Origin of the sequence: Streptomyces sp. NPDC002232 (assembly GCF_042890295.1) — a bacterium.
GTDB lineage: Bacteria > Actinomycetota > Actinomycetes > Streptomycetales > Streptomycetaceae > Streptomyces.
The window spans coordinates 1,207,696-1,257,869 of sequence record NZ_JBIARV010000003.1 but is presented as its reverse complement, the minus strand read 5'-3'; the positions used below and the strand labels follow the sequence as shown (position 1 = coordinate 1,257,869).

General features: G+C 71.9%; 43 protein-coding genes and 4 pseudogenes. 28 read left to right on the top strand and 19 right to left on the bottom strand.

The window, feature by feature from the left end; genetic code table 11:
* Positions 1–125: 125 nt before the first annotated feature.
* Both ACFYXU_RS18070 and ACFYXU_RS18065 read left to right on the top strand, forming a co-directional pair.
* Positions 126–538: pseudogene (locus ACFYXU_RS18070) on the top strand (helicase); the annotation flags it as partial.
* Positions 518–694, top strand: coding sequence for an ATP-binding protein (locus ACFYXU_RS18065; protein ID WP_389458523.1), 177 nt, complete (start codon positions 518–520; stop codon positions 692–694). The pseudogene ACFYXU_RS18070 and the gene ACFYXU_RS18065, both read left to right, overlap by 21 nt.
* Positions 695–1,446: 752 nt before the next feature.
* On the opposite strand, the pseudogene ACFYXU_RS18060 reads toward ACFYXU_RS18065, so the two are convergent.
* From ACFYXU_RS18060 to ACFYXU_RS18045, 4 genes and pseudogenes are all read right to left on the bottom strand, one after another.
* A pseudogene (locus tag ACFYXU_RS18060) lies at positions 1,447–1,832 on the bottom strand (transposase); the annotation flags it as partial.
* Between the two features lie 117 nt (positions 1,833–1,949).
* On the bottom strand, positions 1,950–2,906 hold the full coding sequence (locus ACFYXU_RS18055; protein WP_389458468.1) for an SGNH/GDSL hydrolase family protein: 957 nt from the start codon (positions 2,904–2,906) through the stop codon (positions 1,950–1,952).
* Positions 2,907–3,545: 639 nt separating this feature from the next.
* On the bottom strand, positions 3,546–3,803 hold the full coding sequence (locus ACFYXU_RS18050) for a hypothetical protein (protein ID WP_389458466.1): 258 nt from the start codon (positions 3,801–3,803) through the stop codon (positions 3,546–3,548).
* Between the two features lie 437 nt (positions 3,804–4,240).
* The gene (locus ACFYXU_RS18045; RefSeq protein WP_384571190.1) at positions 4,241–4,534 is read right to left on the bottom strand and encodes a hypothetical protein; all 294 of its coding nucleotides are present in this window, start codon (positions 4,532–4,534) and stop codon (positions 4,241–4,243) included.
* 128 nt (positions 4,535–4,662) lie between these two features.
* Between ACFYXU_RS18045 and ACFYXU_RS18040 the strand changes: the two genes are divergently transcribed.
* Positions 4,663–5,154, top strand: coding sequence for a nucleotidyltransferase domain-containing protein (locus ACFYXU_RS18040; RefSeq protein ID WP_389458464.1), 492 nt, complete (start codon positions 4,663–4,665; stop codon positions 5,152–5,154).
* 645 nt (positions 5,155–5,799) lie between these two features.
* Entirely contained in the window at positions 5,800–8,280 is a 2,481-nt protein-coding gene (gene uvrA / locus ACFYXU_RS18035) for an excinuclease ABC subunit UvrA (RefSeq protein WP_389458462.1), read from the top strand.
* Here the strand turns inward: uvrA and ACFYXU_RS18030 are convergent.
* Positions 8,238–8,537: a hypothetical protein gene (locus tag ACFYXU_RS18030; RefSeq protein WP_389458460.1), complete on the bottom strand. Its 300-nt coding sequence runs from the start codon at positions 8,535–8,537 to the stop codon at positions 8,238–8,240. The two genes, uvrA and ACFYXU_RS18030, sit on opposite strands and share 43 nt — an antisense overlap.
* Positions 8,538–8,664: 127 nt before the next feature.
* Between ACFYXU_RS18030 and ACFYXU_RS18025 the strand changes: the two genes are divergently transcribed.
* The 21 genes from ACFYXU_RS18025 to ACFYXU_RS17925 all read left to right on the top strand — a co-directional run bounded on the left by ACFYXU_RS18025 (position 8,665) and on the right by ACFYXU_RS17925 (position 28,065).
* Positions 8,665–9,120: an Hsp20/alpha crystallin family protein gene (locus tag ACFYXU_RS18025; protein WP_389458458.1), complete on the top strand. Its 456-nt coding sequence runs from the start codon at positions 8,665–8,667 to the stop codon at positions 9,118–9,120.
* A 101-nt stretch (positions 9,121–9,221) separates the two neighbouring features.
* Positions 9,222–9,365 carry a hypothetical protein gene (locus ACFYXU_RS18020; RefSeq protein ID WP_389458456.1) on the top strand — a complete coding sequence of 48 codons (144 nt, stop codon included), beginning with the start codon at positions 9,222–9,224 and terminating at the stop codon, positions 9,363–9,365.
* A 59-nt stretch (positions 9,366–9,424) separates the two neighbouring features.
* Complete coding sequence (locus ACFYXU_RS18015; RefSeq protein WP_389458454.1) at positions 9,425–9,868, top strand: DUF2267 domain-containing protein; 444 nt, start codon at positions 9,425–9,427, stop codon at positions 9,866–9,868.
* Between the two features lie 453 nt (positions 9,869–10,321).
* Positions 10,322–10,495 (top strand): CsbD family protein, encoded by a 174-nt coding sequence (locus tag ACFYXU_RS18010; protein WP_329849689.1) that lies wholly within the window; start codon positions 10,322–10,324, stop codon positions 10,493–10,495.
* A 389-nt stretch (positions 10,496–10,884) separates the two neighbouring features.
* Positions 10,885–11,295: an STAS domain-containing protein gene (locus ACFYXU_RS18005; protein ID WP_389458450.1), complete on the top strand. Its 411-nt coding sequence runs from the start codon at positions 10,885–10,887 to the stop codon at positions 11,293–11,295.
* A 38-nt stretch (positions 11,296–11,333) separates the two neighbouring features.
* The gene (locus tag ACFYXU_RS18000) at positions 11,334–13,523 is read left to right on the top strand and encodes a SpoIIE family protein phosphatase (RefSeq protein WP_389458448.1); all 2,190 of its coding nucleotides are present in this window, start codon (positions 11,334–11,336) and stop codon (positions 13,521–13,523) included.
* 347 nt (positions 13,524–13,870) lie between these two features.
* Positions 13,871–14,653, top strand: coding sequence for a TSUP family transporter (locus ACFYXU_RS17995; protein ID WP_389458446.1), 783 nt, complete (start codon positions 13,871–13,873; stop codon positions 14,651–14,653).
* Between the two features lie 363 nt (positions 14,654–15,016).
* Positions 15,017–15,274, top strand: a complete 258-nt coding sequence (locus tag ACFYXU_RS17990) for a DUF6479 family protein (protein ID WP_329849695.1) — start codon at positions 15,017–15,019, stop codon at positions 15,272–15,274.
* A 54-nt stretch (positions 15,275–15,328) separates the two neighbouring features.
* Positions 15,329–16,309 carry a MerR family transcriptional regulator gene (locus tag ACFYXU_RS17985; protein WP_389458444.1) on the top strand — a complete coding sequence of 327 codons (981 nt, stop codon included), beginning with the start codon at positions 15,329–15,331 and terminating at the stop codon, positions 16,307–16,309.
* A gap of 649 nt (positions 16,310–16,958) precedes the next feature.
* Positions 16,959–17,168, top strand: coding sequence for a hypothetical protein (locus ACFYXU_RS17980; protein ID WP_361405884.1), 210 nt, complete (start codon positions 16,959–16,961; stop codon positions 17,166–17,168).
* Positions 17,169–17,316: 148 nt separating this feature from the next.
* Positions 17,317–17,586, top strand: coding sequence for a hypothetical protein (locus tag ACFYXU_RS17975; protein ID WP_389458442.1), 270 nt, complete (start codon positions 17,317–17,319; stop codon positions 17,584–17,586).
* On the top strand, positions 17,567–18,598 hold the full coding sequence (locus ACFYXU_RS17970; RefSeq protein WP_389458439.1) for a YqjF family protein: 1,032 nt from the start codon (positions 17,567–17,569) through the stop codon (positions 18,596–18,598). Before ACFYXU_RS17975 ends, ACFYXU_RS17970 begins: the two co-directional genes overlap by 20 nt.
* A 124-nt stretch (positions 18,599–18,722) precedes the next feature.
* On the top strand, positions 18,723–21,065 hold the full coding sequence (locus tag ACFYXU_RS17965; RefSeq protein ID WP_389458437.1) for a phosphoketolase family protein: 2,343 nt from the start codon (positions 18,723–18,725) through the stop codon (positions 21,063–21,065).
* A 341-nt stretch (positions 21,066–21,406) separates the two neighbouring features.
* Entirely contained in the window at positions 21,407–22,030 is a 624-nt protein-coding gene (locus ACFYXU_RS17960) for an NAD(P)H-dependent oxidoreductase (protein ID WP_329849700.1), read from the top strand.
* Between the two features lie 156 nt (positions 22,031–22,186).
* Positions 22,187–22,396: a hypothetical protein gene (locus tag ACFYXU_RS17955; RefSeq protein WP_384572172.1), complete on the top strand. Its 210-nt coding sequence runs from the start codon at positions 22,187–22,189 to the stop codon at positions 22,394–22,396.
* A gap of 103 nt (positions 22,397–22,499) precedes the next feature.
* Positions 22,500–23,453: a TIGR03557 family F420-dependent LLM class oxidoreductase gene (locus ACFYXU_RS17950; protein ID WP_389458434.1), complete on the top strand. Its 954-nt coding sequence runs from the start codon at positions 22,500–22,502 to the stop codon at positions 23,451–23,453.
* A 157-nt stretch (positions 23,454–23,610) separates the two neighbouring features.
* Positions 23,611–24,180, top strand: coding sequence for a type 1 glutamine amidotransferase domain-containing protein (locus tag ACFYXU_RS17945; RefSeq protein ID WP_376639165.1), 570 nt, complete (start codon positions 23,611–23,613; stop codon positions 24,178–24,180).
* Between the two features lie 171 nt (positions 24,181–24,351).
* A complete protein-coding gene (locus ACFYXU_RS17940) occupies positions 24,352–25,317 on the top strand; it encodes an LLM class F420-dependent oxidoreductase (RefSeq protein WP_384572181.1) in 966 nt (321 codons plus the stop codon).
* Between the two features lie 11 nt (positions 25,318–25,328).
* Positions 25,329–26,009 carry an HAD family hydrolase gene (locus ACFYXU_RS17935; RefSeq protein WP_389458431.1) on the top strand — a complete coding sequence of 227 codons (681 nt, stop codon included), beginning with the start codon at positions 25,329–25,331 and terminating at the stop codon, positions 26,007–26,009.
* A 301-nt stretch (positions 26,010–26,310) separates the two neighbouring features.
* Entirely contained in the window at positions 26,311–27,471 is a 1,161-nt protein-coding gene (locus ACFYXU_RS17930; RefSeq protein WP_389458429.1) for a glutathione-independent formaldehyde dehydrogenase, read from the top strand.
* Between the two features lie 213 nt (positions 27,472–27,684).
* On the top strand, positions 27,685–28,065 hold the full coding sequence (locus tag ACFYXU_RS17925) for an STAS domain-containing protein (RefSeq protein ID WP_389458427.1): 381 nt from the start codon (positions 27,685–27,687) through the stop codon (positions 28,063–28,065).
* A 290-nt stretch (positions 28,066–28,355) separates the two neighbouring features.
* Here the strand turns inward: ACFYXU_RS17925 and ACFYXU_RS17920 are convergent, their stop codons facing one another.
* Positions 28,356–28,481, bottom strand: a complete 126-nt coding sequence (locus ACFYXU_RS17920; protein ID WP_389458425.1) for a hypothetical protein — start codon at positions 28,479–28,481, stop codon at positions 28,356–28,358.
* Positions 28,482–28,832: 351 nt separating this feature from the next.
* Here ACFYXU_RS17920 and ACFYXU_RS17915 point away from each other — a divergent pair, with 351 nt between their 5' ends.
* The gene (locus tag ACFYXU_RS17915) at positions 28,833–29,774 is read left to right on the top strand and encodes a helix-turn-helix transcriptional regulator (RefSeq protein ID WP_389458423.1); all 942 of its coding nucleotides are present in this window, start codon (positions 28,833–28,835) and stop codon (positions 29,772–29,774) included.
* Positions 29,775–29,902: 128 nt separating this feature from the next.
* Here the strand turns inward: ACFYXU_RS17915 and ACFYXU_RS17910 are convergent, their stop codons facing one another.
* The gene (locus tag ACFYXU_RS17910) at positions 29,903–30,508 is read right to left on the bottom strand and encodes an SRPBCC family protein (protein WP_389458521.1); all 606 of its coding nucleotides are present in this window, start codon (positions 30,506–30,508) and stop codon (positions 29,903–29,905) included.
* A gap of 232 nt (positions 30,509–30,740) precedes the next feature.
* Here ACFYXU_RS17910 and ACFYXU_RS17905 point away from each other — a divergent pair, with 232 nt between their 5' ends.
* A complete protein-coding gene (locus ACFYXU_RS17905; RefSeq protein ID WP_389458519.1) occupies positions 30,741–31,997 on the top strand; it encodes a cation:proton antiporter in 1,257 nt (418 codons plus the stop codon).
* Positions 31,998–32,704: 707 nt separating this feature from the next.
* Here ACFYXU_RS17905 and ACFYXU_RS17900 read toward each other — a convergent pair.
* The 10 genes and pseudogenes from ACFYXU_RS17900 to ACFYXU_RS17855 all read right to left on the bottom strand — a co-directional run bounded on the left by ACFYXU_RS17900 (position 32,705) and on the right by ACFYXU_RS17855 (position 45,403).
* Positions 32,705–33,286 (bottom strand): Dps family protein, encoded by a 582-nt coding sequence (locus ACFYXU_RS17900; protein ID WP_389458421.1) that lies wholly within the window; start codon positions 33,284–33,286, stop codon positions 32,705–32,707.
* Between the two features lie 154 nt (positions 33,287–33,440).
* Positions 33,441–33,818 (bottom strand): hypothetical protein, encoded by a 378-nt coding sequence (locus tag ACFYXU_RS17895; RefSeq protein WP_389458419.1) that lies wholly within the window; start codon positions 33,816–33,818, stop codon positions 33,441–33,443.
* Between the two features lie 158 nt (positions 33,819–33,976).
* Positions 33,977–35,160: pseudogene (locus ACFYXU_RS17890) on the bottom strand (alcohol dehydrogenase catalytic domain-containing protein).
* Positions 35,161–35,805: 645 nt separating this feature from the next.
* On the bottom strand, positions 35,806–36,672 hold the full coding sequence (locus ACFYXU_RS17885; protein WP_389458417.1) for a GNAT family N-acetyltransferase: 867 nt from the start codon (positions 36,670–36,672) through the stop codon (positions 35,806–35,808).
* Positions 36,673–37,543: 871 nt separating this feature from the next.
* On the bottom strand, positions 37,544–38,173 hold the full coding sequence (locus ACFYXU_RS17880) for a class F sortase (protein WP_389458415.1): 630 nt from the start codon (positions 38,171–38,173) through the stop codon (positions 37,544–37,546).
* 58 nt (positions 38,174–38,231) lie between these two features.
* Entirely contained in the window at positions 38,232–38,909 is a 678-nt protein-coding gene (locus tag ACFYXU_RS17875) for a hypothetical protein (protein ID WP_329849711.1), read from the bottom strand.
* 1,178 nt (positions 38,910–40,087) lie between these two features.
* Positions 40,088–40,351: a hypothetical protein gene (locus tag ACFYXU_RS17870; RefSeq protein ID WP_389458412.1), complete on the bottom strand. Its 264-nt coding sequence runs from the start codon at positions 40,349–40,351 to the stop codon at positions 40,088–40,090.
* A gap of 471 nt (positions 40,352–40,822) precedes the next feature.
* Entirely contained in the window at positions 40,823–41,299 is a 477-nt protein-coding gene (locus tag ACFYXU_RS17865; RefSeq protein ID WP_361405936.1) for a hypothetical protein, read from the bottom strand.
* A 699-nt stretch (positions 41,300–41,998) separates the two neighbouring features.
* Positions 41,999–42,383 (bottom strand): annotated as a pseudogene (locus ACFYXU_RS17860) (DUF6009 family protein); the annotation flags it as partial.
* A gap of 1,058 nt (positions 42,384–43,441) precedes the next feature.
* Positions 43,442–45,403 (bottom strand): acyl-CoA dehydrogenase, encoded by a 1,962-nt coding sequence (locus ACFYXU_RS17855; RefSeq protein WP_389458409.1) that lies wholly within the window; start codon positions 45,401–45,403, stop codon positions 43,442–43,444.
* Between the two features lie 485 nt (positions 45,404–45,888).
* Between ACFYXU_RS17855 and ACFYXU_RS17850 the strand changes: the two genes are divergently transcribed.
* The gene (locus tag ACFYXU_RS17850; RefSeq protein WP_389458407.1) at positions 45,889–47,583 is read left to right on the top strand and encodes an alkaline phosphatase D family protein; all 1,695 of its coding nucleotides are present in this window, start codon (positions 45,889–45,891) and stop codon (positions 47,581–47,583) included.
* A gap of 501 nt (positions 47,584–48,084) precedes the next feature.
* Here the strand turns inward: ACFYXU_RS17850 and ACFYXU_RS17845 are convergent.
* Positions 48,085–48,540: a peptidoglycan-binding protein gene (locus tag ACFYXU_RS17845; protein ID WP_389458405.1), complete on the bottom strand. Its 456-nt coding sequence runs from the start codon at positions 48,538–48,540 to the stop codon at positions 48,085–48,087.
* A 279-nt stretch (positions 48,541–48,819) separates the two neighbouring features.
* On the bottom strand, positions 48,820–49,629 hold the full coding sequence (locus ACFYXU_RS17840; protein WP_389458403.1) for a hypothetical protein: 810 nt from the start codon (positions 49,627–49,629) through the stop codon (positions 48,820–48,822).
* Between the last annotated feature and the right edge of the window lie 545 nt (positions 49,630–50,174).

The window sequence follows — 50,174 nt, the reverse complement described above, 5'->3', positions numbered from 1 at the left end:
ACCCGTAAACACCCACTGACCAGCCCCGCAACACCCATCCCCAGACCAGCGCGACCGACTCTCACCACCACCGACACCAACCCGAGAGATCGCACTCCGCTGACACCCTCATGCAGAGCATCAGGGAGGGTGTGGACATCGCCGGCGAGCGGGGTTTCGAAGCCATCTGCTTCGCCGACACCTGCGGCTCACAGGTCGAAATCGTGCAGAACATCGGCCGGGCGCTGCGGCTCAGCAAGGACGGCTCCACCATGGTGGCGCGGATCATCGTGCCCGTCTTCCTTGAGCCGAACAAGGACCTCACCGACGTGGTCGCCTCCGCCAGCTTCAAGCCGCTCGTCGCTGTGCTCCAGGGGCTGCGCAGTCATGATGAACGCCTGGTCGAGCAGCTCGCTCACCAGTGGCCAGCGTAAGGCCCTGCGGCGTGACAGGACGGGCGGATCCTCGGGGCCGGCGGCGGCGAGGGTGACGGCGAGGACCAGGAGCAGGACGACACACAGGCCGCGCCGAAGCGACGCTGCTGCACTTCTCCAGCCCCACGACGCCGCCACGGCCGGGTCTTAGGCGACGAATCCTCGCCACCGCCATCCTCGACCGACTCCTCCGCCACTGCGGAGGTATCTCCATTGACGGCCTCAGCTACCGGCTGAAGGACCGTCTCCAGCCGTCGAACGAGAAAAACGAAGTGGCCTGACCAGTCGCGATCAGGACGCCGGATCCTCGCCCGGCGGGATGAAGGCGTCGGCCCCGTCAGCGTCCTCGACATGTCCCTGGGCGTCGACCGTGATGGCTGTCGCCCGCCCCTGCGACGTGATGAGCCAGGCCAGCACCTGTTCCGTCAGCGGCGCTCCCCCCTGGTCCCTCGTCCTTCCAGTGCACCCGCCACCCTCCACCAGGCACGGCGGCCACGACCTGGTCGGCTCGCTCCAGGTGGGAGAAGTCCTCATAGTCCGTCACCGCACGCAGGGCGCCGCGCTTGTGATCGACTACCAGCGCCGTCCCGGTCGCCTGGTCCCAGCCCTCCACACCCACCATGCGGCCGATCTCCGTGTCGGTGCCGCTGAAGATCGCGGTCCAGCCGGTCTGATTGAAATAGCGAAGAGACACCGCGCCATCATCTCGAACCACGACCTTCGCGCTTCACAGGACTCCGTGCTCTGCACGTTCATCCGTACGCAGCTCTGCACATAGAGGAGTACGAGTACGCCGATCGATGGCTGCCCCGCCTCGCCACGGGACCATCCCCGCGGGCGCGGGGAGCAGACTGCTTGACCTGCAGTTCTACCGCACAAGCGACCCCGCCCAACCACTTTCACCGAAACGGACAAAGCGGGCTCTAGCGTGCCACCCCCTAACATCGGGCCGCGCGGTTTCCCGGGTACGAGTGGTGCTGGCGCCCCTACCTGGCTTCGAACAGGATGCTGCGGCAGTGAGCGCGCTGGGCTGTCAGGCGCTAGGGGTGTCCGGGAGTCGTGGCAGCCAGAGACGGAGGCAGGCGAGGGTGACCATGGCTTGGTCGTGGCGGGCTCGTTTGTCGTAGCGGGTGGCCAGGGCCCGGTTCTGCTTGAGCCGGCTGAAGCAGCGCTCGACGACGTTGCGCCTGCGGTAGGCGGCCCGGTCCAGTCGGCAGCGGCCGTGCCGCGGCGGATGGGGCCGTTGATCTGGTTGATCCGCTCGGGGATCGTGCAGGCGATGCCGCGTCGCCGTAGGTGGGCGCGGATCTTGCGGGTCGAGTAGTCCTTGTCCGCGACGACACGGTCGGGCCGGGTCCGGGGCCTGCCTGGTCCCGGCCTGGCGATCTGGATCCGGTCCATGACCGCCTCGAACTGGGAACGGCGGTGTCGGTCGCCTGGCGGAGGCCGGGATGAGGTGGGTCTGGATCGCAGCGAACCGGCCCAGCTGACGGCGGAGGCCGGTTCGCTGTGGGATTGTCCCGCAGAGTGCGGTGGTCAGCTTGGGCTGATGGCGTTCAGGATCGCCTCCGTGACGTGGTCGGCGGCGTTGCGGTGGCCGCGGGCGTTGGGGTGGACGAAGGACAGCTGGTCGGGGATGGTGAGGAAGCCTTCGACCCACTTGGCGTCGTCGCAGACGCTGTGGTTCCGGGAGGAGGCGTAAAGGTCGACGAAGCTGGCCGTCTCCTGGGTGCCGGTCGACTTCTCGATGGCCTTGTTGAGGGGCTCCAGGACGTCGGTGCGGAGCCAGGCCAGGTCGCCCTGAGTGGTCGAGCCGAACTTCCTCAGGTCACCGTAGGCGCACTTGGAGGCGTCGTCGGGGACGATCGTGGGGTAGCCGACGGCGAGGATCTTGGCCTTCGGCGCACGCTCGTGGAGCACGGCGAGCATCCGGTCGTATTCGGTGCTCACCTTGTCCAGCCGGGCCTGGATGCCGGAGCCCAGGGCGTCCTTGCACGGCGTTCCCCGCCCGTTGCTCTCGCCGCCCACCTCCATGCACTTGGTGAGGAGGTCGGCGAAGCCGAGGGTGTTGCCGCCCACGCCGACGGTGATGACGTCGGTTCCCGCGCTCACCGCCTCGGACTGCGGAGGGACGGCGGGGAAGGGGTAGTCCGGGTCCTCGGAGATGGGCGGCAGGTGACGGCCGATCGGGCTCTGGGGGGTGTCCGTGATGTTCTCGATGGTGGCGGCGCCGCAGCTGACGTTGGTCAGGTCGAGGAGGCCGCCGAGGTCGCGGTCGATGACCTGGGGGTAGGAGCGGTCGGTGCGCTCGCAGCCGTCGCGCGGGACTTCGAAGGTGTCGCCGGCGGCGCGGATGACTCCGGCGGTGTAGGAGTCGCCCAGGGCGACCCACTGATAGTCCGCGGCTGCGGCGGACTGGGCGCCGGCGAGCTGGACGGCTGTGAGGGCTGCGGCCGAGCCGAGCAGGGCGAGACGGGTACGGAAGCGGTCCACGACATCTCCAAGGTGGGGGTGGGTGACGATTCCACTCCGACCGTATACACAGAGTCACGGATCATGCTGATTCCGTCACAATGGTGATCCTTTCGGGGTACCGCCACGATGTTCGCCGGGCTCCCGGCCAAAACGCCTGCGACGCCCTGGAGCTCGCCGGCACCACGGGCCTGTTCCACGTCGAAGTCCGAGGGGGACGCGGAGCGGCGGTTCACCAGGTGGGCGGTGAGACGCGGTTGTACGTCTCGTGCGGGGGCTCGGTCCCGTCCCAGCCGATGACCGCCCGGCACGGCTCGACGACGAACGCCTCGTCGGGCTCGCCGGAGTGGTCCGGGTGGGTGGCGGCGAGGTGCCGGCGGGCAGCGTCCTGGAGGCCGGCCCGGCTCCGCTGTTCGGGCGGCCGGGCCCGTGCCCTGGCACACGGTGCACCGGACCGTCAGAAAGGCGGCGCCGTCGAGAAGGAGAGCATGCCCGCTCAACGATCGCCCGGTGGAGTGGTCGCGGCACCCGGGGCCGCTCGCCACGGTAGCGGCTCAAGGCGCTGCCCCTGGCTGTGGCTGTTCCAAGGCCCCCAGCCGCGAGATCCCGATGACTGCACCGGGGACAAGATCCCGGGCGGGGGCTACCGATGGGAGCTTGTCAGTGACCGGCCGACTGCGCGTCGCCGGAGTGATCGATGACGTTGCCGTTGGAGCAGTTGTTCTTGTGGTTGCCGGTCCAGTCGCTCAGGGCCGGCACCACGGCGAGTTCCTGGATGCACACGTCGGCGGCGGTGAAGTTCCAGTTGTTCGCTGCATCGACCCCGCTGCCGAAGTCGCCGTCGTTGTCGGCGAAGGCGGGTGTGGCGGCGAGGACGGTGACGGCGGCCAGCAGACCGCAAGTGATGATCTTTCGCATGCCCGGTGAACGTGTTCTCGCCGGGACAGGTCACGCCGCAATCGACCGAACGTGCGGAACCCGCATTCAACTGCCGCACATGTGCGAGATCTCGATTCGCCCCAGCTCAGCAGGAGCCGGACCACAGAAGTTGAGCCAGGGCCCGAGAACGGACAGCAGATGTTCACCACTTCGGGAGGCAGCTGACTGTCTGCAATCGAACGCCCACCGGTGCCTGCGCCTTGGCGTCGGTGGGCGGCTGGTCGACGCTCGCCTGCTGTTACGGCAGCTGGTCCAGGAGCCACGGTGCTGCTGTCCCATGCAGATATCGCATTCCCCTGCTGCGGTTCCTGGTCGTTCCTGCCATGAGCAGCTTCTCTACGTGCGGAGCGAGCGTGACCGGCCGAGCGGAGGCAGAGGGGACCCGGTCGGCCGGTCACGGTGGGCGGGCTGTCGACTCAGGCCGGGGCGTGGCGGGGGTGTGCCGTTTTGCGCGGGGCGGCGTGGTGTGCGGGCTGGTGTGTCGTGGGGGCTGTGAGGCGTCGCAGGGACAGGCCCGCGGTGAGGAGGAGGGCGGTGAAGATGGTCAGAAGGAGCAGGGACACCCACATCTGCCGGCTTCCGGGGGCCTGCCAGCCGGTCCAGGCGGAGGATCCCGCCCACAGCAGGACCCCTGCAGCGTAGAAGGAGCGGACGCGGTGCAGCTGCCGCGCGGCCCGCAGGAACTGGGTGCGTTCAGTCTTCGGTGCCATGCGCGGTCGTGTACCCCGATGTGCGGGGACTATGAAGGCGGCCGTCGACTTCCCTGCGCGGGACATGCTCTGCTTGCGGGATAAATTGTTCGCTGCCTGACGCTGACGCTTCTAGCCTGCGTCGGGTGATGACAGCTGATGACGTCTTGTTCGTCCTGGCCCTGTTACAGCGAGCGGAGGTCGACGTCTGGGTCGGTGGCGGTTGGGGGATCGACGCTCTGGTCGGCGAGCAGACCCGGGACCATCGCGATCTGGACCTGATGCACCGGCAGGACCAGGAAGCCGCCGTGCTGGCGGCCCTCTCGGCGGCAGGTTTCGTGGAGAGTCTGGACCGCAGGCCCATCCGGTTCGTCGTGCAGGCCCCGGACGGCCGGGAGATCGACCTTCATCCACTGGTCTTCGGCGATGACGGGTCAGCAGCCCAGGCGTCGCCTGACCCGCGACGTCCCTTCGCCTATCCCCCGTCCTGCTTCGTGACGGGCACCATCCGGGGAACCGCCGTCCCCTGCCTGTCCGCCGAGCAGCAGGTCCACTTCCATCAGGGGTACGAACCAACGGAACGTGACCGCCAGGACATGGCGCGACTGCGCCGCGTCTTCGGGATCGCCACCCACTTCTGATCCACCTCGGATCCTCGGTGGGACAGGCGTCTGCGGTGGTGTGACCTGCTCTGTGTCCGGTCATGGTTCCGTGGCGGATCTTCATGGTCGTCCTCGCCTGCCTCCGCCGCCGGCTCCCGTGGTTTCTCTGACAACCGCTGGGGCGGCTGTCTGGTCCGGGTCGGCGTCACCGCTGATGACGGGTGCTCGTCGGCGGTGGCGGGGAGCGGGGGCTCCGGCCGCCGGGGGGCTGGAGACCGAGTCGTGCGGGACCCCGCGGTGTGTGGGGCCGGCGAGCGGGTCGTGTGGGTGTCCGTGCGGCTCTGCTCTGGTATTGGGTCGTCTCACGGGGGGCGGCGTTGGGAGTGGCGCTGTGGTCTTTGGGCCAAGCGGTCTGAGGAAGCATGCGATCGGGGTGGTGGTTTTCGATCTCGCTCTTCGATCCTGGCGGGGCTGTGTGGGTGCGGAGGAATCAGGGCGGGCGGAGTCCACCGGTCGGTGGACGCCCCCTGCGGCCACCTGCGCGGCGCCACATCGTGTTCGTGGCTCGGACCCGCCGGCCCGTCCCGGCGAGTGGCGGGCTCGGTGCTCCGCGGGCGGCCTTCTCGTGTCTCACGCGCCGGGGCCCGGCGCGCGGTCTGCGGCTCGAGCGGGTAGTCAGGAACGGTGAACGAGGATGCGGCCGACCGTTTCGTGCAGGTACGGGGCGCCAGGGAGAACAACCTGCGGAACATCGATGTCGATGTTCCGCGGGACGCGCTGGTCGCCTTCACCGGCGTCTCCGGTTCGGGCAAGTCCTCCCTCGCGTTCGGGACGCTCTACGCGGAGGCCCAGCGGCGCTATTTCGAGTCCGTGGCACCTTATGCCCGAAGACTGTTGCACCAGGTCGGCGCTCCCCGTGTGCAGGAGATCAGCGGACTGCCGCCGGCCGTGGCCCTGCAGCAGCGGCGTGGTGCGCCCAGTTCGCGCTCCACGGTCGGAACCCTCACCACGCTGTCGAACCTGCTGCGCATGCTGTACTCCCGCGCCGGCACGTACCCGCCCCGGGCCGCACGGCTGGAAGCCGAGTCGTTCTCTCCCCATACCGCGGCCGGCGCCTGCCCGGAGTGCCACGGACTGGGCGTCGTGCACGACGTCGCCGAGGACCTGCTCGTCCCGGATCCCTCACTGAGCATCCGGGAGGGGGCGATCGCCGCATGGCCGGGCGCCTGGCAGGGCGCCAATCTGCGCAGCGTCGTGAGCGGCCTGGGGATCGACATCGACCGGCCTTGGCGCAGGCTCAGGAAGAAGGACCGGAACTGGCTGCTGTACACCGATGAGCAGCCCTCCGTGTACATCGAGCCCGAGGAGGGCCGTGTCGACTACGGCTACCAGGGAAAGTTCTGGAGCGCCCGCAGACACGTCATGCACGTGCTTTCCGACTCCAAGAGCGAGAAGATGCGCGAACGGGCGCTGCGGTTCGTCAGGAGCGTGCCCTGTCCCGCGTGTCACGGCAGCGGGCTGCGGCCCGAGGCGCTCGCCGTCACCTTCGCCGGACGTTCCATCGCCGAGATCAACGCGATGCCGCTCACTGAGGTCGTGACGCTGCTGCGGCCCGTCGCGGGCCGGGCCGAGGCCGACACCACCACGTCGACCGCCCGGTCCGGGGAGACGACCGAGGCCGCGGTCCGCATCTGCGGCGATCTTGTGGCTCGGGTGGAGGTACTGCTCGAGCTGGGCTTGGGCTATGTCAGCCTCGGGCGCCGCTCGACGACCCTGTCGCCGGGCGAGGCGCAGCGTCTGCGGATCGCCACTCAGCTGCGCTCGGGGTTGTTCGGTGTCGTCTACGTCCTCGACGAACCTTCTGCGGGCCTGCACCCCGCTGACGCGGAGCCTCTGCTGGAGGTGCTGGACCGCCTCAAGGCGGCGGGCAATTCGCTGTTCGTGGTGGAGCACGACATGGACGTGGTCCGGCGGGCGGACTGGGTGGTCGACATCGGCCCTGGTGCGGGCGAGGGCGGCGGGCGCGTGCTGTACAGCGGCCCGGTCGCCGGTCTTGAGGGGGTCGGGGAGTCCGCCACGAGCCAGTATCTGTTCGGGCGGGCCCCGCGGCTCGATCACCGCCCCCGCGCACCGCGGGGCTGGCTGCACCTGAGGGGTGTCTCTCGCCACAATCTGCGCGACGTGGCTGTCGACGTACCCCTGCGTGTGCTGACGGCGGTGACGGGCGTGTCCGGTTCCGGAAAGTCGACGCTTGTGACGCAGGTGCTCGCCGAGGTCGTCCGCGGCCACCTCGGGCTCGTGCCCGAGGAACCCGACGAGGCGAGGCTGGAGGTGGACGTCCGGGACGCGTCGGGGCTCGAGGCGTTCGACCGGCTGGTCCGGGTCGACCAACGGCCCATCGGCCGGACGCCTCGGTCCAACCTGGCGACGTACACCGGGATGTTCGATGCGGTGCGCAAGCTGTACGCGGCGACGGACGAGGCGAAGGCGCGCGGCTACTCGGTGGGCCGGTTCTCCTTCAATGTGTCCGAGGGGCGGTGCGAGACCTGTCAGGGTGAGGGATTCGTCGCGGTGGAACTGCTGTTCCTGCCCGGCACCTACGGGCCGTGCCCGGCCTGCCAGGGCGCCCGGTACAACGTCGAGACGCTGGAAGTCACCTACCGGGGCAAGAACATCGCGGAGGTACTGGCGCTGTCCGTCGACGCCGCCGCCGAGTTCCTGTCCGCCGTCCCGGCCGCTTTTCGCAGTCTGCAGACGCTGCGCGAGGTGGGACTGGGGTATCTGCGGCTGGGCCAGCCCGCGACGGAGCTCAGTGGTGGTGAGGCACAGCGCATCAAGCTGGCCACGGAGCTGCAGCGAGCCCGGCGCGGGCACGCGCTCTATGTGCTCGACGAGCCGACGGCGGGGCTGCACCCTTCGGACATCGCGCTCCTGCTGCGGCAGTTGCACCGGCTCGTCGATGCCGGCAACACGGTGGTCGTCGTGGAGCACGACCTGGACACGATCGCCACGGCGGACTGGGTGATCGACCTCGGTCCGGGCGGCGGCGACGCGGGTGGCCGGGTGGTCGCGGCGGGCCGGCCGGCCAAGGTGGCGAGGTCCCGGCGCAGCGCCACCGCGCCCTATCTCGCCGCCCGGCTCGGCTCGCCGGGCGTGGCGCGGTAGCGGCCGGCGGGCACGTCGCGGGCGGTTTCGATCAGGCGTGTCTCCCACCCGGCGAGCTGTTCCCGTACCTGCCGCAGGAGCATCAGTGATGCCAGGGCCGCTTCCGGGCCCGGGTCTACGTCGGAGGGGGTCGGGGCCTTGAGCCGGGCGTCGCGCAGGGCGTCGTCGATCGTGTGGAGGGCTGCGGTCGCGGCGAGGAACGACGGCGGGCTGTCGGTGTCGGTGCCGGTGGTCGGCGGCTGGTCGGCCGGGGTCACGGACACCTCCCTGGAGTCGTCATCGTTCCGACGACATCGTGTTTGTCATCCATTGGATGACATGTGACAACGGTGCCAGCGAGGCGCGTCGGCAGTTACTGCCTGAACCTCCTGGAGGTGTTTCACGATGTTGATGCGCACTGGCCCCTTCCGCGAGCTGGACCGGCTGGCCCAGCAGCTGACGGGCCCGGGCACCTGGTCGAGACCGTCGGCGATGCCGATGGACGCCTACCGTGAGGGCGACGAGTACGTGGTGGCCTTCGACCTCCCCGGTGTCAGCGCGGAGGCGATCGGCATCGACGTCGAGCGGAACATGCTGAAGGTCAAGGCCGAGCGCCGCCCGGTCGCGAAGGCCGGCGAGGTGCAGATGGAGCTGTCCGAGCGGCCGCTGGGCGTCTTCTCCCGCCAGATCGTGCTCGCCGACACCCTCGACACCGAGCGCATCAGGGCCGGCTACGACGCGGGCGTGCTCACGCTGCGCATCCCGATCGCCGAGCGCGCCAAGCCCCGCAAGGTCTCCGTCGTCGCCGGCGTCGGCGTCGGCGTCGGCGTCGGCGTCGGCCGCAGGGAGATCTCCGGCTGACACCGGCCGGACACCGGTGCGGAGGACGGACACCTGATCTCCCCCTCACCCGCCTCCGCACCCCCACGGGCATCCGAGGAACGAGAAGGGGCGGCGATCAAATGACTCCGCGACCCGAGGCATTCCCCGACCACATCGGGGAACGCGGTGAGCACGGCACCGCGAAGGAAGCCGAGCGCGCGGCCGTCCCGCTCACGCGCCCCGACGACTGCGATCTTCTCTTCGGCCGCCCCCAGTCCACCTGACCACCGGTGCCGCGCACCGGCACCACCCCGTCCCGGCTTGACGAAAGGCATGCACCCCAGTGATCACCGACGTGCGCGTACCGCTCGAGCGCCAGCAGCCGCACTCCACCGCGTATCAGCAGATGCTGGAGCGAGTCCGCTACGAGGGTGCCTACCCCACCCGCGAGCGGGCGGACGAAGCCGTCCGCCTGGTCCTGTCGGGGCTGGGACGCCAGCTGACCGGCGACGAGCGCGTCGACCTGGCGGCCTGCCTGCCCCTGGAGGCCGCACGCGTCCTGACCTCACAGATTCCCGAGGCCGAGCCGGTGGGGGGCTGGGCCTTCGTCAAGGACCTCGCCGCACGCTCCGGCGCCTCCCTGGCCACCACACGCTGGGACACCGGATCGGTCTTCACCGCCGTCGCCGCCCACGCCGGCCCCCACCTGATCGCCCGCGTGCTTCACCAGCTGCCCTCCGGCTGGGCCCTGCTGTTCGGCCAGGCCGAGCTCAGCCCCACCGCGTAGCACCCCCTCCAGGCGCCGCGAGCGAACACCGCCGGCCCCGCTCCCACGGGCGGATCGCGCGGCGAAGGTCCCCCGATCCTCGCGATCGGGGGACCTTCGCCTGTCCGCCCACGTCTCGTACCAGTCCGCCTGACCGACGACCGCCCGACAGGACCGCACAGCCGCTGGGAAGCCGGGCGGACGCCCGAACCTGACCCGCCGCCCCCGCCCGCCTGCCGCTGTCCGCGCACGTGCCGGTGGTCCGCCCCCTGGGCAGGGGGCGGACCACCGGCACGCCTCGACGGAGTGATCCAGAACCAGCCGCCTTCGTGCCCTCTCCGTGCGCCCGGACCCCTCCTTGAACCACCTCCGCCGGCCGTGGGCGGAAGCAGCGTGACGGCGGTGTGTTTACCGGCGCCGATCGGGAGCACGAGGTGGCCACGACCAAATCCGGAACGTCACGAGGAGGTCCCCATGTCGGGCACCGAGAAGACCAAGGCCCACGCCGAGCAGGCCAAGGGCAAGGCCAAGGAGACCCTGGGCCGCGCCGTCGGCAACGAGCGGATGACCGCCGAGGGACATGCCGACCAGGCCAAGGGCAACGCCCGCCAGGCCAAGGAAGACATCAAGGACACCTTCCGCCACTGACCGCCCTCGGCGCACCCAGCCCCCGGCCCCCTCCTGGGGGCCGGGGGCTCTGCCACGCCCCGCTCCCCCCGTCCTGCCCTCGCCAGGCCTGGGGAAGCGATCGACGAGAGCGCGGCTGCGGGGGCATTCACCCGCTCGGGTAGGTCACGGTGCGGGGCCGGGCAGAACGGTGCAGGTCGATGTGTCGGGCAGTCGGCACCGCGGGCTGGGAGTGAGGTGGCTCGGTGGTGCTCACGTCTGGGCACCGGGTCTCACCCGCGCACGTCATGGAGGCACGTGCTGTGCCCCTGTGGCGACGGCATGGGTGAGAGGTCTGGAGGGGGCCGGTCCGTCGGATCTTTACGATGGGAGCGCTCGTCGTCGGTCGCTTCGTAGGGAGGAAGCTGCGGGTGTTCTCGGTGCAGGTCGTGCAGGAGGAGCGGGGCGTGGTGCTCGTGCTGCGTGGTGAGCTCGACTTCGAAAGCATGGTCCAGCTGGACGAGGCCGGCCAAGAGGTGCTGGCCCTGGGGCGGGGCGCGGGGCCGGTGGTGGCCGACTGCGCCGCCATGGCCTTCTGTGACTCCTCCGGTATCGGTGCCCTGCTGCGGCTGATGCAGCCGCTCGCGGAGCAGGGCCGGGTGCTGCGCCTGGCGGGTGTGCCCGCTCCGGTGGCCCGGCTGTTCGCGATCACCGGCCTGGACCGGATCTTCGAGGTGTACCCCGACCGGGAGCAGGCCTTTGCGGCGGGCACGGAGCGGCGTGACATCGTGGCCGTCGGCTCGGACGAGTCGGCGCAGCTGCGGGAGAGGCAGAACTCATGACGCGTGTTCCGGGGCAGCAGGCCCCTGAGCCTGCCGCGATGGCGGGAGCGCGCACGGCCGCCCTGGAGGACGCGGGTCGTGATCTGCGGGCGCTGTTCGGTGACTCCGTTGCCATCTTCGCCTACCTGGCCGGGCCGGCTCACATGCTGGAGACGGCGAACGCGGCGTTCTTCACCGCGATCGGCGGCGAGCGCCGCGAGACGGGGCTGCCGCTGGGGCAGCTGATGCCGGAGCTGGTCGAGCAGGGCTTCATCGCGCTGCTGGACCGGGTCTACCGCACCGGCGAGACCCACACCGCCCGGGACGCCCGGGTGCTGCTCGGTGAGGGGAAGAGTGCCCGGGAGGGGTTCTTCAGCTTCACGTACGAGCCGCGGGTGGATGCGGGCGGAAACGTGATGGGCGTGCGGGTGGTCGGGGTGGAGACCACCCAGGTCAAGCAGGCCCAGCGGCTGGCGGCCGAGCACCGGGTGCTGCTGGAGCAGATCGCCCGCCAGGCACCCCTGCCCGACGTCCTGGAGGGCATGGCCCGCGCCATCGAGGCGCTCGCACCCGAGGAGGTCCTGGTGTCGGTGCTGCTCGCCGACGCCGGCGGCCGGCATCTGCGGCACGGGGCGGCACCCAGCCTGCCCGACTTCTACAACCGGGCCATCGACGGTATCGCCACCGGGGACGGCGTCGGCTCCTGCGGCACCGCCGCTCACCGCCGCCGGCCGGTGATCGTCACCGACATCGCGACCGACCCCTTCTGGGACGACTTCCGGGCGCTCGCCGGCCAGGCCGGTCTCGCCGCGTGCTGGTCCACCCCGATCCTGGCCCGCGACGGGGCTCTGCTCGGGACCTTCGCGATGTACCACCGCACCCCGCGCACCCCCCAGGAAGCCGACCTCGCCCTGGCGAGGGTCTTCGCCGACACGGCCGCGCTGGCCATCGAACGCCACCACGCCGAGCAGGCGCGCCAGGCGGCGGAAGCACGGGAGAAGGCCGCCCGGGACGACCTCGCCTTCCTCCTGGAGGCCAGCAGCGCGCTCTCCTCCGACCTGGACGCCGCTCAGGCGCTGTCGAAGCTGGCCGGGTTCTGCGTACCGAAGCTGGCCCCGCTGTGCACGGTCGACCTCGTCGAAGGCGGGCGGGTGCGCCGCATCGCCGCCGCCGCTCCCACCCGGGGCGAGCGGGACCTGCTCACTTCCCACATCCCCGTCTACGACGCCGACGACGACGCCGTCGCCCGCGTCCTGGCCTCCGGCACCACAGAGGTCGCCCGCCGCGCTCCCACCGGGCCGGGCCCCTGGCACGACCTGAAGGTCACCGGCTACCTGTGCGTGCCCCTCATGGACCGCGACCAGGCGTTCGGGGCCGTGACCCTGCTGTCCACCGGCGACCACGTGTTCGACGGCCACACCGTCGCCCTGGCCGAAGAGCTCGCCCGACGCGCCGCCTCAGCAGCCCGCAACGCCCGCCAGTACACCCACCGCGCCGCCCTCGCCCGCGATCTGCAGGCCGGACTCCTCCTGCCCGAGCTGCCCGACGTGCCCGGCACCGAGGTCGCCACCTACTACAGCCCCGCCGGCGAAGGACTCGACATCGGCGGCGACTTCTACGACGTCTTCCCTCTCAAGGACGGCCGGTGGGCCTTCCTCCTCGGTGACGTGTGCGGGCGCGGCGCCATCGCCGCCACCACCACGGCCCTGGTCCGCCACACCGCCCGCGCCGTCGCCTCCCGCCTGCCCGGTCCCGCTGAGGTCGTCCAAGCGGTCAACGAAGCCCTCACCGACCGGCCCGGCAGCCACGGCACTGGTTTCGTCACCCTCGTCTATGGCCAGCTCACCCCCACCCCCTCCGGTCTCGACATCGAACTCGTCCGCGCCGGCCACAACCCGCCCCTGCACCGGCAGGCCCACCACACCGTGCACTGCCTCGACGCCAAGGGGCTCCTGCTCGGCGTCACCCCCCATACCCACGTCACACCCCACCGCCTCCAGCTGCGTCCCCACGAGAGCCTGGTCCTCTACACCGACGGCATCACCGAAGCCCGCCGCCGGGACGGCGAGATGCTCGGCGACCACCGGCTCGTCAAGGCCGTGTCCGACCTCCCCGGCCGGCCCCGCCCCCAGCAGATCATCGACGGCATCATCACAGCCCTGCACACCTTCACCGACGCCGGTGACATCGACGACGACCAGGCGATCCTCGTCCTGACCGCCACCGAGCACAGCCCGGCGGCCCCGTAAGGGGCGGCTCCTCGTCGTCAGTACCAGGCAGGACGGCGCCATGCGACTCGCCCAGCGGTCGTCTGTCGCGCTCGGGATTGCGATGACTCGCCGCCGGTCCTCGCCGGTGGTGAGGTCGAGACCGCTCAGGGTCCGCCGCTCACCGCAGAATCCCGCCCGGCTCCTGGGGAGTCGGTCACCGGACGGCTCTTCGTGGCTCGGTGGCTCTCTTCACGGGTGTGGACGGCCGTTGTCCACTGTTCCGGAAGGCGGTTGGATCGGTGCGGGGGCCGATGTTCACGAGAACGGAAGGCACCTGGGCCGGAGCCTGTTCGGGGCGCCGGACGGAGTGGACCGAGGGGAATGTCGTGGAGGGGTCGCTGGGGTTGCTCGGGTTCGCCGCCGGGCTCCTGATATCCGTCGTCACGGCCCCCGTGGGCGTCTCCGGAGCGGTCTTCCTGCTGCCCGTCCAGGTCAGTGTGCTGGGCGTGCCGAGTCCGGCCGTGACGCCCACGAACCTGCTCTACAACGTCGTGGCCGGCCCCGGTGCCCTCCTGCGCTACCGGAGGGCCGGGCAGCTGGGCGGGCCGCTGACCCGGCTGCTGATCGCGGGGACCGTGCCCGGCGTCATCGCCGGCGCCGTGATCCGCGTCTTCGCCGTTCCCGGCCCGCGTGTCTTCCGCCTCCTCATCGCGGTGCTGCTCCTGCCGCTCGGGCTGTGGCTGTGGCTGCGCACCGTACGCCCGGCCCCCACCCGCGCCAGGGACCTTCCGTCGCCCCGCGCGACGACGGCACTGGCCCTGGCGGTCGGCGTGGCCGGCGGCATCTACGGAATCGGGGGCGGCTCGCTGCTGGGGCCCCTCCTCGTCGGACGCGGCACACCGGTCGCCACCGTCGCACCCGCCGCTCTGGCCTCCACCTTCGTGACCTCCGTCGTCGGCGCCGCCACGTACGCGCTGCTCTCCCTGGCCGCCACCGGCGAAGTCGCCCCCGACTGGCTGCTGGGCCTGTCCTGCGGCGCCGGCGGCCTCCTCGGCGGGTACCTCGGCGCGCGCCTCCAGCCGCACCTGCCCGAGACAGCCCTCCGGCTCGTCCTCGGCACCCTCGCCACCGGCATCGGTCTGCTCTACGCCCTCCAGACTCTTCGCTGACCGTGCGGCCCCCAGCCGTTCCGGAGCGCCGGGGCGCTTTCGACACCGTGAGCGCCCGACGTCAGCCCTCGGTGTGCCCGAGACCATGAGCCGGCGCGGAACAGCTTGGTCACGGGGCGGCGTCCAGGTGTGGCCGGACGCCGGCAACCGCCGCGGCGGGGCGAGGGACAGGTGGTGTGCGGGGTTGCCCTGTCCTGCGGGCCGGCGTCAGGCCGGGCGACCACCGGCTCTTTCCGTCATGACTTCCTGCCGGAACCCGGCCGATACCTCCAGAAGATAGACGTTTCATTCTTTTTGCATCCGCGTGCGGAGCGAGGGCTGAAATACGGGCAGATCCATCGCTTCGCACCACGGGAGGCCGCTGTGCTCGTTCTGATCGGAGTGATCGTCGTCGCCGTGCTGATCGGCGCGTTCGTCCTGGGGTCCAAGGTCCGCGACGAGGAGACTCCGCCGCCGGACCCCGCCTCGCATCCTCTGCGTCCACTGACCGACCGTCTGCCGGGCGAGATGTCCGCGTACCGAAGGCCCTTCGAGGTGCCCCGCACCGACTGGGCCAACCGGCTCCGGCCGTATCAGCTCGGGGCCAGCACAGAGGCATCGCCGGTACCCCCGCAGGAATAGCCGACGCGCGTCGCGACCGCATCCGGGCTGGTGAACACGCGTTAGGCGCCTCGCATGGCCGAAACGACCGCAGGAATCACCACAGGGGCCCTGGCCCGACGCCTCGGGGTGTCGCCGACCACCATCCGCTCCTGGGAACAGCGTTACGGCATCGGGCCCGCGTCGCGCGCGGACGGTCGGCACCGGCGCTGGTCCCCCTCCGATGTCGCGATGCTCGAGGAGATGTGCCGTCTCACCTCGTCGGGCGTTCCCCCGGCGGAAGCCGCCCGGGCAGCTCGTCGCTCCCGCCCGGAACCGGGCGGGAGCGACGAGCTGCTGCCCGGCCGGGGCACGGTCGACGCCGAGGGCGCGGGGCGCGGTTCCGCCGGGGGCGGGGTCCTGGCCTTGGGGAACGTGCGTCAGGAGTGCCGTGGTCTGGCACGGGCCGCAGTGCGTCTGGACGCCGCGGCGATGGAGAGGTTGCTGCAGCAGGCGATCTCCGACCGCGGTCTCGTGAGTGCCTGGGAGGACGTGATGGCTCCCACGCTACGGGCCGTCGGCCGGAAATGGGTGTCCTCCGGCGACCTCTACGTCGAGGTCGAGCACCTGCTCTCCTGGCAGGTGTCGACGGCGCTGCGCCGTGCCGCCCTTACCGCCACGGACAGGTCGAGGGCTCCGGTGCTGCTGGCCTGTGTGCCGGCGGAGCCCCATACGCTTCCTCTGGAAGCTCTCACGGCCGCCCTGTCCGAGCGGGGACTCGAGGCTCGCATGTTCGGAGGCGCCGTCCCCGCGGAGGCCCTGGACGCTGCGGTGCGCAGGTGCGGCCCGGCCGCGGTGGTGCTGTGGTCCCAGACCCGGACGACGGCGGACCTGCCGTTGGCCCGCCATGTGGCGGGCACGACGTTCGGGCTGCGCGGTGCCAGGACGTCGCCTCTCGTCGTGCTCGCCGGGCCAGGCTGGTCGGGCGCAAGGCCAGCCACGGGCATGCTGCGGCCGCGAGGGCTGGGCGAGGCAGTCGGCTCCATCTCGCGGCTCTACGGCGAGCCTGCGCCATGACACCGGGCGCTGATCGGGTGGCCGGTCATCGGGGTGGCGGCCTGAGAAGGTCTGTTCCGGGGCGGTTCCGCTCTGCCGGGCCGGCGCCGTCGGGCCGGGCCGGGCACGAGGGCGCGACGCCCCGCGGTGCCGCGCCGGGCAGGCCGGGTCTGTTCTGGGGCGGGCACCCCTCGTCCTGGTGGTCTGCCGCGGTCCGACGGGCCGGGCCGGGGGGCTGAGCGACGGCAGGGTCCGGGCGGCGGTGCGTGGCGCCCGGGGCGGGCTCGGCGCACGCGACTGTGGGAGCGCAGCTGGTGGGCGGAGGCACATTTTTCGCTGCACCATCAATGCGTGTTGCCTGGATGCATCGGTTCGGCGAATCTCAGGAGGAACGGTGATCCTGCCGGAGGAGCATGACATGGTCTTCGCACCGTATTCGGCTTCGGCGCAGCGCGGCCGGCAGGCTCCGCCTGCGGCCTCCGCTCGCATCTCCTGTGCCGCCGGCCGTTCGGCGAAGGAGTTGCGCCCCTTGGAAGCGGAGCGCGCGAGGCGGTTCGCCGGCAGCGACCGGCCCGCCTCGGTCCCCGCACTGCTGGTTCTCCCGTCGGCCCGGCGCCTCGGCGCCCGCCCTCTCCGTCGAATCACCCCCACGCTCTGTCAAGGAGATCTCATGTCCCCTGCCGAGACCCACGCGCCCGGTGCCTGCACCCCCAGGGCAGGCCTCTACGAGTGCGACTGCGCCGCCGGGCACCTCTGGCTCATCGATCTGGCCGGTCACGCCTTCCCCTCGTTCCCACCCGGTTGCTCCGCGGGTCTGTGGCGGGCGAAGGACTCCGGGATCACCGCCTCGGCCGGCCCCGAAAGCGGCTCGAAGCCGTGAGGGGGCGGTTCGGCGCGCTCCGCGCAGCGCCCGATCCCTCAGGTCGGCGTCACCAGCGCCGGCCGGCAACCACGGGCTCCTGAGCGGAGGTGTCTGCTCGCCCCCGAGCAGTGGCCCTCGCCCTACTCAACGAAAGAGGGAAAACAAGATGATCGTCAAGAAGCTCCACGAAGCAGGAGTCACCAGCGAACACGCCTACCTCGCGGCCTTCGGTTCGATCGGGCTGTCGCTCGCCTCGTGGCTCACCTCGCGACGAAGCGAGAACCTGGAAAGGGCTGACCGGTGGGGAATCTTCGTCGGCGAGTGGGCGCCCACGTTCTTCGCCCTGGGGCTGGCGCTGGCGAACTACGAGCGGGGGGAAACCCCTGTGGGCCCCGTCGACGTCGGGCAGCGCCCTCATGGTGAGGCCGTCGGGTAAGGAGGAGAAGGGAGTCATGGCGAGGTCGCGCCGCGGTGGCGGTGGATCACCCGTGCGTCGGGCGGAGCGGTACGCGGCGCCGCAGCCAGTGTCGGCGGCCGGTCCACAGCACTCCTGCGGCAGTGTCTTCCGCCAGCGGTGGACCGATCTGGTGTTCGTGCACTGGGAGACATCGCCCGACGCCGTCGCCGGTCTGTTTCCCACGGGAACGCGGCCGGACGTGCTCGACGGGAAGACCTACGTGGGCCTCGTCTTCTTCGGCATGCGGGACCTGCGTCTGGCGCGAGGTCCCGTCCTGCCCTTCGGGGGCCGGTTCGAGGAGATCAACGTACGCCTCTACAGCGTCGACGCAGCCGGTCGGCGCGGGGTGGTGTTCCTGAGCCTGGACTGCAGCCGGCTGCTTCCCGTCATCGCCGCGAACGCACTGTTCGGGCTGCCCTACCGCTGGGCGTCGGCCCGCTGCGACCGCTTCGAGGAAAGGGTCCTCTACGCCGTTCGGCGCAAGAGCCGGGAACGCCCTCGTTCCCGGCTCTGGGCTGCGGTCGAGGGCGAGGAGCGGGGCCCGAACGCGTTGGAGAATTTCCTGACCGCCAGATGGGGCCTCCACGCCCGGACTCGGGGCCGGACACTCTACTGGCCACTGCACCACGAGCCATGGCGCTTCAGGGACGCGGCGCTGCTCCTGCTGGAGGACGAACTCGTGCGGGCGGCCACCGGCCTGACGGTCGACGCGTCCGCACCGGCAAGCCTGCTGTACTCGGAAGGCCTGTCGGTACGCTTCGGCCGGCCGTTCTGGATCTCTGAGACGAGCGCTTCGTGCTCTCCCCTCGGGTATGCCCGTGATACTCGCCGCGGCCACCCGCCGTCCCCGAGCCGCATACGTCCACCCGCCGGCCGAACGGCGGATGCGGACGCGGACGTCCACCCGTCGACGGACGCCCCCCGCGGTCACCTGGACAGCGCCGGGCGATGCCTCGTGGACTGGGGGCGCGGCCCGGAGGGCGTTTGCTGACTCGGCCCGGCATCCTGGCCGGAGGCGGGTGAGCCGGCCGGCCGGGGCCGGGGTGGGTTGGGCGGTCAGGGCCCGGGCAGGCGCAGCAGAGCGCATCCGCCACCTTCCCGGAGGAGTCGTGACCGTGTCTGCACAGTCGCAGCGGACCCCCTACGCACGGGCGGCCGACTATGTCGCCGCGGCCCTGATCTTCCTGCAGGACAACCTGCTGCTCACCGAGCCGCTGCGGCCGGAGCACATCAAGCCGCGGCTGCTGGGGCACTGGGGGTCCTGTCCGGGAATCAGCATGGTCTACGCCGCTCTCAACAGTCTCGTCCGTGAACGCGGTGCCGACGTGCTGCTGGTCACCGGCCCCGGTCACGGCGCGCCCGCCGTCCACGCCAACCTGTGGCTGGAGGGCACCCACGAGGACCACGACCCGGCACTGGCGAGGACGGGCAGCGGGCTTCGGGAGCTTGCACGTCGCTACTGCGCTCCTGACGGCTTCCCCAGCCACCTCTCCCCGTCGGTTCCGGGGACCCTGCACGAGGGCGGTGAGCTCGGCTACGCCCTGGCGACCGCGTTCGGTGCCGCGCTGGACGCCCCCGACCGGGTCGTGGCGTGCGTCGTCGGCGACGGGGAGGCGGAGACCGGCCCCACCGCGGGGGCGTGGCACTCCACCAAGTACCTCGACCCGGTGACCTCCGGGGCGGTGCTGCCCGTGCTTCACCTCAACGGTTACAAGATCTCATCGCCGACGCTCTTCGCGACGATGACCGACGCCGAACTCACCGACCTCTTCCGCGGCTACGGCTGGGATCCCCGCATCGTGGACGTCACCGGCGGCCCGTCCGGGGAACCCCTCACGGCCGCCGTCCTCGATGCTCACGACAGCATCCGCGGACTCCAGGGCAGGGCCCGCGCGGGCGATGTGCCCGCTCGTCCCCCGTGGCCGATGATCGTGCTGCGCAGCCTGAAGGGACAGGGGGCGCCGGCCGAGGCCGGGGGCACGGCCGTCGAAGGGACCTTCCACGCCCACCAGGTCCCCCTGCCCGACGTGCGCGAGGACCCCGCACAGCTCAAGGCCCTGGAGTCATGGCTGCGGTCCTACCGCCCCGGGGACCTGTTCGATCAGGACGGGCGGCCGGCGGACGCGGTGCTCGCCGGGATCCCTCCCGCGGGGGTCCGCATCGGCTCCCAGCCGGCCGCGAACGGAGGCCGGCTCCGCCGGCCTCTGCCCCTTCCTGCCCTCGAACCGCACTCCGTGCCCCTGCCGCACGGGCCAGGATCGGCGAAGGCGAGCCCCACCCGGGTGCTCGGCGGCTGGCTGGCCGGCCTCATGGCGTCGACGTCCACCCGCCGCGACTTCCGGATCGTCTCCCCCGACGAACTGGCCTCCAACAAGCTCGACGCGGTCCTGGAGGCCACCGGCCGCGCCTACGCCTGGCCGGTCGAGGAGTACGCCGAGAACCTGGCACGGGACGGCCGGGTGATGGAGATGCTGTCCGAGCACAACTGCCAGGGCTGGCTGCAGGGCTACCTGCTCAGCGGCCGACACGGCCTCTTCCCCACCTACGAGGCCTTCGCCTCGATCGTCGACAGCATGGCCAATCAGTACGCCAAGTGGCTGAAGATGTCCCGCGAGGTTCCCTGGCGCGCCCCCGTCAGCAGCCTCACCTACCTTCTCAGCAGCGAGGGCTGGCGCCAGGAACACAACGGATACAGCCACCAGGGCCCCGGCTTCATCAACAACCTCCTCGACCGCAAGAACACCGTCACCGGCGTCTACCTGCCACCCGACGCCAACACCCTCCTGGTCACGATGGAACGGCTCCTGGACGAGACGGGGAAGATCAACGCCGTCGTCGCGGGAAAGCACGATGCCGCCCAATGGCTCGACCTCGACGCCGCCCGCGACCACGTCCGCGCCGGTGCGTCACAGTGGACCTGGGCGAGCACCGCCGACGGCGAGGAGGCCGAAGTCGTCCTCGCGTGCGCCGGCGGCATTCCCACCGTCGAGTCCCTGGCCGCGGCCGACCTGCTGCGCCAGGACCTGCCCGAGGCCCGGATCCGGTTCGTCAACATCGTCGACCTGTGCTCCCTCGCCCCTCCCGGCCGCCACCCGAACGCCATGCCGGATGAACGGTTCCAGGCGCTGTTCGGACAGGAGACACCGGTCGTCCTCGACTTCCACGGCTACCCCTCGGCCGTCCACCAGCTCCTCCACGGCAGGCCCCACCCCGACCGCTTCCACGTCCGCGGTTACGTGGAGGAAGGCACGACCACCACCCCCTACGATCTCCTCGCCCTCAACGCCACCACACGCCACGACATCGCCGCCACGGTCCTGGCCCACACCGAGCCGCGCTCCGGCCGCAGCCGGCAGCTCGCCGAGCGGTACACCAGCCACCGCGACGCCCTGCGCGGCGAGCTGCGCCGCACAGGAGTGGATCCCGCCGAGATCACCGACTGGACGTGGACAGGATGACCGACGACGTCCAGGTCGCCGACGGCGGCTCCTCCAGCTTCCACCGCGCGCTCGCCGACGTTCCGGTTCTTCTGCGGTAGAAGCCTGCGGGCACCGGATCGTCCACGGGGCCCGGCTTCACGCGCCCACCATCGTGGACGAGACCGCCCGGACGGCACCGCGGTCCTCCGGGCCGGAGAGTTCGGCCGGGAAAGCGTCGGGAGGCTCGCGCCGGCGGCGCCGCCCCCACGGCGCCTCCCGGATCCGGCTCGGCCCGGCCCGCGTGATGACCGTGCCCGCCGATCTGATGAACCGAGCGGCGGATCACGGGTTGCGACCGTCTGCGGGGGTAGCCGCAGGCCATGGAAGCCAACGAGAACACTCCGCTGCGCGCCGTCGCGCTCGTGTGCACCCTGTCCCCCTCCCCCGCCGCCTCCAGCTCCGAGCTCCTGGCCCGCCAGACTCTGGACGCGCTGGCCGAACACGGCGTCACCGGCAAGTCGATCCGCATCGCGGACCACGACGTGAAGACCGGCATCTCGACGGACCTGGGCGAGGGTGACGCGTGGCCGGACATCCGCGAGACCGTGCTGGGGACCGACATCCTGATCCTCGCGACCCCGATCTGGCTGGGCCACCCCTCCAGCGTCTGCCAGCGGGTCATGGAACGCCTGAACGCGGAGATCGGCGAGACGGACGACGAGGGCCGGATGCTCACCTACGGCAAGGTCGCCGCCGTCTGCGTGGTCGGCAACGAGGACGGCGCCCACCACGTGAGCGCCGAGCTGTTCCAGGGCCTGAACGACTGCGGATTCACCCTGCCGGCCAACGCCGTCACCTACTGGGTCGGCGAGGCCATGCAGGGCACCGACTACCAGGACCTCGACAAGACCCCCGAGAAGACCGCCGCCACCACCAAGACCCTCGCGGCGAACACGGCACACCTGGCCCGGCGCCTCAAGCGCAACGTCTACCCGCCGTCCTGACGCGCGGCACAGCCCCGCGCCCGCCGTGTGCCGGACCGGCCCTCGCTCGCTTCCCGAGCGAGCCGGCCCCGGGCCCGGTGCACCGGCCCCCGGCGTCCGGCGTCCGGCGTCCGGCGTCCGCTGCGCCTTCCGTCCCTTTCAGAACAGGAGCACTCCGTGGTCAAGAAGTACGAGAACGAGAACGACAGCGCTCGCACCACCCCGTCCCGCGCACCGGGAGAGAGCGGCGACGAGGAAGCACGCGAGGAGGCCGAGGACGCTGTCCTGCCCGGCACCGGGGCCGCGGAAGCCGACGACGTCACGCCCGGCCCGAAGGCCCAGCCGCCGGCACGCGAGGACGAGATCCGAAAGCCCCACGGGCCGTGATCCCGGCAAGCGCGGGGCCCCGCCCGTGCGACCCGAAGTCCCTCTTCCCCGTCGCCCGTGCCCGCGGCAGCGGGTCGGCATCTCCTCCTGGAGGCCTGAGGTCATGACTTCGTTCGGCTATTTCCTGTCCTGCGAGGAATTCACTCCCCCGCAGCTCCTGGACCAGGCCGCAAAGGCGCGCGAGGCGGGCTTCACCCGCCTCGCCATCTCCGACCACTTCCATCCGTGGAACGGCGCCCAGGGCAACAGCCCGTTCGTCTGGTCGATGATCGGCGCACTCTCCCAGGCCGTGGACCTGCCCGTCACCACACTGGTCACCTGCCCCACCGTACGACTCCACCCGGCCGTGACCGCCCAGGCCGCCGCCACCTCCCACCACCTGCTGAACGGCCGGTTCGCTCTCGGCGTGGGAACCGGTGAAGCCCTCAACGAGCACATCCTCGGCGACCGCTGGCCCTCCTTCGACGAACGGGCCGACATGCTCGAGGAGGCGGTCGAGGTGATGCGCAAGCTGTTCACCGGCGACCAGGTCAGCCACCAGGGCCGGCACTACACCGTCGACAACGCACGCCTCTACACCGCCCCCACAGGCGAGCTGCCCGTACTCGTCTCAGGATTCGGCCCCAAGGCGGCAGAGCTCGCCGGCCGGATCGGCGACGGCTTCGTCACCATGGGACCCGACCACGACGCCATCCGGCGTTTCCGCACCGCCGGCGGCGAGGGCAAGCCCGTCATCGGCGGGCTGAAAGTCTGTTGGGGCGAGGACCGGGACAAGGCGGTCGAGACCGCCCACCGGCTGTGGCCCACCGAGCACCTGCCCGGCGAACTGGCACAGATCCTGCCCACGCCCGCCCACTTCGAGCAGGCCGCCGAGCTCGTCACCCACGACCAGGTCTCACAGAACGTGCCCTGCGGCAACGACCCCGAGGAACACCTGGCCGCCGTGCGCGCCTACGTCGACGCCGGGTTCGACGAGGTCTACATCGGCCAGATCGGGCCCGACCAGGACACCTTCTTCACCGCCGGCCGTGACCAACTGCTGCCCGCACTCCGCTGACCGAACCAGCTCTGCCAGACCAGCCGGGCAGGGGCGGCCGCCGCTCGTGCCTCAGGGACACGCACCCGGCCGCGGGGGCATCCGGAGGTGTTCCGGTCCCCGCCACGGCGGTCAGTTCGGTGAAGCTGCCCGCATCTGATCAAGGAGGAGACAGACTGTGTCACCCGACGGAACGCTCGAAGGACGGAACGTCCTCATCCTCACGACGAACTACGGCACCGAGCAGGACGAACTGACCAGACCGGCGGCAGCCCTGCGCGCGAGCGGTGCCAGGGTCACCGTCGCCGCGCAGAAGGACGAAGCCGTACAGACCCTCGTCTCCGACCGCCACCCCGGCGACCTGGTCCCGGCGGAGACGACCCTCGCGCGGGCGACCGCCGACGGGTACGACGCCGTACTGGTCCCGGGCGGCACACTCAACGCCGACCAGCTGCGGACCGACACCGACGCCCGGCGCCTCGTCTCGGCCTTCGCGGCGGCCGGCAAGCCGGTCGCCGCGATCTGTCACGGGCCGTGGCTCCTCGTCGACAGCGGGCTCGCCACGGGCCGCGAACTCACCTCGTACCCCTCGCTCCGCCCGGACCTGGAGAACGCCGGTGGCACCTGGCGGGACCGGGAGGTGGTCGTCGACACCTCGGGTGACCACCCTCTGATCACCTCCCGAAGGCCGGACGACCTGGACGCCTTCTCGTCCGCGATCATCCGCGTGCTCGCCGGGGACGACTGACGGCCGGCCGGTCACGCGGCGGATCAGGCGGCGCCGGCCACCGGCCGGCGCCGCCCCGTGCTTCGCTCGGACCGGTGTCGTCCGAGCCCGGGTCGCTCGACTGGCTCCGCATGAACCGACTCGTCGTGTTTCGACCGTTTCGAACCCCCTGTACGCGGCAAGGCGCCGGACATGATGCACATCGGGTACACGATGATGACCGAGCAGGCCGGCCCCCGTGAACTGGTCGGACACGTGGTCGAGGCCGAGCGCGTCGGATTCGACTTCTCCGTGATCTCGGACCACTCCTTCCCCTGGCTGCCGTCGCAGGGGCACGCCCCGTACGCGTGGAGCGTCCTGGGAGCGGCGGCGCAGGCCACCTCCCGCATCCCGCTCATGACCTACGTGACCTGCCCGAGCTTCCGCTACCACCCCGTGGTGGTCGCCCAGAAGGCGGCGACGGTCCAGCTCCTCTCCGAGGGCCGCTTCCGGCTCGGCCTCGGCTCCGGCGAGAACCTCAACGAGCACGTCGTCGGCCGGGGCTGGCCCTCGGCCCGGGTCCGCCTCGCCATGCTGGACGAGGCCGCCGAGATCATCCGCGCCCTGTTAACGGGCGCCTACGTGACGCGGCACGGGCGCCACTTCCAGGTGGACGACGCCAGGCTGTGGGACGTCCCGGACACTCCCCCGCCCCTCGGCATCGCCGTCTCCGGCCCCCGCTCCTGTGCGGTCGCCGGACGGCATGCCGACCTCCTGATCGCCACGGAGCCGGAGCGGGATCTCCTCAACGCCTTCGACGCCCGTGGCGGCACGGGGAAGCCACGCATCGGGCAATTGCCCATCTGTTACGACCCCGACCGCGGCGCCGCCGTCGCGCGCGCCCACGACCAGTTCCGGTGGGCCCTGGGAGGCTGGCGCGTCAACGCCGAGCTGCCGCTCCCGGCGAGCTTCGCACAGGCCTCCGCGTACACCCGGCCGGAGGACGTGGCGAAGACCATTCCCTGCGGGGACGACGTGGGCTCCGTGGTGGAGGCAGCCCGTCGCTTCGCCGACGCGGGATTCACCGACCTCGCCCTGGTCCAGGTCGGGGGCGACCACCAGATGCCGTTCCTCCGCTGGGCGGAGACGACCCTGCTTCCCGCCCTCCGCGACCTGTAGGAGTTCCGACCATGGACCGCGCCGCACTCTTCGACGTCGACGGAACCCTGGTCGACACCAACCACCTGCACGTCGTCGCCTGGTGGGAGGCCTTCCGGCAGGGCGGGCACCGCGTGGCGACCCACGCCGTGCACCGCGCCCTGGGGCTCCCCGGCGAGCAACTCATCGACCAGCTGCTCGCCCCGTCCCACGACCGGTCGCAGGACGTCGGCCTCAGCGCCGCCCACGACACGCTCTACGCCACCTCCTTCGAGCGCCTCGAGGCCTTCGACCAGGCCGGTGAACTGTTGCGGAAGCTCGCGGATGACGGCTGGAAGGTCCTGCTCGTCACCTCGGCCAAGGACAGGGAACTGACCGCGCTGCGACGGGCCCTGGACGCCGACGACGCCCTCACGGACACCGCCACCGCCGACGACGTAGAGCGGGGTAAACCGGCCCCCGATCCGATCCGGCACGCCCTGTCCCTGGTCGGCGTGCCCGCGGACCGGGCCGTGTTCGTCGGCGACAGCGTCTGGGACATGCGGGCCGCGCGGCGCGCCGGCGTCGCGTCCGCCGGGCTGCTGTGCGGCGGGATCCCGCGCGCCGACCTCATCGAGGCGGGTGCGGCGGCCGTGTACGCCGACACCGCCGACCTCCTCGCCCACCTGGGCACCAGCCCCTTCAGCGCCGTACGGTCCGAGGGGACTGGCTGATCCGCCGGCCGGACGCCCCGGCCACGGGAGACCATTGCCACGGCCCTCGGCCAGCTCGGCGAGGACGGTGCCTTCGGGAGGCCGGCCACCCACGGGCGGGGCGGAGCGTGCCGTCCTGCGCCTTCTCACGCCCGCCCGAAGGCCCCGCGTCAGGACGCGGTCCTAACGGGTGACCTTCCGCGGTGAACCGACGCGCGTGCGGCGTTTTCCGGCTCTCTGCCCGGGCAGCCGCCGTGCGACTCCGTCGGCTGTCGTCGCCGCCGTCCGTCCGTACGAGCGCGGCGGCGGGATAGGAACGATCATGAAAGCGGCTGTGTACGAAGGTCCCCGCACGGTGACGGTCAAGGACGTCCCGGACGCACGGATCGAGCATCCCAACGACATCCTCGTGAAGATCACCACCACCAACATCTGCGGCTCCGACCTGCACATGTACGAGGGGAGGACGTCCTTCGAAACCGGTCGGGCCATGGGGCACGAGAACCTCGGCCAGGTCGTCGAGACCGGCGACGCGGTCAGCAAGGTCCAGGTCGGCGACTGGGTGGTCCTGCCCTTCAACATCGCCTGCGGGTTCTGCAAGCAGTGCGAGCGGGGCCTGACGAACTACTGCCTCACCATGCAGCCCCGGGCCGGCATGGCGGGCGCCGCCTACGGCTTCGCCGAGATGGGCCCGTACCAGGGGGGTCAGGCGGAACTGCTCCGCGTGCCCTACGGGGACTTCAACGCGCTGCGCCTGGGCGAGGACGCCGCCGATCGCCAGCTCGACTACGTGATGCTGGCGGACATCTTCCCGACCGGCTACCACGCCACGGAGATGGCCCGGGTGAAGCCCGGCGACCAGACCCTCGTGTACGGGGCCGGGCCCGTCGGCCTGATGGCCGCGTACTCGGCGATCCTCAAGGGCGCGGGGCGGGTCTGGGTGGCGGATCACCAGGCCGACCGCCTGCGGCTGGCCGAACAGATCGGGGCCGTCCCCATCGACACCTCGTCCCAGGACCCGGCCGAGGTCGTCAAGGAGGCCACTTCGGGGCTCGGCGCGGACAACGGCTGCGAATGCGTCGGCTACCAGGCCCACGACCCGCAGGGCGAGGAGGACGCGAGTCTGACCCTGAACGGCCTGATCGACGCCGTGCGGTTCACCGGCGGCATCGGAGTGGTCGGAGTGTTCATCCCCGAGGATCCCGGGGCGGCCGAGACCCAAGGGCGGCTCGAGGCCCAGGGCAGGATCCCCATCGACTTCGGCATGTTCTGGTTCAAGGGCCAGCACATGGGGACCGGTCAGGCCCCGGTGAAGCGCTACAACCGCGCGCTGCGCGACCTCATCGCCGGCGGGAGGGCCGAGCCCGGATTCGTGGTGTCCCACGAGCTCGCCCTCGACGAGGCCCCCGGAGCCTACGAGCACTTCGACCACCGCGACGACGGGTGGACCAAGGTCGTCCTGCACCCCGACGGACACAGGTGAGAGGCGAGGCCGGCGATCGGGGCGGGCCAGGGCGCCAACCGGTGTGATGCCGCCCCGACCGGTGGTGCCAGTCGCGTTCACGGCCGATCTCCCGGTTTCGCTCACCGGACCGTCGCGGACGCGGAGTGTTCGTTTCGAGCGCTGCGGCCGGGTACCGGGCGGATGAGCATGGGACGGAACACGCCCGTACCGTCTGCCCGAAGGAGTGTGGCCATGACAGCGCAACAGGCCTTGACCGTCAGTCGCCGTGCGGGGCCCCCGGGCACCGTGGTCCTCGCGCTGAGCGGCAGCGCCGACATGGAAACGGCCCCGGTTCTGGCCCGGGCCCTGGAGGACAACCTCCGCGCCGCGTCCGCGCCGGAGGTCCTCGTGGTCGACTGCGCCGGTCTGGAGTTCTGCGACTCCACCGTTCTCAACGAGCTCCTGACCGGTCGTCTGGCCGCCGTCGAGGCGGGCAGTGCGTTCCGACTCTCCGCCCCCACCCCCCAGGCGCTCCGGCTGCTCCGGATCACCGGTACGGACGCGGTGTTCGATGTTCTGCCCGCCGCGCCCGTCCTGCGCGCGGCCCGTGCCTGCGGGCGCGGCCGGAACTGACGGACGGGCGGGCCGCGGGACCGCATGAGCCCCGCGTCCGCCGTTCCCGGTGCGGTACGCGTCCGTGCGGGATCGACCGGCCGGCGCGCGGCTTCCCGTGTCCGGCGGCGACACCGGAGCGCGCCGGTTTCGGCGGCTGGTCCGTTTCGGTCCCGGGCGGCGACACCGGTCTGTGCCGGTCCCCGGTGCCGCGCGCCGACACCGGACCGTGCCGAGGCCGAGGCCGACCCCGCAGAAGAGCCTCGCCCCCGCCGCACCTCTCCGAGACCTCGTCGGTCAGCGCCCGGGCGCTAGCGGTGCCGGTCCTGGTCCCCCCGGCGTCGTGACGCCTCCTCGCGCGCCTCGGTCCGGCGGCGCCGGCCCTCCTCGCGCAGGCTGTCGTTGCGCAGCGCCTTGCCGTCGGACTCCTGCATCATGCCGCGGATCCGTTCGAATGCGGTCCTCACCCTGCCCGTCGTCCTCATCGGTCCGCCCCGCCTCGGCCGAGGGGAAGGCGACACGCGGCGCCCTCGGTCGTGATCGCCCGTTCCGCCACCATCGTCCTCACCACTCTTCCTGTCGGCCGGCCGCGTCGACAGGGCGGGTGCCCGCCGTGTGCCGCGTCAACCTCCCGCGTACCGCCGGATGCGGCGACCGCCACCGCACGCGCCGCTCGGGGCCGCGCCACCTCGCCCGGCGGCCTGGAGGAGCGCCGCCCGAGGCGTCCAGGTGGCTCCGCGTACCGTCCGGGGTAGACGGCCCCGGAGAGGTGCTCGGCGAGTCAAAGGGTGGCGCGGCAGGTGAAGGAGCTCGGCTTCGACAGCGGGAGCATGGAGGCGACAGAGGATTTCCTGTCGTCGGCGTACACACCGATGCGGGTCGGGGGAAAGGCGGAGAGCACGCGGACCCGTGTCGTACGGCACGCGGCGGGCGGGCTGGTGGTCGACCGGCTGTCCCTCGACTACACGATGGCCTACGACGCGGGCTGCCTGAACCGCGTCTGCCTGGTCACCATGGCCGAGGGAACCCTGGTCGACACCACCGGCGGCGCCGAAGAGGTCTTCGGGCCCGGGGACACGTTTCTCCTCGCCCCGCACGACCGCCCGTACAGCGGGGAGGTTTGCAGCGCGCGCTACACGATCACGATGTTCGATCCGGCGCTGCTCGGCCAGGTGTCGACGGCGGACGGTCCCGTGGCCCTGACCGGAGCCCGTGCGGTCTCCGCGGACGCGAACCGGCTGCTCGGCTCGGCGGTCGCCCACGTCCGTGATCACGTCCTGACGGACCCCGACGTCGACGCCCATCCGATGCTGGTCGCCAACGCGGCCCGGTACCTGGCCTCGGCCACGCTGAGGGCGCTGCCGCACTCGGCCCCGGACCGGGAGGCGGGGGACGGCCGGGACGCCACGTCCCGCACGGTGCGCGCGGCCGTGGCGTACATCGAGGAGAACGCGGACCGGGACATCACCCTGGCCGACATCGCGGCCTGCGTACCGGTCAGCCCGCGAGCGGTCCAGTACGCTTTCGCGCGCCATCTGGACTCCACTCCCCTGGCCTACCTCCGCCGGGTGCGCCTGGCGCTCGCCCACGCCGACCTCAAGGCCGCCGAGCCGGGCACGGCGACGGTCACCTCGGTGGCCATGCGGTGGGGCTTCGCCCACCCGGGGCGGTTCGCCGCCGCCTACCGGTCCGCCTACGGGCGCGCGCCTTCCAGCACGCTGCGCGCCTGAACCACGGCTCCCTCACGCCCGGCGGCACCAGGCGCCGGCGCCGGGGTGCGCCGACGGGCCCCGCCGCGTCCGCCTGCGGGGCGCGGCACATCCCCCGGCTCGTTCCCTTCGGCGGGGACGGTCCGGAGTCAGCGGATGCCCGGCTCACCCGGCTCCGGCGGGAGGTCCCAGCTCTCGGGCGCGGGGCGTGAGGAGGGCTGCCCGGTGGTGCCGTCCGCGGGGCCGCTGTCGCGCAGGTCCCGGGGAAGCTCACCGGAGGACGTGCCTGTCGGCGTCGCACCGTCGGACGGGCGGATACGGCCCCGCCACTGGCCCGTCTCGTGTCCGTGGTCCTCGATGAAGCTCTTGAAGCGCTTGAGGTCGCCCTTGACCCGGCGGTCGAGGAAACCGAGCGCGTCTCCGGCCTTCTCGGCCATGCCCTCGGGCTCCATCTCCATGGCCAGCCGGACGCGCGTGTGCTCCGGGTCGAGCGGCAGGAAGGTGACGACGCCCTTCTGCCGGACGTCGCCTCCCGTGGTGCGCCAGGCGATGCGCTCGTCGGGCAGCTGGTCGACGATCTCCGTGTCGAACTCACGACGGACTCCGGCGATCTTGGTCCGCCAGTGGGAGTGGCGGTCGTCGATCTGCCGGATGTCCTCCACGCCCTCCATGAAGTTCGGGAACTCCTCGAACTGGGTCCACTGGTTGTAGACGTTCCGCAGCGGGGCGTCCACGTCGATGGTCTGTTCCACCATGCTCACGGTCGGTTCCTCCTTCGTGCCCTTGCGGGCAATCGAGGTCTCCCGGCGCCTACCCGGTGATATGGGTGCCAATCGGCTGAGATCTCGTCATGCCGAAGGCGGCCTTCGCGCCCGCGCGACCGGGGGCGTGCGCGGAGTGCGGGGCGGCAGGGAGGCGGGCTGCGCGGGGCGGGACCGGGTAGGCGCGGCCTGATGCTGGGCTGCTCAGGGATGGGAGAGCGACGTGCTGGGATGGACGGGGCCGGACGTGGTCTACGCCTGTGCGGGGGTGGGGGCGCTGTGTGCCGCGGTGCTTCCCACCGCGCTCGCGAAACGGCCCCTGTCATTGCCCATGGTCTTCCTGGCGACGGGGTTCCTGGTGTTCTCGTTGCCGCTCGGCGCGCTTCCCACGCTCGATCCGGTGCGGAACCGGGGTGTGGTGGAGCACCTGACGGAGGCGTGCGTGGTGGTCGCGCTGATGGGCGCGGGTCTGGCGATCAACCGGCCGCCGGGCCGGCGTTCCTGGTCGACGACGTGGCGACTGCTGGGCTTGGCCATGCCTCTGACGATCGGGCTCACGGCACTCGCGGCGTGGTGGGTGGTGGGGTGGCCGCCGGCTGTGGCGTTGCTGGTGGCGGCTGCCCTGGCGCCCACGGACCCGGTGCTGGCCGCCGAGGTGCGCGTCGGAGAGCCGACCGGTGACCCGGACGACGAGGACGAGGTGCGTTTCGCGCTGACGAGCGAGGCGGGGCTCAACGACGGTCTGGCCTTTCCGTTCGTCCTCGCCGCCACCGCGTTGACCACGGCCTCGGCGACCGGCTGGTCCGCGGACGGGCTGTGGCACTGGGTGTGGAGCGACATCGGTGTGCGCGGCGTGATGGGGGTGGCGGTCGGGCTCGGTGTGGGGCGGCTCCTGGGCTGGATGTTCTTCCAGGCGTCCTGGAAGGCCCTGCGGCTGGCCGAGCAGCGTGAGGGGTTCGTGGCGCTGGCCGCGACGTTCACGGCGTACGGGGTGACCGAGCTGCTGCACGGCTACGGTTTCCTGGCCGTCTTCGTCGCCGCCTGCGCGATACGCAACGCTGAGCGCGGCCACCGGTACCACCGCGTCATGCACGGGTTCACCGATCAGGTCGAGAGGCTTCTGACCGCCGTCATCCTCTTCCTCGTCGGCGGCTTCATAGCCGACGGCGGTCTCGCGGCGCTGACGTGGCGGGGAGCTCTGCTCGGGCTCGCGCTGTTCCTGCTGATCCGCCCGGCCGTCGGCTGGGCCGTCCAGGTGCGGGGAAAGGCGGCGGGCAGGGAGCGGGCCGTCATCGCGTTCTTCGGCATCCGGGGCATCGGGGCCTTCTTCTACCTCGCATACGCCTTGGGGGAGGCGGACTTCGCCGCACCGGCGGCGGAGCTGTGGGCGGTGGTGACGTTCACTGTGCTCCTGTCGGTCCTGCTGCACGGGGTCGCGGCCACCCCTGTCACCACCCGGATCGACCGCTCCGCTGCGTACTGATACGCGTCACGGGAATGGCGGGGACGCCGACCGGTCGCATCAGGCGAGAACGAGAGGGGCGTTCACGGCGCACAGGGCGCCGAGAGCCACGGCGGCGGTGAGGTGACCGATGTCGTCGATGCGGCCCCGCACGGAGGAGAAGGGCGAAGAACCCGGCGGTGGCCACCTGCGCACCCTGTTGCCCCAGATGCCGCACCCGCCCGGCCCGCAGGCCCAGGAGCGTGAGCGGGCCGGACGGCCAGCCGTGGACAGCGAAGGTGGCCGCGAGCGGCGTGGCGAGCGTGGTGCCCGCGGCCATCGCCGGCAGGTACTGGGCACAGTCACGCGCGGAGCGGTGGACGGTCACCCTGGAGTGCGCGGTGACCGGTGCGAACGTGAAGACGGCGGCAGGCGGCAGAGCGGGCCGGCGCCCGGGCGCCCATGGCCGCCGCCACGCACGTGGCGGTCGGCAGCAGGCCGTCCCGTTCCGGGCCGGGCTGCTGCCGTCGCATGGCGTACGGCGTGGCGTGGGGCCGTGAGTCCGATTGGGCAGCTCGAAGGCCGCCGTACACGGGGGTGATCCGGCCTTGCGGTCCCGTGAAGGACGGTGCCGCAATCCCTGCCCGTGCTCATCGTCCGGCTTCAGTCGTTCTTGCGGACACGTTCTCGTCTGTTCTCGGGACTTTTTTCGGCGTCCCGGCCGTACGTCCTCGCGTGCGGGGGCGCGATCATGCGTCCCCGGTCGATGCTCGGACGGCCTGGCCGGCGGCTTCGCTGAGCGTTCGCGCGCCGGAAGTGCTGAGGCGGCCGCTGCCGCTCTCCAGGTGGGCGCGGACGAACCACTGGAACTGCTCCAGCTTCGCCAGCTGCCCGATCAGCATGTCCTCCGTCACCGGGTCGATGTCGCCGGCCGTCTTCATGGCGGCCCGGTGGTCCTCGATGACGCCGGTGTACACCAGGTCCAGCGCGCCGAGGTGTGCGACGGCGTCGGCGCGTCCCACTTCGTAGTCGTCCCAGGTGCGTCCTGCGACGAGGGCGCCCGGCGTGCCGATCGGGACCCCTCCGAGGGCGGCCATGCGCTCCGCCGTGGAGTCGGCCATCTCCCGGACGGCGTCCACCTGCGGGTCGATCATCTCGTGCACGGCGATGAAGTGCGGGCCGACGACGTTCCAGTGGACGTGCTTCAGGGTGAGGGCCAGATCGTTGAGAGCGTGCAGCCGGCCCTGCAGAGCGTCCACCACCCGCTCGGCCTCCACCGGGTCCAGTCCGGGCACGGTGTGCGGTGCGGTGGCCTGAGTGGCGTCAGTCATGGGCGGACTCCTTTGGATCACTGTCGTTCGGATACTGCGGCTTCTTGGGGGACCCTGTGGCCCCTCTCGTCGCCCACCCATCCCCTGCCCCATCAGACACGACGCACACCGGCCGTCCTGCCAAAGGACGCCGGCGCCTGCGGCCGCCTCGTCCTCACCGGACGCAGCCTCGTCGAGCACGCCGGCGTCGGCCTCGCGCCGCGACGACGTGCTGAAACAGGTGAACAGCATGATCCAGCGCGTCTGCCACTTCTTCGGCGACCGGTACGTCGGCATCGGCTCCTCCGGCGTCGGCCATGACGCCTGCCGGCCCGCCGGGCAGAAGGGGGTCGAGGGCCTGTGCGGCGGCGCCGGGGACTGCCGGCACGCCGCGATCGGCAGGCTGAACCGCGCCGTCGCCGGCAAGCGCGCCACCCTGGTCCACGCAGTGCTCGTCATCGCGCGTGGCCGGCCTGGCTGGACGGCTGTGCCGGGCGGGAGGAGGGGTACTGCCGCCGGTGATCGTGGACGCGATCTCCTGCGTCGCGAGCACGTGCTCACACCCGGGAGACGGGGCGTCGGACGGGATCCGGCCGCCCTCTCAGCCGTCGGCGGGCCAGGTCGCCTCAACGGCTCTGCCCGACGATGCGGCGTGCGGCAATCGGTTCGCAGTCCGCGACGTTCACGTCCGTCGTCTCCGGCCGGTCGTCGTCAGGGTGTGAAGAGGACCTTGACCGTGTGGTTGTCCTTGGCCTGGAAGTCCGCGTACGTGGTCGCCGCGTCCTCCAGGGGCAGGTGGTGGGTGGCGAAGCCGTCGACGCCGAGGGGATCGTCGTCGGTGAGCAGGGCATCAGGTCCTCGACCCACCGGCGGACGTCGGCCAGGCCCATCCGCAGCTGGATCTGCTTGTCGGACATGGTCAGCAGGGGCAGGGGGTCGGCCGCGCCGCCGTAGACGCCGGACAGGGAGATCGTGCCGCCCCGGCGTACCAGGTCGATGGCCAGGTGCAGGGCTGCGAGGCGGTCGACGCCGGTCTTCTTCATGAGCGCGGCGGCCAGTACGTCGGGCAGCAGTCCGGTGAGGGTCTGGGCCGTCGCAGCCGCTGTGCCGCCGTGGGCTTCCATGCCGACGGCGTCGATCACGGCGTCGGGGCCCCGTCCCGCGGTGGCTTCGCGGACGGCCTCGAGGAGTTGATCGCCGTACTGGCCAAGGTCGAAGACGCGGACCCCGTGGGCGGCCGCGCGGGTGAGGCGTTCGGGGACGAGGTCGATTCCGATCACGGTGCCGGCGCCCCGGTGGGCGGCGATGCGGGTGCACATGTCGCCGATGGGGCCCAGGCCGAGGACGGCGACGCTGCCCCCCGGGGGGACGTCGGCGTAGGCGACGGCCTGCCAGGCTGTCGGCAGGACGTCCGACAGGTAGACGAAACGGTCGTCGGGCGGGCCGTGGGGCACGGGAATGGGGAGGGTGTCGGCGAAGGGAACCCGCAGGTATTGCGCCTGTCCGCCGGGGACCTGTCCGTAGAGCTTGGTGTAGCCGAAGAGCCTCGCGCCGTTGCCGTGCTCGTGGACCTGGGTGGTCTCGCACTGGGAGTGCAGCCCCCGTTCGCACATGAAGCAGGTCCCGCACGAGACGTTGAACGGCACGACGACCCGGTCGCCCGCTCTGAGGTGTTCGACACCGGGGCCCACTTCCTCGACGATGCCCATCGGTTCGTGACCGAGGATGTCGCCCGCGTCCAGAAAGGGGCCGAGCAGCTCGTAGAGGTGCAGGTCGGACCCGCACAGCCCGGTGGTCGTCACCTTGATGACCACGTCGCCGGAATCGATGACGGACGGATCGGGGACCGTCTCCACGCGCACGTCCCGGCGCCCTTGCCGGGTGACGGCCTTCATCACGCCTCCGAGCCCCGGGTTGCCATCTTGGGGACCTCAGGCGGCTACCCGCTCGGGCTCAGGCGGCTACCCGCTCGGGCCGGAGACACCGAGGAGAGGGCCGCCCGGGTGCTGCGGCGGGCAGGTATCTCGGGCGTGGGCCTTGGTCACTCACCGCTTCGTGGCGCCGTCCGCGTGGTTACTGCCTCGTGGCGGAGGCTGGGTGGGTGGTGCGACCGGCGCCTCAGCTGTCCCGAACCAGCTCATGGGCACCCGCCCCCCCGGGGGGCGCCGAAGGCGTCCGTACGTCGAGCAACAGTGTGCATGGTGAAGGTGCAGGTCACGGGTCTGGCGTGCGTCGTCTTCGGGATTCTCGGGCCAGTGCGGGCGGATGCCTTGCGCGCGGGGTGGATCCCGAGCTGCGTGAGCGGATCACGGCGCGCCGCCCGGAGCGGATCACCGCGCGCCGCTCGGAGCTGGGTGCACTCGAAGAGCGGCTGGTCGAGCATCTGTCCGAGGCACGGGCCGAGAGGGCGAGCGGGCCGTTGCGGTGCGGGGGCTGCAGCGGCGTACGAGCGCGACCCGCGGCGGCGGATGAGCCGTCGCACGACCCGCACCTGCCAGACGGCCTGCGCCGGGGCTGCCGCCTTCCGGGCAGCCCCGGCGTCAGGCCGTCCGGATCCGGTCCCGCACCTCCGGCCGCGCCTCGAACCCGGCCGCCTTGTACGTGGCGACGCCGCCGGCGTTGGAGGACGGCGTGCACACACGTACGCTCGACGAGCCCATCTCCCGCAGCGCGGCCGCCCCGGCCACGGTGATCGCCCGGCCGTAGCCGCGGCCACGGTGGTCCTCGTGGACGCCCATCGGCTCGACCAGCCCCGGCTTTCCCGGGCCGGCCGACCACACCGTCACCACCGCCGCCACGCTGCCCCGGTCGTCGTAGGCGCCCAGGCAGCGGGCGTCGGCGTAGAACGGTCCCGCCGACATCGCGTGCCAGTACGCGCGCGTGGGCCGCGAGGTGTTGAACGCCGACCGCAGGACGTCGGCGAAGTCCTGTGCCTGCTCCGGACCGATCGGCCTGATCCGCACGCCGGGGTCCTCCACCGGCTCGGTGAGGTCGCGGAAGAGCGGCGTCCACGGCTCGTCGACGCCCCAGCCCTCCTTGCTCAGCAGGTCGTGGAGCAGCAGGCCCGGCGGCGCCTCGACGGAGACCGCTCCTTGCGGCAGCACGCCGCGCTCAGGGAGCGAGAAGTCCTCGACGAGCCGCCGCGCCAGGTCCTCGTCCCGGAAAGCGTCCGGAGCGGCCGTCATCCGCACCAGCGTCGGCGAGTCGACCATCCCGACGGCGAGAATCCGCCCGTCCCGACTCCAGGTCCGGACCGCGGCGGCCGTCTCGGCCGCACCGAAGCGGTAGTTCCAGCCGAGGTCCCCGGAATGCAGCTGCATCGGCGCTTCGTCGTACTGCCACTCCCGCAGCGCGGCCATGGCCTCGCGTACCCCGTCGGCGGTCGGCGTGCCCAGCGCAATCGTCATGGCCGAGAGCAGACACTCCGCCCCCGAAGGTCCGCAACCGATTAACCGGGCCGGCCGCCGCTCCCGCGACGGCCCAGCGGCTTCGGCGCCTGGTGCAGCGCGGCGGGCGTTGGTCTGCTCGTACGCCTCGGGGTCCGCCGTGCGTGGGTGTACGCGCGCACCCGCGCCGGCGGGCGGGAAATCCGCACACCCACACCGGCCGGACGATCTGTACCTCGGACTGCCGCCCACGGTTTGCGCGAGTACGCCGAGGACAGCTTCCGCCTGCACCTTCGCCATGCACGCCGCTCCATCGGCCTGCCCCGTGTCGTCACCTGTACCGATGACCCACGCCGTCCACTGGGCAGCCCCTGCGTGGCCGCGTCGACGGGAGGACGCGCTTCAGCGGTTTGACCAGCGGGGGAGCCTGACGGCGTAGGCCGAGGAGGGGCCGCTCGGCCTTGAGTGGAGACCGTGGGGCGAACCGCTTTTCACGGAGGATGCCGAGGCCGACGGGGTGGGTGGCGATCGGGTGCGAGGCGCGCGTCTGCTTCTCTTGCGCGGGCTTCTCGCCGGCGGGTCGTCTTCGTTATCACGCCGGCCATGGCGCCGCTTGGCCGGGAATTGCCGGGCGGCACCCGGCTGGGCGGGCGTGGTGACCGGGAGTCGGCATGTTCGTGGCCGTGGCTTCCCTCTGCGCTGCGGTGACCGCCGTGACCGCCTCGCCTTCCGTGTCTGCCGGCTTCTCGCACTCGGCGGATCGTGCGGCACGCGTCGGGCAGTTCGCACAGCCCGTGAACGGGGCTCCTGGCCCTGGCGGCAGGACGCCGTGCTCCCTCGGCTCGGGCCCGTTCGCCGTACGAGGCCGCGTGTGGCCGGTCAGGCTGCCGGGTCATGCCTTCGGTCGGTGCAGTGCGCTCAGGTGGGCGAAGGCGATGACGTTGGCGTCGTAGCCGTGCTTCTTGTCGAACCGGCCGCCGCAGGTGATGAGTCTGAGCTCGGCACGGCCGGTGGAGCCGTAGACCTTGCGGTCGGGGAACGTGTTCTTGGCGTAGGTGGTGACGTCGTCCACGGTGAAGACGGCGGCGGTGCGGTCGGCGCGAGTGACCTTCACGGTGTCGCCGCGACGCAGTGCTTTGAGACTGAGGAAGACCGCGGGTCCGGTGAGCGTGTCGCGGTGGCCGACGAGAACAGCCGTGCCCTTCTCCCCGGGGGACGGGCCGGCTTCGTGCCAGCCCGCCGTCATCGGCTTGTCCAGGGGCGGGGCGCCGAGTCGTCCTCGGCTGTCGAGGCGCAGGGGGATGAGGGGGGCCTCGACGAAGAGAGCGGGGATGGAGACCTTCACCGGCCGCGAGCGCGCCAGCGGCGCATGTGTGGCCGGCAGGGCGGCGGGCGGGAGACCGCCGCCCGCGGCGTCGTCCGCGCGGACGGCCCCGACGGCGGCGGGCGGGCCGGGTTCCTCGTCCGAGGAGCAGGCCGACACCATGCCCGTCAGTGACGCGAAGGTCACCGACAGGGTCATGGTGAGCCGGACCGCCCGGGTGGGTCCCCGCCGCCGCCGTCGTGAGGGATGCTGCTGCCTAGGCCTCATTGCGAGCACGGCGCACCGCGGCCCGGCGGACCACGACCAGCGCGGCGATGCCGAGCGCCCCGGCGGTCAGGGCGGTTCCCGTGCCGAAGGTGGAGTCGCTCTCGGCGCTGAGCGTCTGCAGGTCCGGGACGCCACCGCCTCCGGCGGGGACGGAGCCGGAGGGCTGCTTGTAGTTCGACTCGTCGTTGATCTCCGCGGCGGGGCGGCTGTTGGGGCGGTCCGGACGGTTCGCGCCCTGGCCCGCGGCACGGCCGTCACAGTCGATCTTGAAGGTCCTGTTCTTGGGGCCGGACGGGACCGTCCACACCAGCTGGTAGGTGCCTTCCGGCAGGAGGTACCGCTCGCTGCGCGCCGCGCCGTTGACCAGCGGCAGCGTGCTGACCAGAGTGTCTCCCGGCGGAACGGTCGGCGGCTGCTCGGTGATCGTCCAGGGGACCGCCGGGAAGGACTCGAAGTTGCTCGCCACCAGCGTGAAGGCGCAGACCTCGACGCCGTTCTGGCCACGCGAATGCCAGCCGGCGGAGCGGACGTTGAGGTCACCGCTGTCTCCGGGAGCGGCCTGGGCGGCCGGAGCGCCGATCAGGGCGACGCCGGCGAGGGCGGCGGCCGCGGCCGCGGTGGTACCGACCCGGATACCAGCCAGACGCAGAGGGCAGGACAGAGCCACAGGAAACTCCTTCGAGTTGAGATGATTGTCATACCGGTTGGTGCGGGTCTCATCAGATGTCACCGGCCGGACAATGCAACGAAGACACCACGAGAATCGCCGGTCACCACCCCACTGGCAGACAGCGAGCGGCCCGCGAACCCACCGAACGAGGACTCGGCCACCGCCCGCCTCGACCACACGCGGGCAGCCACGCCCCGAAGACCCAGGCCCCTCTCCCCCGCCGCGATCCTCCCGAGCGGGAAGCGAGACGGGCCTGGTCTCCGGCTGCAGGCAATGCCGCGGGGGCGCGCGGGCGGGTGTCCCGGCTTCGGGCGGTCGGCGTCACACACTGGGTCTGGGCCACCGCTCGGCATTCCGGCCGGTACGCGGGAACGAACCGAGCCACGTCGCCTCGGGGCAGCAGCGTCTCGTGGAGGTGCCGGATCCGGCCCAGCTGCCGCGGGCCCCCCTCGCCCGCCGGCGGCTGAACCGCGATATCGATCGTGGACCCGACCTGCCCGGCGGGAACGGCTCGTGCCGGCAGAGGATGTCCAGCGCGTCGGACCGCACCACGGCGCGCGCCCGACCGGAACACGGCGCTCGCCCGGCCGGACCACGGCGCTCGCCCGGCCGGACCAGGGGCCGAGAAGAACGCCGGGCAGCGCCCCGACAGCCCGGGCACCCGTACGCACGGCGCCGGCTCGAACCCCGCTCACCATCCGCACTCTCGTTGCCGGCTCGGCCTCGCATGAAGAGGGCCGCGCCGAGCCGGTGGAGCAGCTACGGCCCCTCAGGATCACCTGCGGCTGGTCGACGGCGTGGCGTACGGGCGACGTCCCCACCGGGCTACTCCCCCACCCCACCCCACGGCCGTGGAGCGGGTCCTCGCGCCCTGGCCCTCCGACGGGGTCCGCACCGACTCGGGCGCCGGCGCGGCCGGGAACAAGCCGTGGTCCGCGCCGTCGAGTGCGCCGAGGCCTCGCAGAACGCTCCCCATCTGTCGCTGGACCGGACGCTCAGCGCGGCCGGGTGGCCGGAGGCCAAGCGGCCGGGTGCCCGGGTGACCGGGGGGCCGGGTGACCGGGGGGCCGGGTGACCGGGTGACCGGGGGGCCGGTTCTGCTCTTCGTGCGGCGCTTCCGCCGAACGAGATCCTGTGGCTTCAGCACTGCCGGTGCCGGCCGGCATGGCCCGCTTTCAAGCCGCACGCGGTGCTCGTCGGCGTCGCCACGCCAGTGCCGGTGCCGCGATGGCCAGGGCGAAGAGGACGACCGCCATCAGCAGGTGGGGAATCGTGCGGCCCTGGGCGAGCGTGTAGAGCCCGCAGGCCGTGCCACCCGCGGCAACGCCGAGGGCAGGCGGCCATCGATCAGCGCTCAGGCCGGTGCCGACAACAAACAGCGTGGGCATCGAAGCAAGGAACAACACCCAACTGCGCAACGCGTAGCCGTCTGCGGCCACGCACCCGCCCCTGGGCCCACGCTCGCACCCGCCCTCGACCAGGCCCAACAGGCCCCAGGTCGCGGCCGCCAGGACGAGAACGACCAGAGGAATCCACCACCTCCGCGACCAGTTCCTCTCATCGAGCGACCAACTACGCCTCGAACGCCAGCCGTCCATACCCCTGCCCCCGTGTCGATGACCGCCGCGATCATAGAGCGCACGCACCGGCCGGGACCGCGCCGTTCACTGCCGTCCGGCCGCCCAGGCACGTGCAGTGCGTCAGACGGGATCCGGCCGCCTTCTCCGTCGTGCCGAGGGCTCCGGCGATCCGGGGCAGGGCAACGGCGCCGCCCCTTGGTGCAGCGGGCGGCGATCGGCCCGTAGCCGGCGACGATCGCTTCCATGCCGGCGACGACCGCTTGCATCTGCTCGGCCGCCCGCGGCACGACGAGCGGCCCGGCGTCGAGGAGCTCGTCGGGTGTTGCCGGCTCACGCCGGGGCCGGGGTGTGGGGGCAGGAGGGCGGGGAGGTGAGGGCGGGGATGCGCATGCGCAGGAGCAGGTCGTCCTCGGCCTCGGTGCGTGCGGTGCTGTGCCAGGTGGTTCCCGGGTGGCGTGCACGAAGGTGGGACAGTGCTCGGGTGCCCAGGCCCGTGTCGTGGAACGGATCGCTGATGGTAATGGCGGTGATGACGCCGCGCGTGCAGGCGGGGCAGAACCGGTAGCGCACTTGGCCGACGACCTGGCGCTCGTGCACAAGGAAAAGGCATTCCCCGCCGGGTCCCGTGGTGCCGGGAATGTGGGTGGAGAGGAACTCGACGGCCGTGTAGGCGCGGATGCGGCGCCGCAACCGGACGGCGAGCCCGTCATGGCGGGCATGCCTGGCGCGGGACGGACCGGATGCCGAGGGGGCGGCCGTGGTCGGGATGGACGGAGTGCTCCTGAGGCGTGCGTGGCGTCCGTGCATGAGGTCCGTGTGCCCCGCCCCTCGAGCCGTACCCGCCGGCGGCCCCCCGCCCCTCCGTGATTCCCCCGCAAGGGTTATGGGCCTGGAGACCTGCGGCGGAGCCTCCCCCGTCGGCCAGGGAGTCGGCGGGGGAAGCTCCGTCGACCAGGGGGTTGGCGCCGCTCCCGGGCGCCCGGGAGCGGCGCCAACCCCCTGGCGCGGCGATCCGGTGCCCGGGAGCGGCGCCGGCCTCCACCGCGTCAGGCACGGTGGGCTCCGGTGCGTTCGTCCCGCGGGTTCCGCTCGGCGGCTGTGGTCGGACGAGCGGGCTTGCCGTCGACGCCTGAGCTGGAGTGCGGCGCCGCTCACCAGGTGTGCCAGATGCCGTCGGGACCGCGCCGCAGCGGGTGTTCGTCACGGATGCCCGAGCACCGCGAACGGGGTGCCCGAAAGGCCCGCCGGCCCGTTCGCGTTCCCGGCCACACCGGAACGTCACCCGTTACCCGTACCCGGAACTCGTCTACCAAGCATGAGAGCTGGGTGCGTGAGGGATGCCTGCGCGGCGGGTGGGGTGCGCAGGCGGGACCTGGGACAGAGAAGAAGCGTTCGTCTCTGTCCGAAGCTCCGTCGCTTCGGACGCTGAGACCGATAGGCGGAGCGGGAGGCCCATGCCGAGTTCCCCGCATCGCCGGGGACGGAAGAGCCGCCTTCGCCGCCTTCGCCGCCTTCGCCGCGTTCGGTCCTGCGGCCCCTGACGGTGGGCTGGAAGGTTTCGGGGTCGACCGCCCCGGCCGGGACTGAGCCGGCGTAGAGGCCGTCGGGTTCCTCGTCACGATCGTGCGGGAGGAGCCAGAAGACGCGGCGAGGGAAGGCGCCGGAGGCGGGAGGATGTGGCATCGGCCCCGAGGACGGCGCAGCCGACCATGCGGCCATCGCGGCGGTACGCCGGCTCGCCTGAACGAGTCGGCAGTCGGCAGTCGGCAGTCGGCAGTCGGCAGTCGGCAGTCGGCAGTCGGCCGAGGCTCTGGCGGACGTAGCCGAGGTGAAAGACGTCTTCGAGCCAGACCAGCTCGGTCCCGTGCCTGAGACCGATTTCGCTGATCAGGGAACACCTGTCGTCTCCTCATTCAGCGCGGTCGCCCACCCCCACGGCCGGCCGCGCGAAGAGCCCGGGCAAGGCACAGCGGGCGCTCCAGCGGGGGGCCTCACCGCCCTCGCGCAGTGGATCGAACGCGACGGCGACACGCCCGTGCCCCGCAGCCATGCGGAGGACATCACGATCGACGGCGGGTGACTGCGTCGATGGAGCCCAGCCGCGACCTCAAGCGGCGGGTCGCCCGGATCCGCGAGCATCCCGGGTACCGGCGGATGCGGCAGTTCCACGAGGCCGTCCACCGCCTGGGGTACCGGGCGGTGGACGGCCGCATCCGCAGGGCCACCTCGGGCGTCGACCGGCTCGCTGTCGTCGGCGGCGTCGGTTCCGGGGGGCCTGGACCCGGCACCCTTCGCCCGCTGCCTGCGTGCGGGCGGGGACGGTGGTCTGCCGGTGTCCGGCTCGTGGGTGTGCCATCGTACGGAGGCGTCACGTCCGGGTCTGACACGTTCGGGTCCGAGCACGTCTCCGACCCCGAGATCGTCATCGCAGGCATCGGCAGATCCGTTCCCTTCGGGAACGTCTCCCACGAGCTGTACGACTTGGTGCGCTGGATCGCTTTCGACGCGGCTCTGTCCGGCAGCGTCGAGCTGTTGCGGCGGTACGCCGGCTTCCCCGGGCTCTCGGCCGGTGCCGTCTACTTCGCTGCGCGGCTCGGTCGCGCCGGCGGCTCCGAGCGGACCGTCCTGTTCATCGCGGCGGACACCGGGCGCCGCTGCCGGCGGGCACCGGGGCGCCGCTGCGGCGACGCGGGTCCAAGCCCGCCTCCGCGAGGGCGCTCGGCTCTCCGGTCCGGCCCCGCGGGAGACACGGGGCCGGAACGGGCTGGCTCGCCCTGCCCTGGTCCCGGATCTCCTGGAACCGCGCCCCCGTCCGGCGGCACGGGGGCGGGCCGGGAAGCGTAAGGGCGCAGGGAGCCGGGCCGGGAAGCGTAGGGACGCGGGGGGCTGGTTCGGTGGTGGGGCTCTGGGCTCCGCTGCCTCCGTCCGGCCGGGGTCCGGTCCGTCCCGTCAGCCCAGCAGGTCCGGGGAGCGCAGCATCTCGGGCGGGACGCCCCAGGCGTCGACCAGGTCGACGGCGAGCGGTCGGACCTTGCGGCACAGGTCCCCCACCTCGCGGCTGATCGCCTTCGACCGCTGCACGGTGAGCCGGCCGTGCTCCATGAACCACGCCCGGTCCGCCTCGATCGTCGACAGCGCGTACAGGTCGCACAGCAGGCCCAGCGCGACCTTGTTCCCGCCCTCGGGCCGGTCCTTGTACGCGTCGACGAACGACTCGAGGACCAGGCGCTCGACGTGCGCGTGGGCGAGCGCGATCACATGGTCCTGCACCGAGGAGAACACCTCGCCGGGATCGCGCCCCCGGTCGACGCCCGCCTTGAGCCGGCGGGCGAGCCCGGCGAGCATGTGCTCCTCGCGGAAGCGCAGCATGGCCAGCTGGTACTCCGGGTCCCGCAGTCCGGCCTCCTGGTCCCACTCCTCGCCGCCGGGGAGCAGGTCACGGACCCGCTCCAGGAGTTTGTGGGCGGAGGTCTTCTCGATCACGGTCTCCACCGCGAGCCCGGTGACGTAGCGGACGACGCCGAGCTGGTCCAGGTCCTCGAACTCGCTGGCGTGGTCGGTGAGCAGGCCCTTGGCGACCAGCTGGAGCAGGACGTGGTTGTCGCCCTCGAAGGTGGTGAAGACGTCGCTGTCGGCCTTGAGGGCGGCGAACCGGTTCACCGCCAGGTAGCCCGCGCCGCCGCACGCCTCGCGGCCCTCCTGCACGGTCCGTGTGGCGTGCCAGGTCCCCAGCGCCTTCATCCCGGCGGCCCGTGCCTCCAGGCGCCGGCGCGCGTCCGGGGAGTCGTCGCGGCCGGAGAAGACGTCGTGGAGCTGCCCGCGGACGGTGTCCTGCGCGAAGTGCAGCGCGTAGGTGCGCGCGAGCAGCGGCAGCAGACGGCGCTGGTGCAGTCCGTAGTCCAGCAGCAGCTGCTCCCGGCCGCCGGGCGACGCCTCGAACTGGCGCCTGCGCGTCGCGTAGCGGACGGCGAGGGTGAGGGCGACCTTCGCGATGTTCACGCCGGCGCCGCCGATGCACACCCGCCCCTGGACGAGGGTGCCGAGCATCGTGAAGAAGCGCCGGTTGGGGTTGTCGATGGAGCTGACGTACGTCCCGTCGGGGGTGACGTCGGCGAAACGGTTCAGGAGCGCCTCACGCGGGACACGGACGCCGTGGAAGCGGATGCGGCCGTTGTCGACGCCGTTGAGGCCCATCTTCAGGCCGTCGTCCTCGATCTCGACACCCTCCACGACCTGCCCGCCGGAGCGCAGCGGCACCACCAGCGCGTGCACCCCGCGTGCCTGGCCGCCGACCTCCAGCTGCGCGAAGACGACCGCGAGCTCGGCATGGCGGGCGGCGTTTCCGATGTAGTCCTTGCGGGCCGCGTCGCCCTCGGTGGTGACGACGAACTCGCCGGCCTCGGCGTCGTAGCGGGCGACGGTGCCCAGCGCCTGCACGTTCGAGCCGTGCGCGGACTCGGTCATCGCGAAACAGCCAAGGAGCCGGCCGGCCACCAGGTCCGCCAGATAGGCGTCGTGGTGCCGGGCGGTACCCAGCTGGAGAATGGCGCCGCCGAACAGGCCGAACTGCACCCCCACCTTGATCAGCACCGACAGATCACCGAAGGCCAGGGTCTCGAAGGCCGCGACCGAGGCGCCGATGTCGTCGCCGCCGCCGTAGGCCGCGGGGAAACCCATCCCGGTCTGCCCGGTCCCGGCCATCTCGACGGCGATGTCCCGCACCCGTTCACGAAACGCGTCCCGGTCCAGCCGCTCGGCGTCCTCCAGAACGCAGGCGTGGGCCACCAGATTGCTCCGCACGAGGTCGCGGACCTTGGCGTACTCCCCCTCCAGGAGCCGCGCCAGGTCCTCGACGTCGATCTCGGGCTGTACGTAGCCGCTCGCGGCGGCGGGTGCGTCATCGGGTGCCATGGGCCTTCCGTTACCCCGCCGCGTCCGCGTCATACCGGCCGCGATCACGGGCAGGAGCCGTACGCGGGCCTCACCGGAGGCATCGTGAGTACCGTACGAAGAAGATCCCGCGCCGCACGAAGGGAGCCCTGCGCCGCACGAAGGGAGCCCTGGACCGTACGAAGAGAGTCCTGGGCCGTGGGCAGGACCACGGCGGGCGGGGTTGGGCCGCCCGTACGGAACAAGGAGGTCCTGGGCCGTCCGCGGGACCACGGCGGGCGTTCCGTCACCCATGCGGAGGGCGGAACAAGGAGGTCCTGGGCCGTGGACAGGACCACGGCGGGCGGGTTCCCCCGCCCGTACGGAACAAGGAGGTCCTGGGCCGTGGACAGGACCACGGCGGGCGGGCTCCCCCGCCCGTACGGAACAAGGAGGTCCTGGTCAGTGCACAGGACCAGCGCGGGCGGGGTTTGGCCGCCCGTACGGAAAGCGGAAGGGGACGTGCGATGGCGGGTCTGAGGCTGGGGCCGCTGGTGCGGTACGTCGACTGGGAGACCGGCACCAGGGCGACCGTGTGGGTGGAGACGGACCGGGCGTGCACGGTCGAGGTCCGGTGCGAAGGCGGCGGCGCGGGCAGCGCCCCTACCTTCCTCGTCGCCGGCCACCACTACGCGCTGGTCGTCGTCACCGGCCTGACCCCCGCCTCCGCCGCCCCCTACCAGGTCGTCCTCGACGGCACGGCCGTCTGGCCCCCGCCGGACTCGCCTCTGCCGCCCAGCACCCTGAACACACCGCCCGTCGCAGCCGACACAGCGGTCATCGCCTTCGGATCCTGCCGGTGGGCGGCGCCCCCCGAGGGCGGGTCCGACCCGGTCGGCCCCGACGTCCTGGACACCCTCGCCGCCCGGCTCGCCGCCGACCCCCACCACGACCGCCCCGACGTCCTGCTCCTGCTGGGCGACCAGGTCTACGCCGACGAGACCTCCACCGACACCCAACGATGGATCACCCGCCACCGACGCGAGGCCGGGACCGGCACCGGCGCACCGCCCGACCAGGTCGCCGACTACGAGGAGTACACCCACCTCTACGACGAATCCTGGGGCGACCCCGAACTACGCTGGCTGCTCTCGACCGTGCCGACCTGCATGATCTTCGACGACCACGACGTCATCGACGACTGGAACACCAGCGACGCCTGGGTCGCCGACATGCGGGCCACCCCGTGGTGGCACGAACGGATCACCGGCGCACTGATGTCGTACTGGGTCTACCAGCACATCGGAAACCTCTCCCCCGACGAACTCGCCGACGACGAGCTGTACGCCGCGGTCCTGGCCGCCGACGACGCCACCGGGATCCTGCGCGCGTTCGCCGAACGCGCCGACACCGACCCGATGTCCGTACGCTGGAGCTACCACCGCGACTTCGGACGCACCCGGCTGCTGATGGTCGACACCCGCGCCGCCCGAGTCCTGGACGAACAACACCGGGCCATGCTGGACACCCAGGAAGAAGCCTGGCTACGCGAACGGGCCCTCGACACCCCCGACCGCATCGACCACCTCCTCGTGGGAACGTCCCTGCCCTGGCTGCTGCCCCCGATGGTCCACTTCACCGAAAGCTGGCACGCGGCCCTGTGCCGGGGCGAACGCGGCCCACGCTGGGCCAGATTCGGAGAATGGCTACGCCGCCGCGCCGACCTGGAACACTGGGCCGCGTTCACCACCTCCTGGCACCGCCTGGCCGACACCCTCGCCGAAATCGGCTCCCAGGACACCCCACCCGCCACCATCAGCGTCCTGTCCGGCGACGTCCACCACGCCTACATCGCCCAACCGATGTGGCCCGAAGGACAGCAACCACGCTCCCGCATCCACCAGTTCACCTGCTCCCCACTACACAACTCGGTACCACCGGTGATGCGGATCGGCTTCCGGGCCGGCTGGAGCCGCCCCGCCAAAGCCATCGGGCACCTCCTGGCCCGCCACGGCCACGTCACCCGCCCCACCATCACCTGGAAACGCACCGGCGGCCCCTGGTTCGGCAACCAACTCATGACCCTGACCCACCACGGCCGCACCGCCCACCTCCGCCTCGAAAAAGCCACCCACACCCCCCACACCCGGCCCGACACCGACCACACCAACACCCGACTCATCCAAATCATCGAACACAACCTCACACCGAAACACCCCTAACCACACCCGGCGGGGTCGAGCCTGCAATGTGGGCTTGTTGGGGACGGTCGGGGGTGCGCCCAACCCCGCTCGGAACACCGCATGAAGGCCACCGGAATGCGCCGCCCCAGCACCAACCCCCACTGCAGGGCTGTGGCGGGTGGCATCCTCGCCTGCTGATGGCACGCCCTCATGGCCGCGCGGTGGCGTCACCCGGCGCGTTCAGCGTCGAGTCGGGAGCGGATGGAGGGGATGCCACCGCGGGGCTGACGGACGCACCGGCACGAGCTGCCGGCGGGCGCCGGCCCGCCCCCGGCATGTCACCTGGATGCCCCGCGATCGTTGGTAGGCGTGTTGGATCTTCGACGGCGGGAATCAGGCCCCTCGGGGGGGGACAGCCGCTACCGACCCAGAAAGGGAACCCATGAAGTCTGCAGCACTCTCCCACGACCTCCAGAAGACAGCAGGCAGGAAACGGCCCGCCGGGAACCGGCGGGCCGTTTCGAAAGATTCGAGGCTGGGCTAGCAGAACTGGCCGTAGGTAGAGGTACCGAACCTGGCGAACGCCGCCTGCGTGCCCGGACCCGCAACGCCGTCCAGGGCACCGGTGTAGCCCCAGTTACCGTTCTTGAGGAAGTACTGGAGACCCTTGATCGTCTGCGGACCGACCTCGCCGTCGACGGAGAGGTTCTGGCCCCATTCGTTGTTGAGCCAGCGCTGGATCCCCTTCCAGCTCTCCGTGCCGAGATACCCGTCGATCACGAAGTTGCCGTAGATCGAGCCGTCCAGGAAGCACTGGACGCCCTTGGCCTGGTTCTGGGTGAGTCCGAGGTTGTTGACCGCGGACGCGGAGACAACCGCCTTCTGTGGAGCGGCTGGTGCGGCGGCCATGCCGGGAGTGGCGAGGGCGAGACTTCCGGCCGCTATACCGAACGCTGCGGCCGTACTGATGACGACCCGCGTCAAACTGCGCTTCATGCTGAGGTCAACCCTTCTGTCGCGTGAAGATCATCTTCCCGCGCGGATGCCTCAGAAGAAAGAGGTTTCGAACTTTTCCGAGCACTGACGTCGGCCCTGCCGGCAGCCGTGGACACTGCGATCCCGACGTGCGCGGCGAGGAGGGCCACGGGAGCCAGGAACCCGTCGGCCCGCAGCGCCCGGCACACATGCCGGGCGTCGGCTTCCGGCAGCCCTACGTCCGAGGCGACGGCATCGAACCTGTCCGGGGGGAGGAAGCCCGTGGGAAGAGCCGGGAACTCAGAGGGGGAGAGCCGTGGGGCCCCAGGGGCCCTGGGGCGACTCACGGACTCCGTGGGGCCGTCGGGCCTCGGCACGGAACCGGTCGAGATCGGCCAAGTCGGCGAAGGTCTCCTGGTGGCGCTCTCCCAGCGTTCCGCGACCGCCGCCTGGACATCGCCGGTGAGCCCGAAGGCGTCCAGACGGACACGGCCCTCGCCATCCAGGAGGAGCGGGGCGACGCCGGTGAGCTGGTCCCACAGAACGGCGATCTGACGGACCGGCGGGACGAGGCCCTCCCCCCAGGACACCGCGCAGCAGGCCGGTGTACAGCGCGATGCCGGGGGCCTCGGTGGAGGACGGAGTGACGGCGGCGCCGTTGACGGAGGTCACTGCCCGCCCACTGCCTTGTCCAGCCGATCGTTCAAGCTGCGGGCAGTCGCCTCCAGATGGACCTTGGCCGCGCCGATGGTGGCCCTGGTGGTAGATCGCCGCCGTCAGCGGCGAGCCGATACAGGACAGAGCTACGGTGGCGAACCCCTCGGCGAGCAGGATCCGCGCGGCAAGGTGATCCATCCAACGTTCCCATTCCAGTCCGCCCATCACGGACAGGGTCTGCTCCACGTAATCGCCCTCGGCCGCTCCGGTCTCCACCTCTCGGACCTCGGGAACACCCTCTCGGTCGAAGACGAGGGTCTTGGTGCGGTTCGCCCGGCCGATCGGCTTGAGGACCGACGCGCAGGTGATACCCGTGTCGAGGTCGGCCGGCCGGGGCGCGGCCACAGAGTAGACCAGGCCGACCCGGTGGAACGGACACTGGCCCTGCTCCATTGGTACGGATCCGGCAGCGGCCTCCACTTCGGCCACCCTTTCCACGAGGACGTGCCCGGCCAGTTGCTCGGCGCAGTGCCGATCACCGGCCTGCTCGCCGCCCTGACCGGCACGACACCGGATCCGTGCGGCACCTCGCCGGTGGGAAGTCGCGCCCGGACCAGAAACGGGACATCGCCCGCCTTCCCGAACCGCTCCGCGCCCGCCGCTGCGCCGACCCCGACGATCAACGCCGCGCCGAACGGTGGCTCGCACCCCCACAGACCTGAAATACCGGCGGGGCCAGTCCCTCGCGGCACCGGCCCCGCACCGGGCCGGCCACCGATCGTTGGAGGTGAGCAGGTTCCGCTGCTACGCCACGACGACCAGCCCGGCTGCTCGGCGCCTACCCCGTTCCGGGACATTCACCTCGCGCGGTCCGGCCATCTGCGGCGCAGAGCAGCGAGAACGGCGGTGGGCCCCCCCCCCCGGGGGGGGGGGGGCCCCCCCCCCGGGGGGGGGGGGGGGGGGGGCCCGCTAACACCGGGTACACCGGCCACAACGAC

Excerpts from the sequence above, each read along its gene's own strand:
- ACFYXU_RS18050 (WP_389458466.1), bottom strand. The coding sequence starts at position 3,803 with ATGCGAAAGATCATCACTTGCGGTCTGCTGGCCGCCGTCACCGTCCTC.
- ACFYXU_RS18045 (WP_384571190.1), bottom strand. The coding sequence starts at position 4,534 with ATGGCACCGAAGACTGAACGCACCCAGTTCCTGCGGGCCGCGCGGCAG.
- ACFYXU_RS18040 (WP_389458464.1), top strand. The coding sequence starts at position 4,663 with ATGACAGCTGATGACGTCTTGTTCGTCCTGGCCCTGTTACAGCGAGCG.
- ACFYXU_RS18025 (WP_389458458.1), top strand. The coding sequence starts at position 8,665 with ATGTTGATGCGCACTGGCCCCTTCCGCGAGCTGGACCGGCTGGCCCAG.
- ACFYXU_RS18020 (WP_389458456.1), top strand. The coding sequence starts at position 9,222 with ATGACTCCGCGACCCGAGGCATTCCCCGACCACATCGGGGAACGCGGT.
- ACFYXU_RS18010 (WP_329849689.1), top strand. The coding sequence starts at position 10,322 with ATGTCGGGCACCGAGAAGACCAAGGCCCACGCCGAGCAGGCCAAGGGC.
- ACFYXU_RS18000 (WP_389458448.1), top strand. The coding sequence starts at position 11,334 with ATGGCGGGAGCGCGCACGGCCGCCCTGGAGGACGCGGGTCGTGATCTG.
- ACFYXU_RS17985 (WP_389458444.1), top strand. The coding sequence starts at position 15,329 with ATGGCCGAAACGACCGCAGGAATCACCACAGGGGCCCTGGCCCGACGC.
- ACFYXU_RS17980 (WP_361405884.1), top strand. The coding sequence starts at position 16,959 with ATGTCCCCTGCCGAGACCCACGCGCCCGGTGCCTGCACCCCCAGGGCA.
- ACFYXU_RS17975 (WP_389458442.1), top strand. The coding sequence starts at position 17,317 with ATGATCGTCAAGAAGCTCCACGAAGCAGGAGTCACCAGCGAACACGCC.
- ACFYXU_RS17970 (WP_389458439.1), top strand. The coding sequence starts at position 17,567 with ATGGTGAGGCCGTCGGGTAAGGAGGAGAAGGGAGTCATGGCGAGGTCG.
- ACFYXU_RS17960 (WP_329849700.1), top strand. The coding sequence starts at position 21,407 with ATGGAAGCCAACGAGAACACTCCGCTGCGCGCCGTCGCGCTCGTGTGC.
- ACFYXU_RS17950 (WP_389458434.1), top strand. The coding sequence starts at position 22,500 with ATGACTTCGTTCGGCTATTTCCTGTCCTGCGAGGAATTCACTCCCCCG.
- ACFYXU_RS17940 (WP_384572181.1), top strand. The coding sequence starts at position 24,352 with ATGATGCACATCGGGTACACGATGATGACCGAGCAGGCCGGCCCCCGT.
- ACFYXU_RS17935 (WP_389458431.1), top strand. The coding sequence starts at position 25,329 with ATGGACCGCGCCGCACTCTTCGACGTCGACGGAACCCTGGTCGACACC.
- ACFYXU_RS17930 (WP_389458429.1), top strand. The coding sequence starts at position 26,311 with ATGAAAGCGGCTGTGTACGAAGGTCCCCGCACGGTGACGGTCAAGGAC.
- ACFYXU_RS17925 (WP_389458427.1), top strand. The coding sequence starts at position 27,685 with ATGACAGCGCAACAGGCCTTGACCGTCAGTCGCCGTGCGGGGCCCCCG.
- ACFYXU_RS17920 (WP_389458425.1), bottom strand. The coding sequence starts at position 28,481 with ATGATGCAGGAGTCCGACGGCAAGGCGCTGCGCAACGACAGCCTGCGC.
- ACFYXU_RS17910 (WP_389458521.1), bottom strand. The coding sequence starts at position 30,508 with ATGGTGGAACAGACCATCGACGTGGACGCCCCGCTGCGGAACGTCTAC.
- ACFYXU_RS17900 (WP_389458421.1), bottom strand. The coding sequence starts at position 33,286 with ATGACTGACGCCACTCAGGCCACCGCACCGCACACCGTGCCCGGACTG.
- ACFYXU_RS17885 (WP_389458417.1), bottom strand. The coding sequence starts at position 36,672 with ATGACGATTGCGCTGGGCACGCCGACCGCCGACGGGGTACGCGAGGCC.
- ACFYXU_RS17880 (WP_389458415.1), bottom strand. The coding sequence starts at position 38,173 with ATGACCCTGTCGGTGACCTTCGCGTCACTGACGGGCATGGTGTCGGCC.
- ACFYXU_RS17865 (WP_361405936.1), bottom strand. The coding sequence starts at position 41,299 with ATGCACGGACGCCACGCACGCCTCAGGAGCACTCCGTCCATCCCGACC.
- ACFYXU_RS17855 (WP_389458409.1), bottom strand. The coding sequence starts at position 45,403 with ATGGCACCCGATGACGCACCCGCCGCCGCGAGCGGCTACGTACAGCCC.
- ACFYXU_RS17850 (WP_389458407.1), top strand. The coding sequence starts at position 45,889 with ATGGCGGGTCTGAGGCTGGGGCCGCTGGTGCGGTACGTCGACTGGGAG.
- ACFYXU_RS17845 (WP_389458405.1), bottom strand. The coding sequence starts at position 48,540 with ATGAAGCGCAGTTTGACGCGGGTCGTCATCAGTACGGCCGCAGCGTTC.
- ACFYXU_RS17840 (WP_389458403.1), bottom strand. The coding sequence starts at position 49,629 with ATGGAGCAGGGCCAGTGTCCGTTCCACCGGGTCGGCCTGGTCTACTCT.